The sequence below is a fragment of the Tepidibacter sp. Z1-5 genome, assembly GCF_037844525.1.
GTDB lineage: Bacteria > Bacillota > Clostridia > Peptostreptococcales > Peptostreptococcaceae > Tepidibacter_A.
The window spans coordinates 1-57,671 of the sequence record NZ_JBBMMD010000083.1 but is presented as its reverse complement, the minus strand read 5'-3'; the positions used below and the strand labels follow the sequence as shown (position 1 = coordinate 57,671).

The 57,671-nt window shown below is 27.8% G+C and carries 65 protein-coding genes and 1 riboswitch (1 of these 66 running past the window's edge); of the genes, 56 read left to right on the top strand and 9 right to left on the bottom strand.

From position 1 onward, the window contains the following. A protein-coding gene (locus tag WJW32_RS14760) for a Cof-type HAD-IIB family hydrolase (RefSeq protein WP_340259723.1) crosses the window boundary here: on the top strand, positions 1 to 668 show its 3' portion. It extends 130 nt beyond the left edge of the window; the window shows 668 of its 798 coding nt (coding positions 131-798); its start codon lies off the left edge, out of view; its stop codon occupies positions 666 to 668. 224 nt (positions 669 to 892) lie between these two features. Further along, positions 893 to 1,750: a M15 family metallopeptidase gene (locus tag WJW32_RS14755; RefSeq protein WP_340259721.1), complete on the top strand. Its 858-nt coding sequence runs from the start codon at positions 893 to 895 to the stop codon at positions 1,748 to 1,750. Positions 1,751 to 1,783: 33 nt separating this feature from the next. Here the strand turns inward: WJW32_RS14755 and WJW32_RS14750 are convergent, their stop codons facing one another. Then, positions 1,784 to 1,951 (bottom strand): hypothetical protein, encoded by a 168-nt coding sequence (locus WJW32_RS14750; RefSeq protein ID WP_340259719.1) that lies wholly within the window; start codon positions 1,949 to 1,951, stop codon positions 1,784 to 1,786. Between the two features lie 276 nt (positions 1,952 to 2,227). On the opposite strand from WJW32_RS14750, the gene WJW32_RS14745 reads away from it, so the two are divergent. The 4 genes from WJW32_RS14745 (at position 2,228) to WJW32_RS14730 (ending at position 7,260) form a co-directional block, all read left to right on the top strand. After that, a complete protein-coding gene (locus tag WJW32_RS14745; RefSeq protein WP_340259717.1) occupies positions 2,228 to 4,078 on the top strand; it encodes a sensor domain-containing diguanylate cyclase in 1,851 nt (616 codons plus the stop codon). Between the two features lie 275 nt (positions 4,079 to 4,353). Next, a complete protein-coding gene (locus WJW32_RS14740) occupies positions 4,354 to 6,648 on the top strand; it encodes a DNA topoisomerase (RefSeq protein ID WP_340259715.1) in 2,295 nt (764 codons plus the stop codon). A 122-nt stretch (positions 6,649 to 6,770) separates the two neighbouring features. After that, the gene (locus WJW32_RS14735; protein WP_340259713.1) at positions 6,771 to 6,908 is read left to right on the top strand and encodes a hypothetical protein; all 138 of its coding nucleotides are present in this window, start codon (positions 6,771 to 6,773) and stop codon (positions 6,906 to 6,908) included. Positions 6,909 to 7,047: 139 nt separating this feature from the next. Continuing rightward, the gene (locus tag WJW32_RS14730) at positions 7,048 to 7,260 is read left to right on the top strand and encodes a KTSC domain-containing protein (RefSeq protein ID WP_340259711.1); all 213 of its coding nucleotides are present in this window, start codon (positions 7,048 to 7,050) and stop codon (positions 7,258 to 7,260) included. A 105-nt stretch (positions 7,261 to 7,365) separates the two neighbouring features. Here WJW32_RS14730 and WJW32_RS14725 read toward each other — a convergent pair whose 3' ends face one another. Next, positions 7,366 to 7,917 carry a nitroreductase family protein gene (locus tag WJW32_RS14725; RefSeq protein ID WP_340259709.1) on the bottom strand — a complete coding sequence of 184 codons (552 nt, stop codon included), beginning with the start codon at positions 7,915 to 7,917 and terminating at the stop codon, positions 7,366 to 7,368. Positions 7,918 to 8,138: 221 nt separating this feature from the next. Between WJW32_RS14725 and putP the strand changes: the two genes are divergently transcribed. From putP to proC, 6 genes are all read left to right on the top strand, one after another. Then, on the top strand, positions 8,139 to 9,620 hold the full coding sequence (gene putP, locus WJW32_RS14720; RefSeq protein WP_340259707.1) for a sodium/proline symporter PutP: 1,482 nt from the start codon (positions 8,139 to 8,141) through the stop codon (positions 9,618 to 9,620). A 480-nt stretch (positions 9,621 to 10,100) separates the two neighbouring features. Next, the gene (ppnP, locus tag WJW32_RS14715) at positions 10,101 to 10,382 is read left to right on the top strand and encodes a pyrimidine/purine nucleoside phosphorylase (protein WP_340259705.1); all 282 of its coding nucleotides are present in this window, start codon (positions 10,101 to 10,103) and stop codon (positions 10,380 to 10,382) included. Between the two features lie 76 nt (positions 10,383 to 10,458). Then, positions 10,459 to 11,361 (top strand): trans-4-hydroxy-L-proline dehydratase activase, encoded by a 903-nt coding sequence (locus WJW32_RS14710; RefSeq protein ID WP_340259703.1) that lies wholly within the window; start codon positions 10,459 to 10,461, stop codon positions 11,359 to 11,361. A gap of 4 nt (positions 11,362 to 11,365) precedes the next feature. Next, a complete protein-coding gene (gene hypD / locus WJW32_RS14705; RefSeq protein WP_340259701.1) occupies positions 11,366 to 13,738 on the top strand; it encodes a trans-4-hydroxy-L-proline dehydratase in 2,373 nt (790 codons plus the stop codon). 190 nt (positions 13,739 to 13,928) lie between these two features. Continuing rightward, on the top strand, positions 13,929 to 14,810 hold the full coding sequence (locus tag WJW32_RS14700; protein WP_340259699.1) for a TSUP family transporter: 882 nt from the start codon (positions 13,929 to 13,931) through the stop codon (positions 14,808 to 14,810). A 23-nt stretch (positions 14,811 to 14,833) separates the two neighbouring features. Then, a complete protein-coding gene (gene proC, locus WJW32_RS14695) occupies positions 14,834 to 15,634 on the top strand; it encodes a pyrroline-5-carboxylate reductase (protein WP_340259697.1) in 801 nt (266 codons plus the stop codon). A gap of 35 nt (positions 15,635 to 15,669) precedes the next feature. Here proC and WJW32_RS14690 read toward each other — a convergent pair whose 3' ends face one another. From WJW32_RS14690 to WJW32_RS14680, 3 genes are all read right to left on the bottom strand, one after another. Next, positions 15,670 to 15,945 (bottom strand): hypothetical protein, encoded by a 276-nt coding sequence (locus WJW32_RS14690; protein WP_340259695.1) that lies wholly within the window; start codon positions 15,943 to 15,945, stop codon positions 15,670 to 15,672. 202 nt (positions 15,946 to 16,147) lie between these two features. Next, positions 16,148 to 16,297 (bottom strand): hypothetical protein, encoded by a 150-nt coding sequence (locus tag WJW32_RS14685; protein WP_340259693.1) that lies wholly within the window; start codon positions 16,295 to 16,297, stop codon positions 16,148 to 16,150. A 142-nt stretch (positions 16,298 to 16,439) separates the two neighbouring features. Beyond that, complete coding sequence (locus WJW32_RS14680; protein ID WP_340259692.1) at positions 16,440 to 17,531, bottom strand: AI-2E family transporter; 1,092 nt, start codon at positions 17,529 to 17,531, stop codon at positions 16,440 to 16,442. A gap of 175 nt (positions 17,532 to 17,706) precedes the next feature. Between WJW32_RS14680 and WJW32_RS14675 the strand changes: the two genes are divergently transcribed. The 21 genes from WJW32_RS14675 (at position 17,707) to WJW32_RS14575 (ending at position 33,914) form a co-directional block, all read left to right on the top strand. Beyond that, positions 17,707 to 18,414, top strand: a complete 708-nt coding sequence (locus tag WJW32_RS14675) for a pseudouridine synthase (RefSeq protein ID WP_340259690.1) — start codon at positions 17,707 to 17,709, stop codon at positions 18,412 to 18,414. A 15-nt stretch (positions 18,415 to 18,429) separates the two neighbouring features. Next, positions 18,430 to 18,867, top strand: coding sequence for a GNAT family N-acetyltransferase (locus WJW32_RS14670; protein ID WP_340259688.1), 438 nt, complete (start codon positions 18,430 to 18,432; stop codon positions 18,865 to 18,867). A 10-nt stretch (positions 18,868 to 18,877) separates the two neighbouring features. Then, positions 18,878 to 19,453 (top strand): class I SAM-dependent methyltransferase, encoded by a 576-nt coding sequence (locus WJW32_RS14665; protein ID WP_340259686.1) that lies wholly within the window; start codon positions 18,878 to 18,880, stop codon positions 19,451 to 19,453. 219 nt (positions 19,454 to 19,672) lie between these two features. Continuing rightward, positions 19,673 to 19,897 (top strand): indolepyruvate ferredoxin oxidoreductase subunit alpha, encoded by a 225-nt coding sequence (locus WJW32_RS14660; protein WP_340259684.1) that lies wholly within the window; start codon positions 19,673 to 19,675, stop codon positions 19,895 to 19,897. Continuing rightward, positions 19,890 to 21,041 carry a 2-oxoacid:acceptor oxidoreductase subunit alpha gene (locus WJW32_RS14655; protein WP_340259682.1) on the top strand — a complete coding sequence of 384 codons (1,152 nt, stop codon included), beginning with the start codon at positions 19,890 to 19,892 and terminating at the stop codon, positions 21,039 to 21,041. The genes WJW32_RS14660 and WJW32_RS14655 overlap by 8 nt, the downstream gene beginning before the upstream one ends. After that, positions 21,026 to 21,853 carry a 2-oxoacid:ferredoxin oxidoreductase subunit beta gene (locus tag WJW32_RS14650; protein WP_340259680.1) on the top strand — a complete coding sequence of 276 codons (828 nt, stop codon included), beginning with the start codon at positions 21,026 to 21,028 and terminating at the stop codon, positions 21,851 to 21,853. The genes WJW32_RS14655 and WJW32_RS14650 overlap by 16 nt, the downstream gene beginning before the upstream one ends. Continuing rightward, a complete protein-coding gene (locus tag WJW32_RS14645; RefSeq protein WP_340259678.1) occupies positions 21,850 to 22,395 on the top strand; it encodes a 2-oxoacid:acceptor oxidoreductase family protein in 546 nt (181 codons plus the stop codon). Before WJW32_RS14650 ends, WJW32_RS14645 begins: the two co-directional genes overlap by 4 nt. A 7-nt stretch (positions 22,396 to 22,402) precedes the next feature. Further along, entirely contained in the window at positions 22,403 to 23,263 is an 861-nt protein-coding gene (locus WJW32_RS14640; protein WP_340259676.1) for a MurR/RpiR family transcriptional regulator, read from the top strand. A gap of 190 nt (positions 23,264 to 23,453) precedes the next feature. After that, positions 23,454 to 24,074, top strand: coding sequence for a histidine phosphatase family protein (locus WJW32_RS14635; RefSeq protein WP_340259674.1), 621 nt, complete (start codon positions 23,454 to 23,456; stop codon positions 24,072 to 24,074). Next, positions 24,067 to 25,272 (top strand): BaiN/RdsA family NAD(P)/FAD-dependent oxidoreductase, encoded by a 1,206-nt coding sequence (locus tag WJW32_RS14630; protein WP_340259672.1) that lies wholly within the window; start codon positions 24,067 to 24,069, stop codon positions 25,270 to 25,272. The genes WJW32_RS14635 and WJW32_RS14630 overlap by 8 nt, the downstream gene beginning before the upstream one ends. Positions 25,273 to 25,307: 35 nt before the next feature. Next, positions 25,308 to 25,691 (top strand): chorismate mutase, encoded by a 384-nt coding sequence (aroH, locus tag WJW32_RS14625; RefSeq protein WP_340259670.1) that lies wholly within the window; start codon positions 25,308 to 25,310, stop codon positions 25,689 to 25,691. Beyond that, entirely contained in the window at positions 25,684 to 26,331 is a 648-nt protein-coding gene (cmk, locus tag WJW32_RS14620; protein ID WP_340259668.1) for a (d)CMP kinase, read from the top strand. The genes aroH and cmk overlap by 8 nt, the downstream gene beginning before the upstream one ends. 12 nt (positions 26,332 to 26,343) lie before the next feature. After that, the gene (locus tag WJW32_RS14615) at positions 26,344 to 26,937 is read left to right on the top strand and encodes a lysophospholipid acyltransferase family protein (RefSeq protein ID WP_340259666.1); all 594 of its coding nucleotides are present in this window, start codon (positions 26,344 to 26,346) and stop codon (positions 26,935 to 26,937) included. A gap of 12 nt (positions 26,938 to 26,949) precedes the next feature. After that, positions 26,950 to 27,789, top strand: coding sequence for a 4-hydroxy-3-methylbut-2-enyl diphosphate reductase (locus WJW32_RS14610; protein ID WP_340259664.1), 840 nt, complete (start codon positions 26,950 to 26,952; stop codon positions 27,787 to 27,789). Between the two features lie 30 nt (positions 27,790 to 27,819). Then, positions 27,820 to 28,863 carry a 30S ribosomal protein S1 gene (locus tag WJW32_RS14605; RefSeq protein ID WP_340259662.1) on the top strand — a complete coding sequence of 348 codons (1,044 nt, stop codon included), beginning with the start codon at positions 27,820 to 27,822 and terminating at the stop codon, positions 28,861 to 28,863. Next, positions 28,863 to 29,636, top strand: coding sequence for a CheR family methyltransferase (locus WJW32_RS14600; RefSeq protein ID WP_340259660.1), 774 nt, complete (start codon positions 28,863 to 28,865; stop codon positions 29,634 to 29,636). Before WJW32_RS14605 ends, WJW32_RS14600 begins: the two co-directional genes overlap by 1 nt. 252 nt (positions 29,637 to 29,888) lie before the next feature. Continuing rightward, positions 29,889 to 30,341, top strand: a complete 453-nt coding sequence (accB, locus tag WJW32_RS14595; protein ID WP_340259658.1) for an acetyl-CoA carboxylase biotin carboxyl carrier protein — start codon at positions 29,889 to 29,891, stop codon at positions 30,339 to 30,341. A gap of 15 nt (positions 30,342 to 30,356) precedes the next feature. Further along, positions 30,357 to 31,703, top strand: coding sequence for an acetyl-CoA carboxylase biotin carboxylase subunit (gene accC, locus WJW32_RS14590; RefSeq protein WP_340259656.1), 1,347 nt, complete (start codon positions 30,357 to 30,359; stop codon positions 31,701 to 31,703). Between the two features lie 36 nt (positions 31,704 to 31,739). Continuing rightward, on the top strand, positions 31,740 to 32,591 hold the full coding sequence (gene accD / locus WJW32_RS14585) for an acetyl-CoA carboxylase, carboxyltransferase subunit beta (protein ID WP_340259654.1): 852 nt from the start codon (positions 31,740 to 31,742) through the stop codon (positions 32,589 to 32,591). A gap of 12 nt (positions 32,592 to 32,603) precedes the next feature. Next, positions 32,604 to 33,551, top strand: a complete 948-nt coding sequence (locus WJW32_RS14580; RefSeq protein ID WP_340259652.1) for an acetyl-CoA carboxylase carboxyltransferase subunit alpha — start codon at positions 32,604 to 32,606, stop codon at positions 33,549 to 33,551. Between the two features lie 102 nt (positions 33,552 to 33,653). After that, positions 33,654 to 33,914: a stage V sporulation protein S gene (locus WJW32_RS14575; protein WP_340259650.1), complete on the top strand. Its 261-nt coding sequence runs from the start codon at positions 33,654 to 33,656 to the stop codon at positions 33,912 to 33,914. Positions 33,915 to 33,939: 25 nt separating this feature from the next. Here WJW32_RS14575 and WJW32_RS14570 read toward each other — a convergent pair whose 3' ends face one another. Then, a complete protein-coding gene (locus WJW32_RS14570; protein ID WP_340259648.1) occupies positions 33,940 to 34,155 on the bottom strand; it encodes a hypothetical protein in 216 nt (71 codons plus the stop codon). 349 nt (positions 34,156 to 34,504) lie between these two features. Between WJW32_RS14570 and WJW32_RS14565 the strand changes: the two genes are divergently transcribed. The 3 genes from WJW32_RS14565 to WJW32_RS14555 all read left to right on the top strand — a co-directional run bounded on the left by WJW32_RS14565 (position 34,505) and on the right by WJW32_RS14555 (position 37,670). Beyond that, on the top strand, positions 34,505 to 35,821 hold the full coding sequence (locus WJW32_RS14565) for a pyridoxal phosphate-dependent aminotransferase (protein WP_340259646.1): 1,317 nt from the start codon (positions 34,505 to 34,507) through the stop codon (positions 35,819 to 35,821). 195 nt (positions 35,822 to 36,016) lie between these two features. Beyond that, positions 36,017 to 36,841 carry a sulfurtransferase gene (locus tag WJW32_RS14560; RefSeq protein ID WP_340259644.1) on the top strand — a complete coding sequence of 275 codons (825 nt, stop codon included), beginning with the start codon at positions 36,017 to 36,019 and terminating at the stop codon, positions 36,839 to 36,841. 61 nt (positions 36,842 to 36,902) lie between these two features. Further along, positions 36,903 to 37,670, top strand: coding sequence for a polysaccharide deacetylase family protein (locus WJW32_RS14555; protein ID WP_340259642.1), 768 nt, complete (start codon positions 36,903 to 36,905; stop codon positions 37,668 to 37,670). Between the two features lie 35 nt (positions 37,671 to 37,705). Here WJW32_RS14555 and WJW32_RS14550 read toward each other — a convergent pair whose 3' ends face one another. Beyond that, positions 37,706 to 37,888, bottom strand: coding sequence for a hypothetical protein (locus WJW32_RS14550; protein WP_340259640.1), 183 nt, complete (start codon positions 37,886 to 37,888; stop codon positions 37,706 to 37,708). 219 nt (positions 37,889 to 38,107) lie between these two features. Here WJW32_RS14550 and WJW32_RS14545 point away from each other — a divergent pair, with 219 nt between their 5' ends. The 11 genes from WJW32_RS14545 to rpoD all read left to right on the top strand — a co-directional run bounded on the left by WJW32_RS14545 (position 38,108) and on the right by rpoD (position 47,562). Beyond that, complete coding sequence (locus WJW32_RS14545) at positions 38,108 to 38,686, top strand: anthranilate synthase component II (RefSeq protein ID WP_340259638.1); 579 nt, start codon at positions 38,108 to 38,110, stop codon at positions 38,684 to 38,686. Position 38,687: 1 nt separating this feature from the next. Next, positions 38,688 to 40,037: an aminodeoxychorismate synthase component I gene (pabB, locus tag WJW32_RS14540; protein ID WP_340259636.1), complete on the top strand. Its 1,350-nt coding sequence runs from the start codon at positions 38,688 to 38,690 to the stop codon at positions 40,035 to 40,037. Further along, a complete protein-coding gene (locus WJW32_RS14535; protein WP_340259634.1) occupies positions 40,027 to 40,782 on the top strand; it encodes an aminotransferase class IV in 756 nt (251 codons plus the stop codon). The genes pabB and WJW32_RS14535 overlap by 11 nt, the downstream gene beginning before the upstream one ends. Further along, on the top strand, positions 40,772 to 41,425 hold the full coding sequence (locus WJW32_RS14530; RefSeq protein WP_340259632.1) for a nucleotidyltransferase domain-containing protein: 654 nt from the start codon (positions 40,772 to 40,774) through the stop codon (positions 41,423 to 41,425). Before WJW32_RS14535 ends, WJW32_RS14530 begins: the two co-directional genes overlap by 11 nt. Before the next feature lie 17 nt (positions 41,426 to 41,442). After that, positions 41,443 to 42,006, top strand: coding sequence for a GTP cyclohydrolase I FolE (folE, locus tag WJW32_RS14525; protein ID WP_340259630.1), 564 nt, complete (start codon positions 41,443 to 41,445; stop codon positions 42,004 to 42,006). Positions 42,007 to 42,018: 12 nt separating this feature from the next. Next, entirely contained in the window at positions 42,019 to 42,816 is a 798-nt protein-coding gene (gene folP / locus WJW32_RS14520) for a dihydropteroate synthase (RefSeq protein ID WP_340259628.1), read from the top strand. Between the two features lie 3 nt (positions 42,817 to 42,819). After that, entirely contained in the window at positions 42,820 to 43,185 is a 366-nt protein-coding gene (folB, locus tag WJW32_RS14515) for a dihydroneopterin aldolase (RefSeq protein WP_340259626.1), read from the top strand. Further along, on the top strand, positions 43,178 to 43,663 hold the full coding sequence (gene folK, locus WJW32_RS14510; protein WP_340259624.1) for a 2-amino-4-hydroxy-6-hydroxymethyldihydropteridine diphosphokinase: 486 nt from the start codon (positions 43,178 to 43,180) through the stop codon (positions 43,661 to 43,663). The genes folB and folK overlap by 8 nt, the downstream gene beginning before the upstream one ends. Continuing rightward, positions 43,656 to 44,432 carry a 3-deoxy-7-phosphoheptulonate synthase gene (aroF, locus tag WJW32_RS14505; protein ID WP_445330250.1) on the top strand — a complete coding sequence of 259 codons (777 nt, stop codon included), beginning with the start codon at positions 43,656 to 43,658 and terminating at the stop codon, positions 44,430 to 44,432. The genes folK and aroF overlap by 8 nt, the downstream gene beginning before the upstream one ends. A 210-nt stretch (positions 44,433 to 44,642) precedes the next feature. Beyond that, positions 44,643 to 46,430 (top strand): DNA primase, encoded by a 1,788-nt coding sequence (gene dnaG / locus WJW32_RS14500; RefSeq protein ID WP_340259622.1) that lies wholly within the window; start codon positions 44,643 to 44,645, stop codon positions 46,428 to 46,430. A gap of 16 nt (positions 46,431 to 46,446) precedes the next feature. Continuing rightward, positions 46,447 to 47,562: an RNA polymerase sigma factor RpoD gene (gene rpoD / locus WJW32_RS14495; RefSeq protein WP_340259620.1), complete on the top strand. Its 1,116-nt coding sequence runs from the start codon at positions 46,447 to 46,449 to the stop codon at positions 47,560 to 47,562. Positions 47,563 to 47,590: 28 nt separating this feature from the next. Here rpoD and WJW32_RS14490 read toward each other — a convergent pair whose 3' ends face one another. Beyond that, a complete protein-coding gene (locus WJW32_RS14490) occupies positions 47,591 to 47,776 on the bottom strand; it encodes a hypothetical protein (protein ID WP_340259618.1) in 186 nt (61 codons plus the stop codon). Between the two features lie 66 nt (positions 47,777 to 47,842). Here WJW32_RS14490 and WJW32_RS14485 point away from each other — a divergent pair, with 66 nt between their 5' ends. From WJW32_RS14485 to WJW32_RS14455, 7 genes are all read left to right on the top strand, one after another. Further along, complete coding sequence (locus WJW32_RS14485) at positions 47,843 to 48,541, top strand: tRNA (adenine(22)-N(1))-methyltransferase (RefSeq protein WP_340259616.1); 699 nt, start codon at positions 47,843 to 47,845, stop codon at positions 48,539 to 48,541. Further along, positions 48,531 to 49,631: a Nif3-like dinuclear metal center hexameric protein gene (locus WJW32_RS14480; protein ID WP_340259614.1), complete on the top strand. Its 1,101-nt coding sequence runs from the start codon at positions 48,531 to 48,533 to the stop codon at positions 49,629 to 49,631. The genes WJW32_RS14485 and WJW32_RS14480 overlap by 11 nt, the downstream gene beginning before the upstream one ends. A gap of 65 nt (positions 49,632 to 49,696) precedes the next feature. Beyond that, positions 49,697 to 50,389 carry a zinc ribbon domain-containing protein gene (locus WJW32_RS14475; RefSeq protein WP_340259612.1) on the top strand — a complete coding sequence of 231 codons (693 nt, stop codon included), beginning with the start codon at positions 49,697 to 49,699 and terminating at the stop codon, positions 50,387 to 50,389. Positions 50,390 to 50,965: 576 nt separating this feature from the next. Further along, positions 50,966 to 51,583, top strand: a complete 618-nt coding sequence (locus WJW32_RS14470) for an acetate uptake transporter (RefSeq protein WP_340259610.1) — start codon at positions 50,966 to 50,968, stop codon at positions 51,581 to 51,583. A 66-nt stretch (positions 51,584 to 51,649) separates the two neighbouring features. Next, positions 51,650 to 51,752, top strand: a riboswitch (purine riboswitch). Positions 51,753 to 51,865: 113 nt separating this feature from the next. Then, positions 51,866 to 53,284 carry an NCS2 family permease gene (locus WJW32_RS14465; RefSeq protein ID WP_340259608.1) on the top strand — a complete coding sequence of 473 codons (1,419 nt, stop codon included), beginning with the start codon at positions 51,866 to 51,868 and terminating at the stop codon, positions 53,282 to 53,284. Between the two features lie 300 nt (positions 53,285 to 53,584). Next, complete coding sequence (locus WJW32_RS14460) at positions 53,585 to 53,758, top strand: DUF1427 family protein (RefSeq protein ID WP_340259606.1); 174 nt, start codon at positions 53,585 to 53,587, stop codon at positions 53,756 to 53,758. 17 nt (positions 53,759 to 53,775) lie between these two features. Then, on the top strand, positions 53,776 to 53,940 hold the full coding sequence (locus tag WJW32_RS14455) for a XapX domain-containing protein (RefSeq protein WP_340259604.1): 165 nt from the start codon (positions 53,776 to 53,778) through the stop codon (positions 53,938 to 53,940). 38 nt (positions 53,941 to 53,978) lie between these two features. On the opposite strand, the gene WJW32_RS14450 is transcribed toward WJW32_RS14455, so the two are convergent. Then, positions 53,979 to 54,797 carry a peptidoglycan-binding domain-containing protein gene (locus tag WJW32_RS14450; RefSeq protein ID WP_340259602.1) on the bottom strand — a complete coding sequence of 273 codons (819 nt, stop codon included), beginning with the start codon at positions 54,795 to 54,797 and terminating at the stop codon, positions 53,979 to 53,981. 189 nt (positions 54,798 to 54,986) lie between these two features. On the opposite strand from WJW32_RS14450, the gene WJW32_RS14445 reads away from it, so the two are divergent. Beyond that, on the top strand, positions 54,987 to 55,811 hold the full coding sequence (locus WJW32_RS14445) for an aminotransferase class IV (RefSeq protein WP_340259600.1): 825 nt from the start codon (positions 54,987 to 54,989) through the stop codon (positions 55,809 to 55,811). A gap of 193 nt (positions 55,812 to 56,004) precedes the next feature. Next, on the top strand, positions 56,005 to 57,363 hold the full coding sequence (locus WJW32_RS14440; protein ID WP_340259598.1) for an NCS2 family permease: 1,359 nt from the start codon (positions 56,005 to 56,007) through the stop codon (positions 57,361 to 57,363). Positions 57,364 to 57,671: the final 308 nt, after the last annotated feature.

The window sequence follows — 57,671 nt, the reverse complement described above, 5'->3', positions numbered from 1 at the left end:
GAAGACATCATAAGGATGCATCACATATAAAAGAACAGCTTAACTTAGATACGGTACTAATAACTTCTAATGGTTCAAGGGCACATAATTTCAAAAATGAAAAATTATTGTGTCATAATATAGACTCTGAAATATCTAAGTCTATATTAGAAATGAAGTTTGATGATGATATTCATGTGAATGTTTATCAAGAAGATCATTGGCTTGTAGAAAAAGAAAATGAATGGTTGAGTAATTTTAATGATGAGTCTAGTTTTATGTATAAAATGGTTGATTTTAACAATTTAGATTCATATGAGTGTATAAAATTCTTTTTTATATGTAATGATGGAAATAAGTTGAAATTAGTTAAAGAAGAAATTGAATCAAAGTTTTCTGATTATGTACATACTACATTTTCTCTACCTTTATGTCTTGAGGTAATGGCTAAAGGGGTATCAAAGGGAGCTGCTTTGGAGGAAATATTGAAAGATTACGGTATATCATCTAATGAAGTTATAGCATTTGGAGATGGATTTAATGATCTTGAGATGTTAAGTAGTGTTGGAAAAGGCTTAGTAATGGGAAATGCTGATGAAAATTTGAAAAAGGCTCTCCCTGATAATGATATTATAAATACTAACAACGAAGATGGCGTTGCAAAGTATATAGAAGAGTTGTTTTTGTAAAAGGTTTAAATATAAAAATTTACTATAAAAGAGTTAAAACTTTAGAGTTTTGGCTCTTTTATTTTTTTAGTAGATAAAACATTAGAAAAGGTGATAATATGAACGTTCAATTTGGTCAATATAAAGGATTTGCATTTAAACGTTCTAGTTTTATATTATCAACAAATTCATAATGAACTGCATATATTATTATACGTATATAGATTTAAATGAGGAGGGAGAAAATGAGCAGAAATTTAGACGATTTACATCCATATGTCAAATATTTAGCTGAAAAGTTTATTGAAGAATGCAAAAATCAAGGAATAGATATTTTGATATATAGTACTTTTAGAAGTAAAGAAGAACAAAATAAATTATATGAACAAGGAAGAAGTGCTCCTGGAAATAAGGTCACAAATGCAAGGGGAGGCTATTCTTATCATAATTATGGTTTAGCATTTGATTGTGTACCTATTATAAATAAAAAGGCACAGTGGGATAGAACAGATTTGTACGAAAAAATGGGTCAATTAGGTAAAAGTATAGGTCTTGAGTGGGGAGGAGATTTTAAAATCTTTAAAGATATGCCACATTTTCAATGGAGAGGAGGTCTTAAAATAAAAGATTTGTTACAAGGTAAAATACCTATATCTCAATTAAAGTTGGAACTTGAAAATTCAATAAATAAGTTGTTTCAAGAAAATATTATAAATACTCCAAATTATTGGATAGATAATAAAGAATATAAAACTGAATATGTAAAAAAACTTATATATAATTTTTCTCAGTATTTAGGAATTAATAAACCTGAAAATGAATTTACAAATATATTAAATGAACTAAGCAATAAAAAAGTAATAGATTCACCAGAGTATTGGATTAGTAGTCAAATATATAAAACTGAATATGTAATAGAACTTATTATTAAATTTACAAGATATATAGAAGAAAATAACATTGACAGTGAATTTATATCTTCAGTAAATAAGTTAGCTAAGAAAAATATAATAAATAGTTCGGATTATTGGATAAATAATAAAGAATATAAAGGGGAGTATGTTAAAGAACTTATAAAGAAAATTGCAAATAAATTAGGGTAGTTAAACTACCCTAATTTATAGTTGTTTTAATAGTTATTCATTATTATCATTTTTCTTTTCATAGGGTTTAGTAGAACCAATTGTATGTCGCTTTAAATTATTTGGTAAAGTCACTTCATTACCCATTTCTAAATCCATTTGATGAAAATTTTTTATTGCTTGAGTATCTGATATTTTTCGAGTTTTTTTATTTTTAATCACAAAGATATCCTCCTTTATTCTTACTTAGTATTAATTTAACCAATAATACAAAAGATATATTAGAAATTATGTGGGAATTTACACTGTTTTTAATTACATTTGAATAAAAATATAATAAAAAGAACTTTTAAATTATTGAAAAGTTCTTTTGTTATGTTTAAAAATAACAAAAAATTAAAAATTAAACTTTGACATATTAATACAAATATTTGAATAATAACTATTATTTGATATAATCATAATGAAATAATCATTATATATAGAGGAGGAAAATGAATGTTTTCATTTAATTGGATTAGGTCGTTTTTTAATCCTAAAAAATTAAATATTTTTAAAAATAAAAAAGAAACTATTTTAAGGGAAAAAGAAGCAATTTTAAAATGCGCTCAAGAAATAGCTGATTTGGGTACTTGGGAATGGAATTATAAATTAAATAAAATTTATTGTTCAGATAAATTATGCGAAATGCTTGATATAAATAAACTAAAATATGAAGGTGATTTAGATTTTTTTATTAAAACATTGATTTCTGATAATTATAAAAATTTTGTAATAGAATCCATTAAAAATTCAATAGAAGATGGAATAGAAAAAAATAGACAATATAAACTTATAAATTCAAATGGAGAAGAAATTTGGGTAAGGTTAAATGCTATTTGTATATATGATGAGAATAAAGACAAACTTAAAATGATTGGGATGGTTCAGGATATTACTCAGTGGAAAAAAACTAAAGCACTACTTCAAGAGAATCATGAATTTCTTGAAATGCTTATAGACACTATTCCAAGCCCAATATTTTATAAGGATGAAAATGGTATATATAAATATTCTAATATTGCTCATATAGAGTATTTAGGGGTCAGAAAAGAAGATATTATTGAACATACTATTTATGATATTATGAAAAAAGAAATTGCGGATATTCATAATGATGTAGATATTAATATAATTAAAAATAAAGAAAAAAATATATACGAATCTAAGTTTCAATGTAAAGATGGTGTATTGCATGATGTGATTTTTAATAAAGCACCATATATAAATCATCAGGACGAAGTTAAAGGAATAGTTGGAGTTATGGTAGATATCACAGAACGAAAGAATGCAGAAAAAAGAATAAACAAATTATCAAAAATAAAGGATTCTATATTAGAAATAAGCTACTCTATAACTGAAACAAGTGATACTACAGAATTATTTAATTTAATATTAGATAAAGTAATTGAATCTATACAGAATGCACATATTGGTTCTATTTTGATATTGGATGATGATGAAAATTTGAAAATTGCTACACAGAAAGGTTATAAACAAAAAAATGCTGAAAATTTTAGTCTTAGATTGAAAGATTCATTTATATGGCATAAAACATTGGGAAAGGTAGATAAAACAGTTATTATTAATGATTTTGATAAAATGGTTACTAATAAATGTCCAAATATTTTAGAAAATGAAGAATGTTTTAAAGTAAAATCGTCTATTAGTTCCCCTATAATAATAGATGGACAATTATATGGTTTAATAGGAATAGATAGTAAATATAATTATGCATTTGATGAAATTGATATTGAATTAATGGAATATATGAGAAATCAAATTGCTATAGCGATTGGCAAACATACACTTTATGAAGAAACTGTATATTTATCTAGGTATGATAAATTAACAAATGTTTATAACAGAAGATATTTTGAAAAAATACTGGATAGAGATATTAATAAGTCTATTATGTATAATGAAGAATTTTTACTAGTATTATTTGATTTAAATGGACTAAAACTTATAAATGATACGTATGGACATTTAGCAGGAGATGAAATTATTAGAACGTTTACCTCTACATTAAAGAAACGTATTAGATCTTCGGATATATTAGCAAGAATTGGAGGAGATGAATTTGTAGGAGTTTTTTTTGAAACGGATTTACAAAGCCTTATTAGAAAATTTGAAGATATAATTGATTATTTTAAAAGGAATTATATAAAATTTGAAGAAAATAATATTATATGTAGTTTTAGCTACGGTATATCTAATTTTCCTTATGACGGAGATAAATATAATAAATTAATAAAAACTGCTGATGAGAGAATGTATGAATATAAACAAAAAAGTAAAAAAATTTAGATGAATTTATTAAAATAATAATTTAGAATGGTTAACAGTGTATATTAGTATGCTTTTGCAAAAAAAAGAATTATAGATTATAATATTATAAAGAAAGTTGATATTAAAATTAAAAAAATAAAAATATCGAGCATATTATTTGCTCGATATTTTTAATTATGGAGTAAAAAACTCTATTTGAATTAAGTTTAACTTTATAAAAAAATAATGAGTTATTCGATAGAATGAAGAAAAATTTTTATTCGAAAATTTTATATTGTAGGTGATTGATTAGTATGAGTAAAGCATTGTTTATAGCAGAAAAACCTAGTGTTGCCATGGAATTTGCAAAAGCATTAAATATTAAGGGAACTAAGAAAAATGGATATTTGGAATCAGATAAGGCTATAGTGACTTGGTGTGTAGGACACTTGGTCAATATGAGTTATCCTGAAAAATATGATATAAAATATAAAAAATGGGTTCTTAAAGATTTACCTTTTCTACCAAAAAAATATAAGTATGAGGTTATATCTGGAGTGAAAAAACAGTTTGATATAGTTAAAAGTCAAATGCAAAGAAAAGATATAGCTACTATATATGTATGCACGGATTCTGGAAGAGAGGGAGAGTATATATATAGATTAGTTGATGATATGGTTGATGTAAAAGATAAGGTAAAAAAAAGAGTATGGATAGATTCTCAAACTGAGGATGAAATTAGAAAAGGTGTAAAAAATGCAAAACCACTTAGTGAATATGACAAATTATCAGATTCTGCATATTTAAGAGCAAAAGAAGACTATCTTATGGGAATAAATTTTTCAAGATTGTTGACTCTTATGTACGGTAGAACTATTAGTGATTATTTAGGAACCAATTATACAGTAATTGCAGTTGGTAGGGTTATGAGTTGTGTTCTTGGTATGATTGTGAACAGAGAAAGAGAAATAAGAGATTTTGTAAAGACACCTTATTATAAGATTAACTCTTCTTTTAAGTTTGAGAATTTTCTTGACTATGATGGAGAGTGGAAGGCTGTAGATGGGTCGAAATATTATATGTCCAATTTATTATTTAAAGACATCGGATTTAAACAAAAAGAAATGGCTGAAAAATTCATTGATTATCTTAAAAACGATAATGAGGAATTACTCGCAAAAATTGAAGAAGTACAAAGGAAAAAAGAAAAGAAAAATCCACCACTATTGTATAATTTAGCAGAACTTCAAAATGAATGTTCGAAAAAATTCAAATTAAGTCCGGATGAAACACTAAAAATTGTACAAGGATTATATGAAAAGAAAATGGTTACATATCCAAGAACAGATGCCAGAGTTTTATCAAAAGCTGTCGCAAAAGAAATAGATAAAAATATAAGAGGTCTTTTGAACATAAAGAATACTTGTACCTTGGATAATAAAGATGAGCCTATCAATGGTTTTATCAAAAATATATCAGATAATAAATTATTTTTAGGGCTTGAGAAAACCAAATATGTAAATGATAAAGCTATTACGGATCACTACGCTATTATACCTACTGGTCAAGGTTTAAGTAATTTTAATAAGTTATATGATATAGATAAAAGTGTATTTTTACTTATTCTACGAAGATTTTTAGCTATATTTTATCCTTGTGCAGTTTTTAATAAGTTATCAATAATTACTAGTATAAAAAGTGAAAGTTTTTATACATCTTCTAAGGTATGTATTGAAAGAGGATATTTAGAAATAACGGATTACGATAAAAAATCTCAAAGTTCCAATAAAGATAATATAGATAAATTTAAAAACTTAAAAAAAGGTGCTGTTGTAAAAATTAATAAACTTGAAATTAAAGAATCTGAAACCACTCCACCTAAAAGATATAATTCAGGTTCAATGATTTTAGCTATGGAAAATGCAGGAAAATTAATCGAAGATGATGAACTAAGAGAGCAAATCAAAGGGAGTGGTATTGGAACCAGTGCTACAAGATCTGAGATATTAAGTAAACTTCAAAAAATTAAGTATATTAAATTGAATAAAAAAACTCAGATACTAACCCCAGAGTCTATGGGAGAGATGATTTATAATATTATAATAAGATCAATACCATCTTTAATTAAACCAGAGCTTACAGCAAGTTGGGAGAAGGGATTAACTATGGTATCCAATGGGGAAATAGGTTCCGAGGAGTATATGGTAAAGCTTGAATCTTATGTTATGAAGAATACTAAAAAGGTATTGGGGCTTAGAAATCACTTGGAGTTAATGAATTCATTCACATCAATTCCAAATTGTAAAAAATCAACTAAAAGCAATAAACGAAAAAAACTTGAAAATTCTTTAGGTAAATGCAGTTGTTGCGATGGAGATATTTTAGAAAATAGCAAGGCATTTTATTGCACTAATTGGAGTAGTGGGTGCAGGTTCACTGTATGGAAGAATAGTCTTGAAAAACATGGAGTTATAGTAAATGATAAAATCATAAAAAAATTATTAAAAGATGGAAAGGTTATTGGAGTAGAATCAAATCAAAATCATAAAAAAATAAATATATGTATTAGGATTAACGATGATAAAAATCCAATAATAGAAATATTTTAAAATAAAATTATAAAATTGTATCATTTTTAATTATTATATTCATACAGTAATATAAAGTGAAACTTTTAAATAAATACACGGTATAGGTTTCACTTTATATTAAATATTAAAGAGGGGATTATATGAATAATCTTAAACAGCACAAAAAATTAAAAATGAGAAAAATTACTATAGAAGAAATGAGAAAAGAACAAAAAAAAATAAAAGATATAGCAGAATATATACTTAAACAGAAATTAAAAAAAAATAAATCAAAGTAGTTAAAAAGCGAGGGCCTACATATAGTTAACCTCGCTTTTTATATATAAAAAATAAAATACGACAACGAATTTTTGCATATTTTTTATATATAATTTAGTATAATTAACTTAATAAGGGGATTATTTAGGGGGAGATAAAATGATAAGAAACAACATAAATTCATCAAACATATTTTCTTTGGGTTATGACCATGAAAATAAACTGTTGGAAATTGAATTTGACTCTGGAGAAATATATAGACATTCAAACGTACCTGAAAGTGTATATGAAAAAATGCTAGATTCTGAATTTATAGGATATTATATAAATTATAATGTTAGAAATAATTATCCGTGTATAAAGTTAAAGTAACATATAAATAAAGTAAAAGGAAGAATTGAAATTGTATTTGAAGCAAATGTTAAGGATACTAACAACAAAAAACTGCTGGTAATGAATTTACCAGCAGTTTTTTGTTTAGTGAATACTTGTATATGGGTTGTCCCATTTATTCAGACATATGTGATCATTTATGGTATCTTCGTTATGTTCACTATCATCGAAATCAGAATATTCTCCCATTGGACTCATAGCAATAACCTTATATTTATCTGGAATACAAAGTGCTTTCTTTATTTTATCTTCATCAAGTGATGCTATCCAACATGTACCATATCCTTCATTTGTACATGCAAGAACTAAGTGTTCCATGGCTATACCGCTATCAACTAAATATAAATCTTTATTGTCGATAGATCCAGAACTAGAAGGATCAGCAACTACAACTGCAACAAGGGGAGCTTGTGTAATTGAATTAGAAGCACTATCAACATTATTCATAACCGCCATTGATAATTCTTGCTTTTGGGTTTTATTATCTACTAGTATGAACTTGAAGCACTTGTTATCTTTCCATGAAGGGGACATTATAGTTGCTGTTAAAATTCTATCTAATTTATCTTTTTCTATAGGGGTATTTTTAAAGTTTTTGATGCTTTTTCTTTCATTTATTACATCATAAAATTGCATGAAACCACACTCCTTTTTATTATTATTAGCATTAATAAGACTAAAAATGCTTAACTTATTATAAAATAATAAATTGGAACAAAATGAAAAAAATTACAAAAATAAAAAATTAACTATCAGAATTTGTCGAAATGTGTTATTATATTATTTATACAAAATTTGTATACAAAAAGAGAAGTGTAATTTATCTTATTAGAAAAATTATTGAGGAGGGTTTTGAAATGTCAGCAGATATAAGTATACTTATATCTTTTGGAGTTTATTTAGTTGGTATGCTAGCGATAGGACTTATATTCTACAAAAGAACTGAAAATTTATCGGATTATGTTTTAGGAGGACGAGGTTTAAATAGTTGGGTAACAGCGCTTAGTTCTCAAGCGTCTGATATGAGTGGATGGCTACTTATGGGATTACCAGGGTATGCGTACTTATCAGGGTTTGAGTCGATTTGGATTGCTATAGGCTTGGCTGTAGGAACATATATAAATTGGAGATTTATAGCTAAAAGATTGAGACAATATACTGAAGTAGCAGGTGATGCTATAACATTGTCAGTTTACTTTGAAAATAGATTTAGAGATAAAAGTAAAATTCTCAGAACTGTTTCAGCTATATTTATATTAATATTTTTTATATTATATACATCATCGGGACTTGTAGCTGGTGGAAAATTATTCAATACAGTGTTTGGTATGCCTTATATATCCGCCCTTACTATAGGGACTATTGTTGTTATATCTTATACATTCCTCGGGGGATTTATGGCTGTTAGTTGGACGGATTTTTTTCAAGGGATGTTAATGTTTTTTGCTATACTTGCGGTTCCAATTGCAGGTATTGTTAAATTGGGAGGAACACAGATTACTCTTGATGCTATAAAAAACTTAAATTCTGAGTTTTTGAATCCATTCACTACTATGGATGGAAACACAATTGGAGTTATATCTGTAATTTCACTGTTAGCGTGGGGACTTGGATATTTTGGACAACCCCATATATTAGCAAGATTTATGGCTATAACTTCTCCTGAAAAAATAAAAGAAGCAAGAAGAATAGCTATGGTATGGGTTGCAATAAGTTTATGTGCAGCTGTTGTTGTAGGTATGGTAGGCAGAGTGTATCTTACTCAATATCTTCAAGGTCCAAAGTCAGAAACTATATTTATATTAATGGTTAATTCTATTTTTCCAGCAGCATTTGCAGGAATATTTTTAGCTGCTATTCTAGCTGCTATTATGAGTACTGCGGATTCACAACTTTTAGTTGCAGCATCTGCATTTACTGAAGATATATATAAAGCATTAATAAAAAAAGATGCGACAGAGAAGGAATTAGTTTGTGTCAGCAGAATAACGGTTATCGGTATAGCTATAATATCATATATATTAGCACTTAACCCTAATAGTTCTGTTCTTGAGTTGGTAGCTTATGCTTGGGCAGGCTTTGGAGCTGCATTTGGACCTGTTGTTATAATGTCGTTATTCTGGAAAAGGATGACTGCTAAAGGTGCATCAGCAGGTATGTTGGCAGGAGGAATTACTGTTTTAATATGGAAACATATACAAGGCGGAATTTTTGACGTATATGAGATAGTACCTGGATTTATATTAGCTACAATAGCTATAATTATATTTAGTTTGATGGATAATGAGCCGTCTAAAGAAATAATAGATGAATTTAATAAGGTAGAAAATATGTCTTAATTAAATCAAAAATATAAATGAATTAGTATATAGAAAAACAGCTTTCCAAATGGAAAGCTGTTTTTTGTATACTAAGGAATTAATAGAGTGAAATTTTTAATCTATAGGGAATTACAAAATTTTCAATCTGTGAATAATGTTGATTAAATGACTAAATTTGAAATTGTTTTGAACAACAGAGACAGTTAGGGATCGTTGGCGATATGAGTAAGTGTGTAGCGACTAGACGAATTTTTTATTTAGAATCATATTAGAGTATATGGATAATCATTATAGGTGTTATAGTGAAATGAAGATATGATTATGAAAAAAACTTCATATAATGTTGCAATACTGCTATTAGAACGGGCATTAAATTCATTAACAATAAAAAATTTCATAAATATAAAAAAATTATAGAAAAAATAACAAACTTGTAGTATAATCGAATTATGAACAGGAAAATTATACATATTAATTTAAAAAATAGGAGATGATTAGATGTTTAAAACTAATGAATACTTTGATGGAAATGTAAAATCTATTGCATTTGAAACTAACGAAGGCCCAGCAACTATTGGGGTTATGGCAGTAGGAAAATATGAGTTTTCAACTTCTAAAAAAGAATTTATGACTGTAACAAGTGGAAAAATGCTAGTTAAACTTCCTAGTAGTGATGAAGTAAAAGAATTTAATAAAAATGAAACTTTTATAGTAGAAGCTAATAAAAAATTCAATGTAGAGGTAAATGAAGAAACTGCATATATATGTTTTTATAAGTAAAAGACTGCAAGCAAGTTCATATTAAATTATGTTTTATATGAACTTGATCTTCACTTGTGAAGGGGGGATGATTTGATTGAAGAAAGGTAAAATAATAAATATTCAAAAATACTGTGTTCATGACGGACCTGGTATTAGAACAACTGTATTTTTTAAAGGATGTCCACTTACTTGTATTTGGTGTCATAATCCTGAAAGTCAAAGATATAATAGTGAAATAATGTATAATGAAGAAAAATGCAGTAAATGTGGAGAGTGTGAAAAAAGATGCCCACATGATTGCATAAAAATGAATGAAGATAAAGTTATAAATGATTATAGTATTTGTAGTCATTGTGAAAATTGTATTGATTTTTGTGTTAACAATGCTAGAGAGTTAGTAGGGAAAGAATATAGTGTAAATGAACTTATGAAAGAAATAGAAAAAGACAAGGTATTTTATGAGGAATCTAGTGGAGGAGTTACTTTTTCTGGTGGAGAGGTAATGAGTCAAATAGATTTTGTTGAGGAAATAGTTAAGAAATGTAGTAGAAAAGGAATACATGTAGCTATTGATACTTGTGGATATGCTCCGCTTGAAAGTTACGAAAGAATTATGGAGTATGTAGATCTTTTTTTATACGATATTAAGTTAATGAATTCACAAAAACATGAAAAATATGTAGGAAAGCCGAATAAACTTATATTGGATAATTTAGTTATGTTGTCTGAACGAGGGGCTAATATAAATCTTAGAATACCGTTAATACAAGGTATTAACTGTGATGATGAAAATATTGAGAATATGCTTGAATTTATAAAAGATCTAAATATAAGTAGTATAAATTTATTACCTTATCATGAAATAGGTAAAGATAAATATAAAAGATTAAATATGAACTATAAAGATGAATTAATGTCTAAACCATCTGATGATAGATTAGAAAAAATCAAAAATATGTTTGAAAAATATAATTTTAAACTTAAAATAGGGGGTTAATTCAATGAAAAGAGGTATGAATGAAAGAGTAAAAAAACTTAGAGAACAAAGTATGAGTGTTGAGCCACATATTTCGATAGAAAGAGCAACATTAATGACTGAAGCTTATAAAAAGTATTCTGGTACTGAAGCTGTTCCCGTTGTTAGAGCTTTGGCTTTCAAGTATTTTATGGAAAATAGAACACTTTGTATAAATGAAGATGAATTAATAGTAGGTGAAAAAGGAGAAGGTCCTCAATCATCTCCGACTTTTCCAGAACTTTGTTGCCATACATTAGAAGATTTCACAGTTATGGATGCTAGAGAAAAAATATCTTTTAAGGTGAATGAAGAAGCTAGAAAAATTCAAGAAGAAAAAATTATTCCGTACTGGGAGAACCGTTCTATAAGAAAAATGATATATGATCATATGACTCGTGATTGGTTAGATTGTTATGAAAACGGAATATTTACTGAATTTATGGAACAAAGAGGACCAGGTCATACGGTTGCAGATGGAAAAATGTATAAAAAAGGATTCTTAGATTTTAAGAAAGATATAGAAGAATCTTTATCTAAGATAGATTATATGAATGATAAAGAAGCATATGAAAAAGAAAATCAGCTTAAAGCTATGAGTATTTGCTGTGATGCTATAATGATTTATGGAAAACGTTATTCTGAATATGCAAAAGAGTTGGCAAGTAAAGAGACTGATGAGAATAGAAAAAGAGATCTTCTTACAATTGCTGAGAATTGTGCAGTTGTTCCAGCTCATGCTCCTAAAACATTCCATCAAGCTATTCAAATGTACTGGTTTGTTCATATTGGAGTTACTACAGAATTAAATATATGGGATGCATTCAGTCCAGGAAGACTTGATCAACATTTAAATCCTTTTTATGAAAAGGAAGTTGAAGAAGGTAGTTTAACTGCTGATAATGCCAAGGAATTATTAGAGTGTTTATGGGTTAAATTTAATAATCAACCAGCTCCTCCAAAAGTAGGTATAACACTAAAAGAAAGTGGAACTTATACTGATTTTGCTAATATAAATACTGGTGGTGTTACATCTGAAGGACATGATGGTATAAATGAAGTGAGTTATTTAATATTAGATACTATGGATGAAATGAAGCTTTTACAACCTAGTTCTAATGTTCAAATAAGCAAAAAAACTCCTCACAGATTTTTAAAAAGAGCTTGTGAAATATCTAGAAAAGGATGGGGTCAACCCGCTTTTTATAATACAGATGCTATAATACAAGAGTTACTTAATGCTGGAAAAAGCATAGAAGATGCTAGAGAAGGTGGTACTAGTGGTTGTGTTGAAACTGGGGCGTATGGAAAAGAAGCTTATATTCTAACTGGTTATATGAATTTACCTAAGATACTAGAGCTAACTCTTAATGATGGATATGATAAAATATCTGGTAAACAATTAGGTATAAAAACGGGAAAAGCTGAAGATTTCAAAAGTTATGAAGAATTATTTGAAGCATTTAAAAAGCAATTACATCATTTTGTAGAAATAAAGATTAGAGGAAACAATGTAATAGAGAGTATTTATGCTAAAAATATGCCATCTCCATTCTTATCTATAGTAGTTAGTGATTGTATTAAGGAGGCTAAAGACTATAATGCTGGAGGTGCTAGATATAATACGAATTATATTCAAGGTGTAGGTATAGGAACTATAACTGATTGTTTATCTTCTATAAAATATAATGTATATGATAAAAAGAAATTTAGTATGAACGAGTTAATGGAAGCTCTAGACAATAATTTTGAAGGTCATGAACAAATCCATAATATTGTTTTAAATAAAACTCCTAAATATGGAAATGACGACGATTATGCAGATGAATTAATGTTAGATGCATTTAATACATTCCATAATGAAGTTACAGATAGAAAGAATATGAAGGGTGGATACTATAGAATAAATATGCTTCCTACTACATGCCATGTTTATTTTGGAGAAGTAATGGGTGCTAGTGCTAATGGAAGATTAGCTAATAAGCCTTTATCAGAAGGTATATCTCCTGCTAAAGGAGCAGATAGAAATGGACCAACATCTGTGGTTAAATCAGCAGCTAAGATGGATCATTTAAGAACAGGTGGAACTTTATTAAATCAAAAATTCACACCATCAGTTGTTGCTGGAGAGGAAGGTCTTGAGAATATGGCTGCATTAGTTAAGTCTTATTTTGTTATGGATGGACATCATATTCAGTTTAACGTAGTAGATAGACAATTATTAATAAATGCTCAAAATAATCCAGAAGAATATAAGGATTTAATAGTTAGGGTTGCAGGATATAGTGACCATTTCCACAACTTAAGCAAATCATTACAAGATGAAATAATAGAGAGAACAGAACAAGCTTTTAATTAAATAAAGTGAAACTTAATTAAGATTGAGTTTTTACTTTAATTGAATTTTTAGATGCGTAAGTGACCTGTGGGTAAACTAATCCAGAAGCTGTAGAGTTCTTATCTCCATCTTTAAGAAAATGGATACTTAGAACTCTTAGCTTTCGGATAAAAATAATATAAGACATAATATAAAAGGGAGAGATAGACAAATGATTAAAGCGCTTTTAGGTATTTTAGGAGTATTTGGAGCATGGTTTATTTTTATATTTTTTAAAGATTTCATGAAAAACAAGAATGATTTGGAGAATAATTCATGGACAAAACTTATTTCAATTGGTTTTATAACTGATTTTTTTGATACTCTAGGAATTGGAGCATTTGCTCCAACAACTGCATTGCTAAGAGGGTTTAAACAAACTAATGATAGAACTCTCCCAGGAACATTAAATGTTTCTCATACAACGTCTGTTATAACTGAGGCATTCATATTTATGACAGTTATAGAAGTGGATGCTGTTACATTAGTCAGTATGCTTGCAGCTGCAACAGTTGGAGCTTGGGTAGGAGCTGCTGTTATTTCTAGATTTTCTGAAAAGAAAATTCAGTTTACAATGTCGTTTGCTTTATTTATAACAGGATTTCTTATGCTTGCAGGTAAGATGGGATGGATGCCTGGTGGTGGAGAAGCTATTGGGTTAACAGGAATGAAATTAATTATAGGCATAATCGGAAACTTTATATTAGGGGCATTAATGACTGCTGGTATAGGTTTGTATGCTCCTTGTATGGCTTTAGTATATTTACTTGGAATGTCTGCAAAGGTAGCATTCCCTATAATGATGGGGTCTTGTGCGTTTTTAATGCCAGTTGCATCAACTAAGTTTGTTAAAGAAGGGGCTTATGATAGAAAAGCTTCTATGGGAATTACAATTGGTGGTGTAATAGGAGTTATAATTGCAGCATATATAGTAAAATCATTACCAATGGAGACTTTAAAATGGTTAGTAATGGGAGTTATTTTCTATACTTGTGTAAGTATGTTTATGACTGCGTCTAAAAATACAGAAACTAAGGATAGAAAATCAGCATAGATTAAAATTTTAGGAGGTTCAAGATGAATAAAGTAATAGGCTTTATAGGTTGTGGAAATATGGGAAGAGCAATGATTGGTGGAGTAGTTAAATCTGGGTTATTAAAATCTGAAAATGTAATTGTTGCTGATGGATATAAGGGTAGTTTAGATATTGCTTCAAGTGAATATGGAGTTAAGACTACAATGGATAATAAAGAAGTAGCAAAAATTTCAGATATTATAGTGTTATCGGTAAAGCCAAATGTATATAATTCTGTAATTGATGATATAAAGGATTTTGTTAAAGAAGATGTTGTTATAGTTAGTATAGCAGCTGGAAAAACTATTAAAGATGTAGAAGATGCATTTGGAAAAGATATAAAAATGGTTAGAACTATGCCTAATACACCAGCACTTGTAGGTGAGGGTATGACAGGTATATGTCCTAATAAAAATATATCAAAAGAAGAGGTTGAAGAAGTAGTTAATATATTCAAGAGCTTTGGAAAAATAGAGATTATAGATGAAAAGCTGATGGAGGTAGTTATATCAACTAGCGGATCTTCTCCTGCATATGTATTTATGTTTATTGAGGCTATGGCAGATGCTGCTGTAGCAGATGGTATGCCTAGAGACAAAGCTTACAAAATGTCAGCTCAAGCAGTTTTAGGATCTGCAAAAATGGTTCTTGAAACTGGAAAACATCCTGGAGAGCTTAAAGATATGGTATGTTCACCTGGAGGTACTACTATAGAAGCAGTTGCTACTTTAGAAGAGTATGGATTTAGAACTGCTGTTATAAAAGGTATGAGAGAATGTACTAAAAAAGCTAAAAATATGTAATCAAAAATACCAGTCTTTTGACTGGTATTTTTTAATTAACAATGGAAACTTTCTATATTTCTTATATCTGTTCCAAAATAACGCCATCTTCCTCTCATCCATCGGTATCCTGCTATAGATGTTGGACCTACGAATAAGATCCAAGTCCAAAAACTTCGTCCATTTTCAAGCCATATATAAGTGAATTTATATTTACAAAATCTTATAGCACCAGGGTCTACTGCTTTTAAACTAGGACCTTTACTTGATTGTTTAGGAGTATATGAAGGTGGAGGACCAGGTGGTTGCTGATGATTGTTATAAAAAAACATTTAATTCCCTCCTTTCTGATATTAACTTATGATGTACATAGGTGGATTGATACAAAGATTATTTATATAATTATTTTAGCAAATGAAGGGGATTATATGAAACAAGAAATGGATTTTAAGATGATACTAGAGTGTTTGTATGAGTTGTAGTCTATTTTGCAAAAATAAAAATGGACTAATTTAATAGCCCATTTTCATTTATTTACTTTTTCTTATATTTTTTAGGTAGTGGTCTACTTGTATTTTGGCTTACAGAACCTGTTTGTTTTGGATGTTGAGAATTAGGTATATTCAATTCATCAGCAAATTCTAATCTATCATTGCATGATTTGTTTTTAGTATTTTTATACATTATGTTACCTCCTAAGTTTCACTTTATATTAATTTACCCAATAAAATCGGATTATATATTTGAAATTTTTTGATTTTTTGTATAAAAAAGAGATATTCACTTTGAAAATTAATTTTTAAAGTGAATATCTCTTTTTTATTTTTCATATAATGCTTTTATCTTTTAATTTGATATTTATATATTTCTCAAGTTGTATCTTTATAATAGCCATAGCAGGAACTCCTAAAAACATACCAGAAATACCAAATAGCCCTCCACCTAGTATAACAGCAACTATAATCCATAATGGATTAAGACCTACTTTATCTCCCAATATTTTAGGTCCAAGATAAAGACCATCAAATTGCTGAAGTAATAATATAAATAAAGCTACCCAAATAGCTTGTATGGGATTATTTATTAAAGTAATAAGTATAGCAGGAACAGCCCCTATAAATGGACCGAAGTAAGGAATCATATTAGATACACATATTATTATGCTTATTAAAAGTGCATAAGGAACTTTAAGCATTAATAGACCTACAAAACATATAATACCTATTATCAAAGAATCTATAGATTTTCCTATTATATATTGAGAAAAGATTTTATTTACTATCTTAAAAAAATCTATAACCTTATCTGATTTGAATTTTCCTAGAATTGCATATAAAAGTCTTTTAATACTATGTATAAGATTTTCTTTGTCTTTTAATAGATAAATAGAAATTATTACTCCGATTATAGCATTAAATAAATTAGAAGTAATATTAATAGCTTGAGTTACTAAATTACTAGATGTAATATTTAAAAAACCTAATACTTCATTTATTATCTCCTTTAAATTTTCTTTTAAAAAAGGATTGCTGTATTCAAGTAATTTAGATTTTATAATGTTTTTATTTATCCATTGCTGAGCTGTTGTCATATATCCAGGAAGATCTTTGGATAAATCATTTATACTATCAATTATTTTAGGAGATAGTATAGTAATGGTAAAATTCAGAATACTTATTAATAAAAAGTAAATCAACATTATACTAAAAGATCTTCTCATATTAAATCTTCTTTCAAAATAAGTCATTATGGGGTTGAGAAGATATGCAATACAAACAGCCCAAATGAAAGGATTTATTAAAGCTAACACGGATTCGAATTTTTGGATAAAAAATTCTGGGTTATTTACAAATTTGAACAAAATAAATGATATTAGTAGTAAAAAAATTATATGTTTAGTTCTATATCTTGAAACCATGATAAACCTCCTACGAAATAACTTTGACATTTGAAATATATGATATAAGAGGTATTTTAACATTATATCAAGGCTTTCACAATATAAATTGATTAAAATCTATAGAAAAAAAACATATATAACTATATAATAAAAAAGTCATATTTTATTAACAAACAAGAAAAGGAGAATTGCTATGCGATTAAATAAATACATGGCACTATGCGGAGTGGCATCGAGAAGAAAATCTGATGAATTGATAAAAAATAAAAAAGTAAAAATTAACGGAAAAATAGTAGAAGAACTGGGTATGAATGTTGATGAAAATCAAGATACGGTAGAAGTTGATGGAAAAATAATAAATTTAGAGCAAAAAAATCTATACATACTGATAAATAAGCCAGAAGGATATGTTACAACTGTAAAAGATCAGTTTAATAGGAAAACAGTATTAGACTTGGTTAAAGATGTTCACGAAAGAATATATCCTATTGGAAGGCTTGATTATGAAACATCTGGACTTTTAATACTAACCAATGATGGAGATCTTACATATAGATTAACTCATCCTAAGCACGAAGTTGTTAAAACTTACTTAGCAAGACTTAAATTAGTACCTGATAAAATAAAAATAAAACAATTTGAATCTGGATTAAAAATAGACGATTATATAACTGCACCAGCAGAATTCAAAATTATAAAAAAAGAGGAAAAACAAAGTATGTGTGAAATTAAAATACATGAAGGTAAAAATAGACAAGTAAGAAAAATGTGTAAAGCCATAGGGCATCCTGTTTTATCTTTAAAAAGAATAGCTATAGGAAATATACAACTTGGAAATCTTAAAGTAGGAGAATATAGAAACTTAACTCAAAAGGAAATAAATTATTTAAAATCTTTATAATTAGAGGTGGAAATAATGATAAGCATTTGTAAAATGTATGAAAAAAGTGAAATTAGAATTAAAAGTATTCTAGATGAAGAGAATGTAGATTACAGCAAAATAAAACAGAATATATTGTGTGCATATGAAAATGAAAAACTTTTAGGATTTGCAGGGTATGAAATTAAAAATAATATAGCTTTTTTAAGTACAATCAATATATTTGATAAGACATTAGAGATGGTTTTAAAAGATGGGCTTATAAAATCTTTATTAAATATGGCGGATCTTAATGGAATAAATATATTTATGGTTAAAAAATATGATCAAATAAATTTTTATAGAAATATAGGTTTTAAGGAATTAGATAATAGAGATTTTTTATTAGGTATAGATATAAATAAAAATGAATATTTATATTTAAAACTTGCAGACTTTTTTAAAAACCCTTGCAAGAGTAATAAAAAAGGGTAGGAGGAAAAAATTGAGATCTAAATATTTAACTAATGTAACTGATTTTACAAAATTAATAAATAAAGACATAATCAAGGAAGGCTGCGTAGTAATAGATGCTACTGTTGGTAACGGATATGATACACAATATTTAGCTGAAAAGGTAGGAAATACTGGTAAAGTTTATGGTTTTGATATACAAAAAGAAGCTATAGAAAATACTAAAAAAAGATTGGAAAAAGAAAAATTATTCAATAATGTTACATTGATATTAGATGGGCATGAAAATATGGATAAATACATAAATGAAAAAGTAGATTCTATATTTTTCAATTTAGGATACTTACCTAAATTAGATCACAATATAAAAACTAAAGCAGATACAACTATTGAAGCATTAAAAAAATCGCTTAATCTTTTGAAAAAAAATGGAATACTGAGTATTTGTATATATTTAGGACACGATGGTGGTATAGAAGAAAAAGAAGCGATAGAAGATTTATTGTTTAACTTAGAACAAAAAAAATTTGATGTATTAAAATGCAGTTTTAAAAACCAAAAAAATAATCCTCCGCAACTTATATTGGTGGAGAAAAAATTTGATTAGAAAATAACTCTTGTATTAAGGGTTATTTTTTTTGTTAAAAAATATCAGATAAAACCATGTAAAATATTGGAATATGCACGTTTGGAATTTTTAGAATAAAGAAAGAATAATTTCAAAATGAAGGACAAAAGACTAAAAATGAAATTTAAATTGCAAAATATCGAAAAATTTGATAATATGAAATTAATAAAAATTCTAAAATGCATTGGGGGTAAAAAAATGCCAGGGGATGATAAACAAATAATTATAAAATACGATTGGTGCAAGGGATGCGGAATATGCGTAGAGTTTTGTCCTAAAAAAATTTTGCATATAATCGATGATAAGGTTAGTATAACTCAAGAAAATAAATGTATAAAATGTGGATTATGTGAGATGAGATGTCCTGATTATGCGATATATTTAGAAGAAGTCGAATTTAAGGGGGATAAACCATATGCATAATAATATAAAATTCCTTCAAGGTAATGAAGCCTGTGTACAGGGAGCTATATATGCTGGTATGAAATTTTTTGCAGGATATCCAATAACTCCTTCGACTGAAATAGCAGAATTATCAGCTACAATACTTCCAAAAATTGGAGGTAAATTTATACAAATGGAAGATGAAATAGCGAGTATGGCAGCTGTTATTGGTGGATCATTAGGTGGATTAAAATCAATGACAGCAACAAGTGGTCCTGGATTTTCATTAAAACAAGAAAACATAGGGTACGCGTGCATTACAGAAATACCATGTGTAATAGTAAATGTACAAAGAGGTGGGCCTAGTACTGGACTTCCAACTTGTCCATCACAAGGAGATGTAATGCAGGCAAGATGGGGAACTCATGGAGATCATCCCATAATAGCGTTATCACCAACTAGTGTTAGTGAAACGTTTGAACTAACTGTAAAAGCATTTAATTTTTCAGAAAAATACAGAACTCCTGTAATATTGTTAATGGATGAAGTTATAGCACATATGAGAGAAAAAGTAATAGTTCCAAATGAAGGAGAAATGCTTGTAATAGATAGAAAAAAACCTCAAGTAGAAGCTGATGAGTATAAAGCATATGAATATACTGAAGATTTAGTTCCTGCAATGGCTAATTTTGGAGACGGGTATAGGTATAATGTAACAGGACTTGTACATGATGAAACAGGATTTCCTGTTAATAGCACCCATGAAGCTGAAAGATTACTAAACAGACTAATGGGCAAAATAAACTCAAATCTAGATGATATATTAATATATGAAGAATATCTAATTGAAGATTCTGATATATTATTTGTGACATTTGGCTGCATGGCAAGATCTACTAAAGAAGCGGTTAATAATCTGAGAAATGAAGGTATAAAAGCAGGTATGTTTGTTTTGAAAACAATATGGCCATTCCCAGAAGAAAAGATAAAACAAATAAGCAAAGATAAAAATATGATATTTGTTCCAGAGATGAATTTAGGTCAAATAAGACAAGAGGTAGAGAGAATAGTTAAAACTGATTGTAATATTTATGGTATTAATAAAGCAAATGGAGAAATTATAACTCCTGAGCACATAAATGATTACGTAAAGGGGGTATTGGGAAAATGCCTAGCAAAATAATAAAAAATAATTTTAGAGTAGATAGACTTCCACATATTTGGTGTCCAGGATGTGGGCATGGAATATTAATGAGAGCTATAGCAGTTGCTATAGAAGAATTAAACTTAGATAAAGATAAAATATGTATAGTATCTGGAATAGGATGTTCATCAAGAGCAGCAGGATATATGGATTTTAATACTTTACATACAACACATGGAAGAGCAATCGCATTTGCAACTGGTCTTAAAGTTGCAAACCCTGATTTGAAAGTTATAGTTATATCTGGAGATGGGGATGCAAGTGCTATTGGTGGAAATCATTTGATACATGCATGCAGAAGAAACATAGATATAACCACTATTATATTCAATAATAATATATACGGAATGACAGGTGGACAATATTCTCCTACAACTCCAAATAAAGAAAAAGGTACTACAGCACCTTATGGAAATATAGATAAAGCATTTGATATTTGCCAACTAGCATCAGGTGCAGGAGCTACTTATGTAGCTAGATCTACTGTATATCATGTTAATAAAATGATTGAATATGTTAAAAAAGGCATAAATCATAAAGGATTTTCTTTAGTAGAGGGGGTAAGCGTTTGTCCTACTTATTACGGAAGAAAAAATAAAAAAGGTAGTGCAGTTGATTTAATAAAAGAAATGAAAGATAAATTTATTGATATATCAGTTAAAGATAAGTTAAATAAAGATGATATAGAAAATAAGGTGTTTATGGGAGAATTTAAAGATATTCAGGAACCTGAATATGTAGAAGAATATTTTAAAATTATAGATATGTTTAAAAAGGAGATGTCTGTGTGAAAAAGGAATTGAGACTAACCGGATCTGGAGGGCAAGGATTGATACTTGCTGGTATAATATTAGCTGAAAGTGTTATAAAAAATGGATTTAATGCAGTTCAAAGTCAATCATATGGACCAGAGGCTAGAGGAGGTGCTAGTAAATCAGAGGTTATAATAAGTGATAGAGATATAAATTATCCAAAAGTTAATATCCCAGATTTACTTTTATGCCTAACACAAAAATCTTTTGATAAATATGCAAAAAATATAAAGAAAAAATCAATATTGCTAGTTGATTCTTGCGTGAATATAGGCGATAATATAGATACTGACTTTTGTTATAAGATACCTATTATAGATACAGCAAAAGAAAAAATAGGAAAGCAAATGGTTTCAAATATAGTTGCATTAGGAGCTATTAAAGAACTTATTGAGGATATCAAAGACGAAAGTTTAAAACAAGCAATATTGGCAAGAGTACCTCAAGGAAGTGAAAGTTTAAATATAAAGGCTTTTAATGAAGGGAAAATGTTGATAAAAAATATATCAAATAGGAGTTAAATTTTATATGGAAGAAACTAAAGATTTAATTGTCATTATAAAAGAACAGTTTCCAAAATTAAGTAAAGGACAAAAACTTATTGCTCAGTTTATACTTGCAAATTATGACAAAGCAGCTTTTATGACTGCTGGTAAATTAGGTGAAAAAGTAGGTGTAAGTGAGTCGACTGTAGTTAGATTTGCTAATGCATTAGGATTTGATGGATATCCTAAACTTCAAAAATCACTACAAGAGCTTATAAAGACAAAGCTTACTACTGTTCAAAGAGTTGAAATGTCTAAAGAGTATTCCAATGATTGGACTATCCTTAAAAAAGTATTAAAAGCTGATATAGAAAATATAAAAACAACTATAGAAGAACTAGATGAGGAAAGTTTTCAAAAAGGGATAAATAAAATATTAAAAGCAAAGAAAATATATATAGTAGGTCTTAGAAGTTCTACCGCTGTAGCTGAATATTTAGGTTTTTATTTAAATATAATTCTAGATAACGTAAATATAGTAAGTTATGGAATAAGCGATGTATTTGAGCAAATTCTTAAAGTTACAGAGGATGATTTGGTAATAGCTATAAGTTTTCCAAGATATTCAAAAAGAACATTTGAACTAGCAAATTATGCAAAAAAACAAGGAGCTAGCATAATAGCGTTAACAGACAGTGTACTTGCACCTGTTGCATCTATATGTGAAGAAATTATTCCGGTTAAGAGTAATATGGCATCGTTTGTCGATTCTTTAGTTGCCCCTTTAAGTGTTGCAAATGCAATAATAGTTGCCATAGGTATGAGAAAAAAAGAAGAAATAAAAGAGTATTTTGATAAATTAGAAACTATATGGAAAGAATACCATGTCTATGATGAGAAATAGGAAATTTTCCTATTTCTTTTTATAATGAATAGGAAATTATATTCTTATTTAAATTATAGATAAGTATAAATTCCGTTACGAATTTCAAAAAAGTCTACCTTTAAAATCTTCAAAGGAAGACTTTTTTATTTTGAGCAATTTTATCATAAAATATTTAGTTGAAATTACAATGTACAATAGGAGGATATGTATGAATAGATTTTTTATAGTAAGGCATGGAGAAACGTTTTGGAATATAGATGGGAGAACTCAAGGTCATGGAGATTCGAAACTAACTGAAAATGGGATTAAACAGGCTCAAAGACTTGCTAAAAAGCTTTCTGAATACGATATAGATTATATATACAGTAGTGACCTTGGTAGAACGGTTCAAACCTCTGAGCTGATTTCTAATACTTTGAATAAGAAGGTAGAATATAAAGAAAATCTTAGAGAAATAAATTTTGGAGAGTGGGAAGGTCTTACTATAGAAGAAATAAAAAGAGATTACTCTGATGTTTATACTGTCTGGAGAAATGAACCTCATAATGCTTTAATACCTAAAGCTGAAAATTTATACAAGTTAAAGGAAAGGCTGCTAGCTTGTATAAATGAAATAAATGAAAAACATGAAAATTCTAATATAGTATTAGTATCACATGGAATGTCTATAAAAGTATTATTATTAAGCTTACTAGAAAGTGAATTATCAAATATATATAGGATTAAACAGCATAATACGGCTTTAAATATAGTAGAATTTAGAAACTATGGACCGGTAATAATAAAGACTAATGATACAAGTCACTTGGAAGGTGAAAAATATGAGTAAAGTTATTGTAATTGGTGGTGGACCAGCTGGAATGATGTCAGCCATAGCAGCTGCTAAAAATAATGAAGTAATATTGATAGAAAAAAATAAAGAACTAGGTAAAAAATTGAAAATAACAGGTGGTGGAAGGTGTAATATAACTAATATAAGAGATATAGAAGATTTTTTGGGAAAAATAATTAAAAATCCTAAATTTTTATATAGTAGCTTGTATACTTTTACTAATCTAGACCTTTTAGAATTTTTTAAAAATCGTGGTATTGAATTTAAAACAGAAGAAGATTACAAGGTTTATCCTGAAAAAGACAAGTCTGATATAATAATAAAGGCTTTACAGGATGAGTTGAATGAAGTTGGAGTAAAGATAATCTATGAAAAAACGCTTATGGATATTATTGTTGAAAATGAAGAAATTAAGGGTGTGATTTTGGACGATGATTATACTATAAAAGCTGACAAAGTAATAATTGCTACAGGTGGACATTCTTATCCTAAGACCGGATCTGATGGTAAAATTCATAGTATACTTAAAAAACATGGAGAAAATATAACTAAAATATATCCTGCTTTAGTACCACTTGTGTTTAACGAAGATTGGATAAAAAATTTGCAGGGAATTTCGTTGAAAAATGTAAAAGTATCTACAAAATACTTTAAAAATAAAAAGATAAGTATTGAGGGTGATATTTTATTTGCTCACTTTGGATTAACTGGACCTGTTATACTTAACTTATCTTCTTATATTAATAAATATTTACAAGATGGAAATATTGAATTGAACTTTGATTTTGTTCCAACTATTACAAAAGATGAAGTACGTAAAGTTATAAGAAAGAATAGTAATAAAAGTATATATAATAACTTAAAAGAAATTCTTCCGGTTAATTTTACAAAACATTTATTAGAATATTTAAATATTGATAAAAAGCCAAATAATTTAACAAAAGAAGAAGAAAATAAGATAGTAGATAGTATAAAAGAGTTGAAACTAAATTGTAGTGGAACAAAAAGTATAAATGAATCTATAGTTACTTCGGGAGGAATAAGTGTTAAATCTATTGATTCGTCTACTATGGAATCTAAGACTATAAAAAATCTTTATTATGCTGGAGAAGTTATCGATATAGAAGGTTTAACTGGAGGATATAATCTTCAAATTGCCTTTTCGACGGGTTATCTAGCTGGTATAAGTGTATAAAATTTGATATAATATTGATTTGCGATGGTGATAAAATGAAGACATTAGCTATAAGAGGCGCTACTACTGTAGATAAAAATGAAAAAATGTGTATATTGAATGAAACAAAAATATTAATACAAAAAATAATAGATATGAATAATTTACAACAAGACGATATAATTAGTATTATATTTACTATGACAAGGGATTTAGATGAAGTATACGCTTCGGTTGCTGTAAGAGAATTACTGAATCTTAATGATATACCTCTTTTGAATTTTGAAGAAAAGTATATAAAAAATAGTTTAGACAAATGTATAAGAGTATTGATGCATGTGAATACAGATATAGAAAAAGATAAAATAGTTCATATTTATTTAAATGAGGCAAAAAAATTAAGAGCAGATTTAAGTAGAAGGAGTGAATCAAATGAATAATATAGTTATAGCTATAGATGGACCAGCAGGGGCAGGAAAAAGCACCATTGCAAAAATAGTATCAAATAAACTTGATATAAACTATATAGACACAGGAGCAATGTATAGAGCTATTACGTACAAAGCTATAAGAGATGGAATAGATGTTGATGATGAGAATGCTTTAATAGAAATGGCTAAAAAAACACAAATAGACTTTAAAGATAATAATATATATCTAGATAATGAAATTGTAAATGAAGAAATAAGAACTTTAAGTGTAAGTGGGAATGTTTCAAAAGTTGCACAAATAAAAGAAATAAGAGAGATAATGGTGGAACTACAAAGAAAAATGGGTAAAAGATACTCTGTAATAATGGATGGTAGAGATATTGGAAGTTATGTATTTAAAGATGCAAATCTTAAGTTTTATTTAACAGCTGGTATAAATGAAAGAGCAAGAAGAAGGTATAAGGAATTAAAAGAAAAAGGACATAATATAAATTTAGATGATATAGTTAATGATATTAAAAATAGAGATGAAATAGACTCAAAAAGATCTTTTGCTCCACTTATTAAAGCAGATGATGCTGTAGAAATAGATACTACAAGTAAAAACATAGAAGAAGTAGTTTCTGATATAATGGAATATATGAAATAGGAGGAGATGTATTTGGGATTATACGAGGTATGTTCAGGTATATTTATTCCAATTATAAGTATGTTTTATAAAATAGAGGTAATCGGTAAAGAAAGAGTTCCTATGGATGAGCCTCTGATATTTGCGTCAAATCACAAAAATAATTTAGATCCTATGTTAATTGGCTCATTAATGCCAAGAAAAGTTTCTTATATGGCAAAAAAAGAACTGTTCAAAAACAAAATAGTGGGAAGTTTTTTGAAAAATGTAAATGTTTTTCCTGTTGATAGAAGTAAAACAGATATATCAACTATAAAGACCGCTCTTAAAATATTGAAATCAAATGGAGCTTTGGGTATATTTCCGCAAGGTACTAGAATGAAACAAGAAAATTTAGGCAAGGCAAAAGCAGGAACAAGTATGTTGTCAATTAGAGGGAAAGCTAGAGTTTGTCCTGTGTCTATAATAACTACGTATAAATTGTTTAGTAAAATCACTATATATATAGGTGATCCTATAAGTTTTGACTCATATTACGGACAAAAATTGAATTCAAAAGAGTATGAAGATTTAAGCCAACAGGTTTTAGATATTATAGGTGAAAATATCAAAAAACATGTAGATTAAGGGGGGAGGCACTTGAAGTTTAAGGTTGCTGATTATGCAGGGTTTTGTTTTGGAGTACAACGAGCTATGGATATGGCTTGGGAAGAACTAGAAACTATGAATAAGAATGAAGTTTATTCACTAGGTCCGCTTATACATAATAAACAAGCTGTAAAGGTATACGAAGATAAAGGGTTAAAGGTTGTAGATAACTTGGATAAAGTTAATCAAAAATCCAAGGTTATAATAAGATCTCATGGAGTATCAAAAGATATATATAGCAGTGCTGTAGATAAGAACCTTAAAGTTATAGATGCTACTTGCCCTTTTGTAAAAAAAATACAAGATATAGCTAATGAATACTATGATAAAGGCTATAAAATTATAATTGTAGGAGATAAATTTCATCCAGAAGTTGTAGGAATAAATGGATGGTGTGATAATGAGGCTATAATTATAAAAAATATAGAGGATTTAAGTGGAATTCCTAGAAATTATAAGAAGTATTGTGTAGTTGCTCAGACTACTATAAATCTGAATATGTACCAAGAAATAAGTAAAAAATTAAAAAATATTTTAGAAGATGTTATTGTACACAATACTATTTGTTTGGCAACTAGAGATAGACAAAAATCAGCAAGTGAACTTTCAAAAGAAGTGGATTGTATGATTGTAATTGGAGGTAAACATAGTTCAAATACTCAGAAATTGGTCAAAATATGTGAAGAAAATGTTGAAACATACCATATAGAGACTGTGGATGATTTGGATGCCAATAATATTAATACATATTCTTGTGTTGGTATAACGGCAGGAGCATCAACTCCTAGTTGGATAATCGAAGATGTAATAAAATTTATAAAAAATATTTGATTAAAATAAATGCAAGGGAGAGATGAATACATGAGCAATGAAATGGAACAGCTACTTAAAGAAGAAGATTCATTTAAAACTATAAAGGTAGGGCAAAATGTAGAAGGTAAGGTTATTTTAGAAAAATACGACGAATACTATATTGATTTAAATTATAAAACTGATGGAGTTCTTCCTAAATCAGAGGTTTGTGAGGATGAAGAAATAAAAATTGGAGATATTATCAACGTTAAAGTTATAAAAATGGATAGAAATTCAGGGGATGTCATAGTTTCTAATAAACGAGCTCAAGAAGTAAAAACATGGAGCGAATTAGAAATAGGACAAATTATAGATGTTAAGGTAACTGAAGAATCTAAGAGTGGACTTATAGTAAGTTATAAAGGTATAAGAGGATTTATTCCACTTAGCCATATAAATACTAAGTATATTAAAAATATAGATTTTAAAGAATATAAAGATAAAATTATGAGCTGTGAAATTATAGATGTAGATTCTAGTAAAAAAAGATTCGTTCTTTCAAGAAAAAATCTTTTAATTAAAGAAGAAGAAAAGAAAAAGTTAGATTTTATGGAAAGTGTAAAAAGTGGAGATTTGTTAGAAGGTACAGTTAAAGATATAAAGGATTATGGAGTATTTGTAGATTTAAATGGTTTTGTAGGACTTGTTCATAATTCTGAATTATCTTGGGCTAGAAAGCATGAATGTGAATATAAAATAGGAGATTTAGTTAAGGTTAAGGTTATATCTTTAGATAAAGAAACTCAAAGACTTGCTCTTAGCATAAAGGCATTACAAAAAAGACCTTGGGATGAGTTTGTAGAAAGTTATAATGTGGGAGATATTGTAAATGGTAAGGTAAAAGTAGTTAAAGATTATGGAGTTTTTGTAAAATTAAATGATATAATCGATGGATTTGTACACATATCTAACCTTTCTTATGAATTTGTTAAAAATCCAAAAGATGTAGTTAAAGTAGATCAAGATGTTAAAGTAAAGATAACAAATATTGATAATGAAAATGAGAAGATAGAGCTTACTATGAATGTAAATGAGGAGGATGTAGACATTTAATGAAAGGATATGATCTTTTTAAAGAGAAAATATATAAAAAAACAGGAATAAATCTTTCTTTATATAAAGAAAAGCAGATGAATAGAAGATTAGAGTCTCTAGCTATGCGAAATGGATATAACGATTTTGAGAAGTATTTTGATGCTATAAATAAAAATGTGGATTTGTTCAATGAATTTATAAATTATATGACTATAAATGTATCAGAATTTTATAGGAATTTAGAACAGTGGAGAGTAATGGAAAATACCATAATTCCTGAACTTCTAAGAAAAAATAAAAATTTAAGAATATGGAGTGCTGCTTGTTCTACAGGTGAGGAACCTTATTCTTTAGTTATGTTGCTTAGTAAATTTATGCCTTTAAATAAGATTAATATTATTGCAACTGATCTTGATAAAGAGGCCATGGCAAAGGCTAAATTAGGAGTGTATCAAGAAAAGAGTTTAAGGAATCTACCTAAAGAATTTATAAGTAAGTATTTTGATAAAAAATTAGATAGATTTTTAATAAAGGAAGAAATAAAAAATAGAGTTACATTTAAAAGACATAATTTATTAGAAGATAAGTATGTGGATAATTGTGATCTGATAGTTTGTAGGAATGTAATGATATATTTCACGGAAGAAGCTAAATCTGATATATACTCAAATTTTAGTAAATCATTAAACAGCAATGGTGTTTTATTTGTGGGAAGTACTGAACAAATAATAATGCCAAATAAATATAACTTAAAGCCTATAAAAACATTTTTTTATGGTAAGTCAAACTAAAAGATACTGTTGACTGATTAGTCAACAGTATCTTTTTTTATAAAACGAAATAAGATAAATATTTTCAACTTATGGATAACGTTGCTTGAAAGTACTACAGTATAAACTATTTTGAGCAACGGAGACCGTAGTACTCGTTGGCGACATGAGTCAATACGTAGCATTAGACGAATTTTTTATTGTATCTGCAAATAATAATATGGTATAATATGATATAGTATTAGTACCAGGTATAAAAAGGAGGTATAATTTATGAATATAAATGAAATTAAAGAATTAATTATGGCAATAGATAAAACTAGTATAAATAAATTTGATATAGAAATGAATGATTTAAAATTATCTATACAAAAAGGTGATATTACTACTATAGATAGTGTACCTAATATAAAAGATGAAGCTAAAAAAGAAATAATTACAATTAATAAAGAAGAAATTGTAGAATCTGAAACTGATAATAATACATACATAGTGAATGCACCTATAATGGGAACTTTTTATTCGGCTTCAAGTCCAGAAGATGGTGATTTTGTTAATGTTGGAGATAAAGTTAAAAAGGGAGATACTTTATGTATTCTTGAAGCTATGAAACTTATGAACGAAATAGAGTGCGATGTTGATGGAGAAATTATAGAGGTATTAGTAGAAAATGAAGAATTAGTTGAATACGATCAACCTTTATTTAAGATTAAAGTTAACGGATAATTAAAGGAGGATATTATGATAAAAAAGTTACTTATTGCAAATAGAGGGGAAATAGCTGTTAGAATAATAAGAACATGTAAAGAAATGGGAATAAAGACTGTTGCTATATATTCTCAAGCGGATAAAGAATCTCTGCACAGATATATGGCAGATGAATCTATATGCATAGGTCCTAATAAGATAAGCAAAAGCTACAATAATATAGATAATATAATATATTTGGCTATGAAAATGAAATGTGATGCAATTCATCCAGGGTTTGGATTTTTATCTGAAAACTCTACTTTTGCTAAAAAATGTATAGAAAATAATATTATATTTATAGGTCCAAATTATGAACAAATAGACAAAATGGGTGATAAAGCAACAGCTAGAGAAACTATGATAAAAGCTAAAGTGCCTGTTGTTCCAGGATCAAAAGGGATAATTTTGAATATAAAAGACGCAATTGCTGTATCTAAAGAAATTGGATATCCAGTTCTTGTAAAGGCTTCAAGTGGAGGTGGAGGTAAAGGAATGAGAGTTGCTAATGATGAAGAAGAATTAGTAGCTAATTTTAATATAGCCAAAGCTGAAGCTTTATCTTCATTTGGAAATGACGAGATGTATTTAGAAAAATATATAGAAAATCCTAGACATATAGAAGTACAAGTCTTTGGAGATTCGTTTGGTAATGTAGTTCATTTTGGAGATAGAGATTGTTCTATGCAAAGAAGAAATCAAAAGGTTATAGAAGAATGTCGTTCTCCATATTTAGACGAAAAGACTAGAAATGAATTATACGATGCCGCTGTAAAAGCAACAAAATCTGTAGATTATATAGGTGCTGGAACTGTTGAATTTATAGTTGACAAGGATAGAAATTTCTATTTTATAGAAATGAATACTAGAATACAAGTAGAACATCCTATTACTGAGATGATAACTGGAATTGATTTGATAAAATTACAAATATTAATAGCATCTGGAGAAAAGATTCCTTATTCTCAGAAAAATATAAAGTTTAATGGTCATGCAATAGAATGTAGAATAAATGCTGAAGATGCATTCAATAATTTTAGGCCTTGTCCTGGTAAAATAGAGTCTATTCATGTTCCTGGAGGACTTGGAGTGCGATTTGATAGTTTTGTATATGGTGGATATACTATACCGCCTTTATATGATTCTATGATAGGAAAACTTATATGCTGGGCAAATGATAGAGAAGAATGCATAAATAGAATGAAAAGAGCATTAGATGAATTAATTATTGAAGGATTAGAAACTAATGTAGAATTTCAGAAAAAATTAATGGCGAGTGAAGTTTTTATAAACGATGAACACCATACTAAATTTATAGAAAATGAGTTTATGAATAAATAAAAATATAACATAATCATAAATTTATAGAGGTGAAATATGATTAAAAAATTATTAAGTAAAGAAAAAGGGTATGCACAAGTATCTGTTAATAAAAAATTTAAGAATAAAAGTGTTGATGAAAAGTTTTGGATAAAGTGTGAAAATTGCAATAGTAATATTTTCATAAAAGAAGTAGAAGAAAATTTAAGCTTATGTCCTAAATGCGATCGTCATTTTAAACTTTCTGCTAGGAGCAGAGTAGATTTGTTAATAGATGAAAAAACGTTTGAAGAACTAGATGAAGATTTAGTTTCTATAAATATATTAGAATTTCCTGAATATGAAGAAAAGCTAGAAAGATATACTGCAAAAAGTAGAGAAAAAGATGCTGTTATAACTGGTTACGGTAAGTTAAATGGTATAGATGTTGTACTTTGTGTAATGAATTCAGCGTTTATGATGGGAAGTATGGGTTATATAGTTGGAGAGAAGATAACTAGGGCTATTGAGTATGCTATAGATAATAAATTACCTGTTATAATAGTATGTGCATCTGGAGGAGCTAGGATGCAAGAAGGGATAATATCTTTAATGCAAATGGCAAAAACTTCTCAAGCTTTAAATAAACTTAGTGAAAATGGACTACCGTATATATCTGTATTGACAGACCCTACTACTGGTGGAATAACGGCAAGTTTTGCTATGCTTGGAGATGTTATAATGGCAGAGCCAAATGCTTTGATAGGATTTGCTGGTCCTAGGGTTATAAAACAGACAATTAAGCAAGATCTTCCTGCAGGATTTCAAAAATCTGAATTCTTATTAGAACATGGATTTTTAGATTTGATTGTAAGTAGAAAAAATATGAAAAACAAAATCCAGCAAATATTGAGAATGCATGGATATTAAGGAGGGCTAAGTATGAATAATTTAGATATAGATAAGCCCATTATAGAGCTTGAAAATAGAATTGCAGAATTTGAAAAAATATCGAAAGAAAATAATATAGATTTATCTAATGAAATAGATATGCTTAGTAAAAAGCTTGTGAATCTAAAAAATGAAATATATGAAAATTTAACTGCGTGGCAAAAGGTAAATATAAGTAGAGCATCTAGTAGACCTACAACTGAAGATTATATAAAAAATATATGCAGTGAATTTATAGAATTTCATGGTGATAGATTGTATAAAGATGACAAAGCTATAGTTGGAGGAATAGGAATAATAGAAAATATGCCTGTTACTATAATAGGTCATCAAAAAGGAAAAGATGTAAAAGAAAATATAGAAAGAAATTTTGGTATGCCACATCCTGAAGGATATAGAAAGGCTTTGAGGCTTATGAAACAGGCAGAAAAGTTTAAGAGGCCTATAATAACTTTTATAGATACTCCAGGAGCGTTTTGTGGTCTTGAAGCTGAAGAAAGAGGTCAAGGAGAAGCAATAGCTAAAAATTTATTTGAAATGAGTTCTTTAAAAGTTCCTGTAATATCTATAGTTATCGGAGAAGGAGGAAGTGGAGGAGCATTAGGTCTTGGTGTATCTAATAAAGTAGCTATGCTTGAACACTCTATATACTCTGTAATATCTCCGGAAGGGCTTTCTAGTATATTGTGGAAGGATGCTTCTAAAGCAAATGAGGCATCAGAAATAATGAAGCTGACAAGCTCTGATCTATATAAACTAAATGTTATTGATAAAATAATAAAAGAACCTTTAGGAGGATCACAGAAGAATATTGAGTTTACATCAGATAAAATAAAAGACTATATAGTAGAACAACTAAATGAGTATTCTAAGAAAACTAAAGAAGAAATAGTTTTTGAAAGATACAGTAAATTTAGAAAAATCGGATATGATTTGTAAATAAAAAAAGGATTTAGATTTTAGATGTAGAATAATATAAACAAGAAATCCAATTTTAAATGCACAAGGAAACATAATAATATTAAGGGGGGCATATTTGAAATGGAAGTATTAAAAGTTTCATCAAAATCTAATCCAAATTCTGTAGCAGGGGCTCTAGCTGGAGTTTTAAGAGAAAAAGGTTCGGCAGAAATACAAGCTATAGGAGCAGGCGCTTTAAACCAAGGTGTTAAGGCTGTTGCTATAGCAAGAGGATTTGTTGCACCAAGTGGTATGGATCTTATATGTATACCAGCTTTTACTGATGTTGATATTGATGGTGAAGAAAGAACAGCTATAAAGCTTATAGTAGAACCTAGATAATAAAAGAACCTCTTAAGAGGTTCTTTTAATTTTGAGGATTAAACATTTGAAGCATCATCATAACTTGGTCCATTGTTATACCATACTGTTCTAATAACTTATCGATTACAGGTGAGAATTCTCTCATTAATTCATCTTTATTATTTTTAACCAATGCTTCAATTTGTGGAACTATAGATTTTATAAATTCTATTTGTTCTTTTTCTGATAGATTATTAAAATTTGAAGTAAGTTCATTCATAGTTAAAATCCTCCTTATTATTAAAGTGCATTTATCCAATTACTATTATACAAAAAAAATATACCTTTGGGAATAGATAAAAAAATCGTTTAGGCGTACAATTATTCATGAATTATTCTATCAAATAATAATATAAGATACACAATTTTTTCTAAAGAGAATTACAAATACTAATTAAACTAGAGAAGCGTTTTCTTATAATTACAGCTAGGGAAGAATTATTAAGACGAATAGTAGATATTATAATTTTACTTCATAAAACATAATATTAAAAAAAGAGTGAAAATTATACAATTTCATGTTAAAATTACAATGTAAGAAAAAATTCTAATGAAAAGGGGTATTTCATATGAACAAACCTATATTATCTGCTCACTTTGAGTCAAGAAAACCATCAGCAGTTCGTCTTGCACAAATGAAGTATGAAGAGCGAAAAGTAAAACCAGAAGCTGTTATTAATGTGGGTATTGGAAACGTTTCTCTTCCAGCAAACACTGCAATGCAAAAGAGAATGTTTGCATTAGATGCAAAGAACAGTCCATTTGCTAGTGGTGTTATTAGATATACAACAACTGCTGGAACTCAGGAATGTCAAGATGCTTTTAGGAACATTTTAAATTGTGAAGGTTTTGATACAAGTAAGCTTCACATTCAAGTTACAGATGGTGGATCAACAGCAATGGAATTGCTACTAATTGGTACATGTGGGCCAGCAGGAACAGATGAAAGTCCTTTATTAATGATTGACCCAGCATATACAAATTACATTTCGTTTGCAGAAAGAACTGGAAGAAAAACAGTTACTGTAAAGCGTCAATTAAATGAAAATGGAAACTTCGATCTTCCAGAAATTGATAAAATTGAAGAAGTAATTAAGGCGAATAATCCAGGAGCATTATTAGTAATACCATATGATAATCCTACTGGTCAGCTGTATGACTATGATTCTATGAAAGCATTAGCAGAGCTTTGTGTGAAGTACAATATGTGGATGGTAAGTGATGAAGCATATCGTGAACTTTATTATGATACAGATAAGCCACTTGTAAGTATTTGGGGTGTAACTGATGCAGATGTTCCTGGAATTGAAGGTAGAAGAATTAGTATTGAGACTGCTTCTAAAGTATGGAATGCATGTGGTTTAAGAATTGGTGCATTAATTACAGATAATGCCGAATTTAATAACCGTTCAATAGCTGAATATACAGCTAATCTTTGCGCAAATGCTATTGGTCAGTACATATTTGGTGCATTAGCTCATGAGAGTAAAGAAGGAATCTTAGGATGGTGTCAAGAAATCAGAGAATATTATAGAGAACAAATCTTAAAAGTTTATAAAGGATTAAAGGAGCAAGAGCCTAATCTTATTGTTTCGAATCCAGATGCATCTATTTACACAGTTGTAGATGTTAGAAATGTTGTTAAACCAGGTTTTAACGCAATTGATTTTGTATTATATTGTGCAGGTGAAGGTTCAGTTAATATTGATGGTGTTGAAACAACATTATTAGTAGCACCTATGAGTGGATTCTATGATATTAAAGACAGTGAAGCCAACCCAGGAAGCACACAGTTTAGACTTTCTTTTGTTGAAACACCAGAAAAAATGGATAAAATTCCCGAGTTATTTGTAAAACTACTTAAAGAGTATGAAGCACAAAGATAATAAATAATGTTATTAGAATTTAACATGACCCTAGTCAAGACTTAAAAAGTCTTGACTAGTTTTTTGTATAAAGAAAACCATCTGCTATGCAGGTGGTTTTAAAAAGCTTATATTTATTTTTATATATAGAACTATTTCCAAATAATTGATAGAATAAACATATAGATTATTATTTTAAAGTTAGGAAGTGATGTTTTGAAAAATTTAGTTAGTGCAAAATGGTTAAAAGAAAATAATAATGGTGATATGGTTGTAGTAGATTGTAGATTTGATTTACAGACGCCTTCATATGGTAAAGATAGTTATTTGAAAGAACATATACCAAACGCAGTATATATGGATATGGATAAAGATCTAGCAGGAGATGTAAAAGAACATGGAGGAAGACATCCGTTACCTAATTTAAATGAGTTTAAATCAAAATTAGAAAGTTGTGGGATAGGGAATAGTACAATAGTTGTAGTTTATGATGATGGAGAAGTTGCAGGTGCTTCTAGATTTTGGTGGATGTTAAAATATATAGGACATGACAAAGTATATATTTTAGATGGAGGAATAAAAGATTGGATAAAGTCAGGTTATGCTTTGACATCTGATATTCCTAAGAAAGAAAATAAATATTTAGATATTAATATAAATCAGTCTATGATAGCAACAGTAGATGAAGTTAGAAAAAATATAGATAAAAATAAATCTATTATAATTGATTCAAGGTCTTTTGAAAGATATAAGGGAGAAGTAGAACCTATTGATAAAAAAGCAGGTCACATTCCTAGTGCACAAAATTATTTTTGGATGGATGTTTTAGAAAATGATAAAGTAAAGAATAGTAAAAAATTAAAAGATCATTTTAAAAAAGTATCAAAATATGAAAATATAATTGTTCATTGTGGATCTGGAATAACTGGCTGTGTAAACTTTGTAGCTCTTGATGAAATTGGTATAAAATCAAAACTTTATCTAGGATCATGGAGTGATTGGATAAGCTATGATGATAATGAAATAAAAACGGGAGAATAAATGAACTCTTCATATAATATCTATATAATGTATACAATTTTTAGTAAGGGGATAGAGTTATATGAAGAATATAAAGATTATATTGATAATTATTATGGTAATGTTAATAGGATATGAATCTGGAATAATGATTGTAAATTCTATGAAAACTAATGGAAGTGTAATTAACAAAATCTTGGATAATACAGAACTTGTTTGGAATGGTCCTAGAGATAAAAAAGTTATAGCTATTACATTTGATGATGGTCCTCATCCGAGATATACACCAAAGATATTAGATTTACTAAAAAAATATGAAGTGAAAGCCACATTTTTTGTATTAGGAAAACATGTTGAGTTCTATCCTGAACCACTAAAGAGAATAAAAGCTGAAGGGCATGAAATTGGAAATCATACATACTCTCATGTTGATGTTAAAAAAATACCTAGTAGAAAAATAGAAGAAGAATTTAATAAAACCCAAAAAAATATATACGATGTAATAAAAGAAAAACCAAAAATATTTAGACCACCGTTTGGTTCCTATAATAAATGTCTTAAAGACTTAGCTAAAAAAAATAATATTAAAATAATATTATGGTCATCTAGCCAAGATTGTAAAGATTGGAGCAATCCTGGTGTTGAAAAGATAGCAAATACAGTCATTAACAATGTAGGAAATGGAGATATTGTATTACTTCATGATTATGTTAATACTACAAGTCAAACATATGAAGCTTTAAAAATAATATTGCCAGAACTTAAACATAGAGGTTATAAATTTGTAACAGTATCTCAGCTTATAGAAAATAGAGATTATGAAAATGAAATAAAAATTATAGGAAATTAAAATACACATTCTTAATTGAATGTGTATTTTAATTTTTATTCCCATTTAGGAGTATAAAAATTTCCGTCTTTGACTATTCTATTTCCCTCATCTTCTGAAACTATATAACTGGATATGCCTTGTTTATCATACTTTTTTACTGTATATATAGCTTCTTCTCTATTCATAGGTTTTGAAATAGACTTATTATCAGAACGTATTATTATATATTTTTCCATAAAATCCTCCCTAATATAATTATTTATTAAAAAGATGACATTGATTTAAGTTTTGATTTACATACTATTATAATTTCTCGTAAAAATATTTAGATACTAAGAAAAATGTAGAAAATTTACATACATATGTAGATAAGAAATTTATAAAAACAGATATGTTTAATGGTATAATATATATGATATTTACACTATTTTTGCCAAAAAAGGGGGGGAAATAAATTGATCTTAATGATAGATAATTACGATTCTTTTACTTACAACTTAGTTCAGTTTCTGGGAGAATTAGGCGAAGAAATAATAGTAAAAAGAAATAATGAAATAACATTGCTTGAAATGGAAAAATTAAATCCGGAAATTATAGTATTGTCTCCAGGACCGTGTTCTCCTAATGAAGCAGGTATTAGTATAGATGTTGTAAATTATTTCAAAGGAAAAAAACCTATACTGGGTATATGCTTAGGACATCAAACAATAGCACAAGTATTCGGAGCGACAATAAAAAGAGCTATAAGGCCTGTACATGGTAAGGTTCATGCTATAAAACACCTTGATAAAGGCGTGTTCAAAAATCTAAATAATCCATTAAATGTTACAAGATATCACTCTTTAGTTGTAGACAAAGAAACATTGAGTGATGATATAGAAATAACAGCTATTACTGATGAAGGTGAAATAATGGGAATTAAACATAAAAATTATCTTATAGAGGGAGTACAGTTTCATCCTGAAGCGATACTTACTGAACAAGGTCATGAAATATTGAAAAATTTCTTAAGACAAGCTAGAGAGGAGGATTAATATGATAAGAGAAATATCAACAAGTTTGAATTCATTTGAAATATATACTTTGTTTAAAGATGATAAATACAGTTTTATACTTGATAGTTCTATGGATGAAAAAGAATTAGGTAGATATTCATTTATAAGTTCAAATCCTTTTAAAATTTTAAGATATAAGGATAGTGAAGTGAATCCTCTAGAAAAACTAAGAATAGAGCTTGATAAATATAAAATAAAAAACGATACAGAACTGCCATTTATAGGTGGAGCAGTGGGATATTTATCATATGATTTAGGTAATTACATAGAAAAATTACCTAAAAGTGTAGTGGATGATATAAAATCTCCTGATTTATATTTTGGATTATATGACTGGGTGATTGTGATTGATCATTTGATGAATAAAACTCTTATAGCAACTCCTGAGATAAATGTTAGAGATGAAAAAAAGATAGTTGCCAATGTATGTAATTTAATAAATGGTGCTCAAAATAATGGCATAGATAAATTGTGTTATGAACAAAAAACATTTTCAAAAGTAAAGCTAGAGTCCAATTTTAAAAAGAAAGACTACATAGATGCAATTGAAAAAATAAGAGACTATATAAAAAATGGTGATATATATCAAGCTAATATGACGCAAAGATTTCATGGTAAAGTTAGTATGTCAAGTTTTGAATTATACAGAGATCTTAGAAGAATATCACCTGCGCCTTTTGGAGCTTTTTTGAATTTCCAAGATATTCATATATTGTCAAACTCTCCAGAACGGTTTATAAAAGTTAGTGACAATTGTATACAGACAAGACCTATAAAAGGAACTAGACCTAGAGGGAAGAATGAAGAAGAAGACTTGTTGTTAAAAAATGAACTTTCAAATAGCGAAAAGGATAAAGCTGAATTGTTAATGATTGTAGATTTAGAAAGAAATGATATAGGTAGAGTTGCTAAAATAGGTACAGTAAAAGTACCTGAATTATTCAAATTAGAAGAATATGCAAATGTTCATCATCTAGTATCAACTGTTGTTGGAGAAATTGAAAAGGATAAAGATATAGTAGATGTTATAAGTGCTACTTTTCCTGGAGGATCAATAACTGGAGCTCCTAAAATAAGGGCTATGGAAATTATTGATGAATTGGAACCTACAGCTAGAAATGTATATACAGGTTCGGTTGGGTATATAGGATTTGACTCTAATGCTGACTTTAATATAGCTATTAGAACTATAATTAAAAAAGATGATGATGTATTTTTTCAAGTTGGAGGCGGAATAACTTGGGATTCTAATCCAGAGGATGAGTATGAAGAAACTCTTCATAAAGCAAAATCGATTATGAATGCTATAAGAGGATATTATGAAGAATAAAGCATCTTTTAATAGCGAATTAACTAAATTCGGAATAGGAATATTTGAAACTATGAAGGTAATCAATGGAAAGGTAATATTTTTAGAGGAACATTTGAGTAGAATGTATAGTTCCATTGAAAAATTAAATTTAAACATGCCTATTGAAAAAAGGGAATTAAAAGAAAAAATAAATTGTTTTATAGAAAACGTAGATTATAAAGCTTTAAGAGTAAGTGTATATGATGAAGGCTTTAACATTCAATTAAGAAATATAAATTACACTTACGATGATTACAAAGAAGGATTTAAATTAAATATATCTCCTATCAAAAGAGGCAAAAGTATATTATATAATCATAAGACCACTAATTATTTTGAAAATATGTACTCTAAAAAATATGCTTTATCTAAAAATTTTAATGAAGCATTGATGGTGAGTTTAAATGATGAAGTTTTAGAAGGGTCTATGACTAATATATTTTTTATAAAAGAAAATAAAGTATATACACCTATTATAGATAAATCGGCTTTACCTGGTATAATAAGATTTAAAGTAATCGATATTTGTAAAAAAATGAATATAGAATTGATTGAAAAAATAATAAAATTAGATGAAATTAAAGATTTTGAATTTTGTTTTATAACAAATAGTCTTATAGATTTAATGAAGGTGATAACGATAAATAATATAAATTATCAAAAAGAAAATAACATATTTAGAAAAATAAATTCTAATTTAAAGGAAATATACTATGGATATTAAACAAGTGTATGAAGAATTAGTATTAAAACTTAAAAAAAATCAAAATAATATAGCTATAATAGTAGTTGGTTCTAGTGTTGACTTGAATTTTAATAAAAATATAAATGATATCGATTTGTTTATTATAACTCAACAGGGAGATAAACAAATAAGAAAAAGATATAATATACAAAATGTTGAATTTGATATAAATTATTTTTCTGAAAACTTAGCATATGAATTGATAAAGAAAAAAGAACTTTTCTTTATAGAAGGAATTATTAAAGGAAATAATATATATGACAAAAAAAATATACTAGATGATATAAAGAAATACGCTGAAAGTGAATATAATAAGGGTCCTTTAACGTACGGCTTATGTGAGATAAAGGAATTAAAATTTAATATTACAGATAACATAAAAAGAATTAAAAATAGTGAAGATTTAGCTTATATTCATTTTATGTCAAATTTATGTCTAAAAAAAATATTGAAATCTTATTTTATAGTGAACAATAAATGGGTTCCAAAAGATAAGAAATTATTTCAAAAAATAAAAGAAGAAGATTATAATCTATATAATCTTTTTCAAAACTTATATATGAGTTATGATTTTAATGTTCTAAATGCCATGGTTGAATATGTATTTAAAAATATAAAATAAAAAGGGAGATGGGAGATATGGATAAAGAAAAAATCAAAAAAGCTGTAAGAGATATATTAGAAGCAATAGGAGAAGATCCTGATAGAGAAGGTTTAATTGATACTCCTGATAGAATAGCTAGAATGTATGAGGAAATATACAGTGGTTTAAATGAAGAACCTAAAAAACATTTAGAATTGTTTTTTCAAGATGAAAAGCATGAAGAATTAGTTCTTGTAAAGGATATACCGTTTTATTCTACGTGTGAACATCATTTAGTGCCATTTCACGGCAAGGCGCATGTAGGTTATATTCCAAGAGGAGGAAAGCTTACAGGACTGTCTAAACTTGCAAGAGTGGTTGAAACTGCTGCTAAAAGACCTCAGCTACAAGAGAGAATAACGAAGACGGTAGCTGATGCGATTGTTGATGTTTTAAATCCATATGGAGTTATAGTTGTAGTTGAAGCTGAACATATGTGCATGACTATGAGGGGAGTAAAAAAACCTGGCTCAAAAACTATAACTTCAGCAGTAAGAGGTATATTTGAAAAAGATGTAGCTGCAAGAGCTGAAGTTATGAGTTTGATAAACTACAAATAGGAGGAATAGAAATTGTTTAATTTTGGGAAAAAGACATATATAATGGGGATTTTAAATGTAACTCCTGATAGTTTTTCAGATGGAGGAGAGCATAATAATGTAGAACTTGCTATAAAACATTCTAAAGAAATGATAAAGCAAGGAGCAGATATTATAGACATAGGAGGAGAATCTACAAGACCTGGATCAGTATTTGTGGATGAATGCGAAGAAATTAAAAGAGTAGTCCCTGTTGTTAAAAAATTAATAAATACAATTGATGTACCGATTTCGGTTGATACTTATAAAGCATCTGTAGCTAGTGAAGTTCTAAAACTTGGAGTACCAATGATAAATGATATATGGGGATTACAAAAGGATGAATTAATGGCTAATGTAATTGCTGAGCATGATGCATATATAGTTATTATGCACAATCAGGATAGTACCGAATACGAGGAAGATATTATATCATCTATAAAGAAGTTTTTAAATAAAAGTATAGAAATAGCCAAAAAAGCAGGCATAAAAGATGATAGGATAATACTTGATCCAGGAATCGGATTTGGTAAAACTCCAGAGCAAAATATGCATGTTATGAAGCGTATTGATGAATTAAAAGATTTAGGATACCCAATTTTATTAGGAACATCTAGGAAGTCTATGATTGGAAAAATTTTGGATCTTCCTGCTAAAGAAAGAGTAGAAGGAACAATAGCTACCACTGTAATGGGAATAATTCAGGGAGTTGATATAGTAAGGGTTCATGATATAAAAGAAAATGCAAGAGCTGCAAGGGTTACAGACGCTATATACAGAAAGGACGTATAAGTAATGGACAAGATTATATTAAATAATTTATCATTTTACGGATATCATGGGGCTTTAAAAGAAGAAAATATACTAGGCCAGAAGTTTTTTATTGATATAGAACTTTATTTAGATTTTAAAAAAGCTGGTGAAAGTGACGATGTTAATGATTCAGTTCATTATGGTGAAGCATATGAGATTGTAAAGAAAGTAGTTGAGAAAGAAAAGTATAACTTATTAGAGGCTTTGGCAGAAAATATATCAAAACAACTATTTGATAATTTTGATATGGTTCAAGAAATTATGGTTAGAGTAAAAAAACCAGAAGCACCGGTAAATGCTATATTCGATTATTTCGGTGTAGAAATAAGGAGAAAAAAATATGAGTAGAGCTTATCTTGGTCTTGGTACTAATATAGGAGATAGATTGAATTATTTAAATGATGGGATAAGGTACATAAAGCAATTTGAAAATACAGAAATAGTCAAAATATCCAAGGTATACGAAACAAGACCGTGGGGATATACTAATCAAAATGATTTTTTAAATCTTTGCGTAGAAATAGATACAAATTTAACACCTGAAGAATTACTAAAAAAATGTTTAGAAGTAGAACTTAATCTTAAAAGAGAACGAATCATTAGGTGGGGACCTAGAACTATAGATATTGACATTTTAATATATGATGATATAATTTGTAATGGTGAAAAATTAACTCTTCCTCATCCACGAATACAAGAAAGAGCTTTTGTGTTGATACCTTTGATTGATTTAAAACAAGATTTAACAATAAAAGGTAAGTTGTTAAAAGACTGGTTAAGTGAATTAGATGCGGAAGAAGTAAAGGAGTACATAGGGAATGAGTAAAATCATACTAAAAAATATGGATATTACTATAAATTTAAAAAATGGTACAACTATTCCAAATGATAGACTTATAATTGCTGGACCTTGTGCAGTAGAAAGTTATGAACAACTTCTAAGCATTGCTAAATTTATAAAAAGTAAAGGTGCGAATGTATTAAGAGGTGGAGCATATAAGCCTAGAACTTCTCCTTATTCTTTTCAAGGTATGAAAGAAGAAGGTCTGAAGATATTTGAATCAGTCAAAAAAGAAGTGGGTATCCCTATTGTCACAGAATTAATGGATGTAAGAGATCTTGACAAAATATATGATGTAGCAGATATTATACAAATTGGTTCTAGAAATATGCACAATTTCTCTCTATTAACAGAGGTAGGAAAACAAGACAAGCCTGTACTTTTAAAAAGAGGTATGTCCGCTACAATTAAAGAATGGATAAATGCTGCTGAGTATATAGCTATTGGTGGAAATACAAATATAATAATGTGTGAAAGAGGAATTAGGACGTATGATGATTATACTAGGAATACATTGGATTTAGCAGCAGTTCCTATATTAAAAAAAGAAACAGGACTTCCTGTTATAGTTGATCCAAGTCATGGAACGGGGATAAAAGAACTAGTTAAACCAATGAGTTTAGCATCTTTTGCCGCAGGAGCAGATGGTATAATGGTAGAAGTACATCCTGAACCTGAAAAAGCACTTTCGGACGGACCCCAATCGTTAACATTTGATGAATTCGAAGATGTTGTAAAATCTTTAAATAAATAGGGCTTATATTAGCCCTGTTTATTTTTTTAAAAATATTTTTCAAGAATAAAGAAGGAATTTATTAAAAAAAGTCGAATTATAGTAAATTGTATTTATAAAAAAATAATACTCAACTATTAATTCTTGATAAAATTTAAGAATTTTCAGATGAAGGAAATATAAATTTTATCAAGAATTAATAAATATTACACCTAAATAGAAGGTGATTGTATGAATGATATGCATGAGATAATAGAAGAAATAAAGTTAAGAAATGACATTGTTGATATAATATCTAGTTATATACATGTAAAATCTGCTGGAGTAAATTATAAAGCATTATGTCCTTTTCATTCAGAAAAGACACCATCATTTTCAATAAGCACTCAAAAGCAAATGTATAAATGTTTTGGTTGTGGAGAAGGTGGGGATGTTATAAATTTCGTAATGAAAATGGAAAATGTAGATTTCATGGAGGCCTTAGAATTTCTAGCTCAAAGAGCGGGTGTTGAAATTAAAAAAGGAAAAATAAGTGAGGAATCTAAGCAAAATATAAATAAAAAGCAGAAATTGTATCAAATCAATTTAGATGCAGCTAGATACTTTTTTAAGTCTATATCGGGTTCGAATAATAATGGGTACAAATATTTAAAAGATAGAGGGCTTGACGATAAAACAATTAAATATTTTGGATTAGGTTTTGCTAAAAATGACTGGAATGATTTAAACCGTTATTTGTTACAAAAAGGATATGAGCAACAAAATTTAATAGACAGTGGGTTAGCTATTCAAACTAAGAATAAAAAAAATTATATAAATAGGTTTAAAAACAGAGTCATGTTTCCTATATTCGATCAAAGTGGTAAGGTTATAGCGTTTGGAGGTAGAGTATTAGATGATTCGCTTCCTAAATATTTAAATTCATCAGAAACTATTCTGTTTAATAAAAGAAAGAATTTATATGGTTTGAATTTTGCTAAAAAAAATATAAAAAATGATACATTAATTATAGTAGAAGGTTATATGGATGTTATAAGTCTTTTTCAATACGGTATAAAAAATGTAGTTGCGTCATTAGGTACTGCATTAACTATTGAACAAGCAAAGTTAATAAAAAAATATGTCAATAAAGTTATAGTCGCTTATGACAATGATGAGGCTGGTATTAATGCTACTTTAAAAGCTGTTGAAATATTTAATGAAGTTAGATTAAATATAAAAGTATTAAATTTAGGGAAATACAAAGATCCTGATGAATATATAAGAAGAGAAGGATTAGATAAATTTAATATGTTATTAAAAAATTCTATACCTTTAATTCAATTTAAAATTGATATATTGAAAAAAAAATATAATTTAAATAATGATCAAGATAGATTACTGTTTACAAAAAATGTAGCGAATGTTATTAAAAATATTAAAAGTCCTATTGAAGTTGAATATTATATTAATAAAATTTCTAAAGAAACAAATATATCTATAGATGCCATAAATAGTGAAATTTACGGTGAATATTACAAAAAAGATAAATCTAAAAAAGAGTTCAAGAAAAAAATAGAAAAAATAAAAATTAAAAAAAGTGGTATTGAGATTGCAGAAAAACAAATTATTCATATATTTTTAAATGATAAAAAACACAGAAATGATATTTTAATGAATTTGGAAATAGATGATTTTTTATTTGAAGAAAGTAAAGAAATATTAAATTATATAATTAAAAGTAATGAATTGGATATAATAACTATTGACAAATTGAAAAGTTTAGGCATATCAGAAGAATATATACAGGATATATATGATATTAACATAGATTCAAATATTAATTTAAATGATATTATAAATGTTTTGCAAAAAAACAGTTTAAAGAAAAAGAGAGATTATTTACTTAAAAGGCAAGATGAATTACAGCTAAATAAAGAGAAAGATAAAAATATAGAAGCAAGTGAGGTTGATAGAGAATTGTTAGATATTGCAATGGAAATAATACGATTAGAAAAAGAGATGAAGAATATTTTATAGAAAGGAGGAACTTATTATGGCAAAAAAAATAAGTAAAGAACAAAGACAATCTGTAAAAGAATTAATGGATAAAGGAAAAAAACAAGGATCTTTAACATATAGTGAAATAATGGAAGTTTTAGGAGAAGTGCAATTAGATAAGGACCAAGTTGAAAATTTATATGAGACATTAGGACAAATGGGAATTGAAGTATTAGAAGAAAAAAATAAAAAAGAAAACCTAAAAGTAGAAAAAGATGAAGATGATAGTGATGATGAAGAATTAGATTTTGAAAGTATAGATTTATCTTTACCTAAAGGAATAAATATAGATGATCCGGTTAGAATGTATTTAAAAGAAATTGGAAAAATACCTCTTCTTTCGGCACAAGAAGAAATAGAACTTGCTAAAAGAATGGAACAAGGCGATGAGATAGCTAAAAAGAGACTAGTTGAAGCTAATCTTAGGTTAGTTGTAAGTATAGCTAAAAGATATGTAGGAAGAGGAATGTTATTTCTTGATTTGATTCAAGAAGGAAACTTAGGTTTAATTAAGGCAGTTGAAAAATTTGATTATACTAAGGGATATAAGTTTAGTACTTATGCTACATGGTGGATAAGACAAGCAATAACTCGTGCGATAGCAGATCAGGCTAGAACTATAAGAATACCTGTTCATATGGTTGAAACTATAAATAAACTTATAAGAGTATCGAGACAATTACTTCAAGAGTTAGGTAGAGAACCAAAACCTGAAGAGATTGCAAAAGAAATGGATATACCAGAAGATAAAATAAGAGAAATATTAAAGATAGCACAGGAACCAGTATCTTTAGAAACTCCTATTGGAGAAGAAGAAGATAGTCATCTGGGTGATTTTATACCAGATGAAGATGCACCTGCACCTGCAGAGGCTGCGGCTTATTCTCTTTTAAAAGAGCAAATTGAAGAAGTGTTAGGATCATTGAATGAGAGAGAACAAAAGGTCTTAAAATTGAGATTTGGATTATCCGATGGAAGAGCTAGAACGCTTGAAGAGGTAGGAAGAGAATTTGATGTAACTAGAGAAAGAATTAGACAAATAGAAGCAAAGGCATTGAGAAAATTAAGACATCCAAGTAGATCTAAAAAATTAAAGGATTATTTAGATTAGAAAATTCGCCTATAAGGCGAATTTTTTTCTAATTCCAATATTGCTTCATATTTCCGTATTCTATTTCTTTCTTTAATTTATCTTTGGATATATTTTTTTCTTGTGAATCTTGTATTTGGGCATTTATTTCTTTGGCTTCTTCAGCCCATTCATAGGTAGTTCCACCCCATTTATATTTTAATAGTTTTTTTGGTGGAATTATTTCTTTCTTCATATGAAATCACCTCATTATTATTATTATTAAAATACTTATTTTAATTCAGGAAAGGAAGTGTAAAAAATGAAATTAACTCCAAGATTAGAAGCAGTAGCTAACCTAGTTAGTCATAATGCAAAGATAGCAGATATAGGAACTGATCATGGTTATATACCTGTATACTTAATGAAAAATGATAAAATAAAAGGTGCAATAGCAGCTGATGTAAATAAAGGACCATTAAAAAATGCAAAAAAAGAAATTATATCAAGTAATCTAGAATCTAAAATAGAGCTTAGATTAGGAAGCGGACTAAGTGTATTAAAAATAGGAGAAGTAGATGAAGTTGTAATAGCGGGCATGGGAGGAGTTTTAATAAGCGAATTGATAGAAAATGAACTTGAAATAGCAAAAAAATTAGACAAACTTATATTACAACCAATGCAAGCATCATCTGAACTTAGAAAATATTTACACAAAAATGGATTTATTATTGATAAAGAAATTTTAGTGAAAGAAGATTTCAGAATTTATGAAATAATGGTAGTTAAGTATGTTGGAGGCGAAATATCTCAAGAAGATGAAATTTATTACGAGATTGGAAAGGAACTTTTAAAAAACAAAGATTGTTTAATTTTAGAATTTATAGATAAAAAAATAAGAGAATATTCTAAGATAATTGAAAAATTAGAAGGAAAAGAAGGTGAAAAAATAGAATCTAAAATATATGAGTGTAAAGCTAAAATCCAAAAGCTTGGGGAGTTGAAAAATTATGTACATTAGAGATATAATAAAAACATTCGAGAATAAATATCCTAAATCATTAGCTTATAATTGGGATAATATAGGGCTAATTGTAGGTGATGAAATGTCTAGAGTAGCAAAAATTCTTGTTACATTAGAAGCTACTCAAGCTGTTATAGATGAAGCTGTAGAAAATAAAGTAGATTTAATAATAACTCATCATCCTTTTATATTTAAAGGATTGAAAAAAATAAACAAATCTACAACAAAAGGAAATGATATATATAAGCTAATAAAAAATAATATCAGTTTATATTCGGCACATACTAATTTTGATATAGCTTATGATGGACTAAATGATGAAATAGCTAAAAGATTAGATCTAAAGGATGTTCTTGTTTTAGATACTACATATGAGCAAAAACTATACAAAATAGCTGTGTATGTTCCAGCGTCTCATCAGGAGTGCATACGAAAAGCTATGACAGATATGGGATGTGGTAATATTGGAAATTATAGTGATTGTTCGTTTACTTTCGATGGTGTAGGGAGATTTAAACCTTTAAATGATTCTAATCCTTATATAGGAACAAAAAACGAAATAGAGACTGTAAAAGAAGTTAAAATAGAAAGTATATGTGAAGAAAGTAACTTAAGCCAGGCTATAAATAATATAATAAACGCACATCCATATGAAGAAGTTGCATATGATATATATGAATTGAAAAATACAGGCAAAAAATATGGACTTGGACGAATTGGGGAATTACAGAACTCTATGAAGTTTAAAGAATTATCAGTAATTGTAAAACAATCATTAAATATAGAAAATTTAAGAGTTACAGGTAATTTAGAAGATTATGTAAATAAGATAGCAATAGTAAGTGGATCTGGAGCTGAATTTATGACTAAAGCTCATAGTATGGGAGCAGATGTTTTAATTACTGGAGATGTAAAATATCATGATGCTCAAAATGCCTTAGAATTAGGCATAAAAATCATTGATGCTGGTCATTTTGGAAGTGAGAATATATTTGTAGATATAGTCGAGCAATATTTACAAAATAAGTTTGAAAATATAGAAATATTAAAATCAAAATCTAATATAAATCCATTCGTTACAATATAAGGAATAGTTTTGTCTATTCCTTATTTTAATATAAAAAATAATTATAGTTAAACGGAGGTATCATTATGAATCAAATTATAAAATTAGATCAAAAATACAATTTAATAGATAAAATTAAAACTAAGATAATATATATTCAAAAATATCCAAAATTATCAGAAATGAAAACTAAATTATCTAAAATAAATAGTCTTGAGGAAATGTATATAAAAGAACTAGAAACTTTAAAAAAAACAACTATATTATTAGAAGATGATTTGAAAAATAAGGAAAATGAATTAAAAAAGATAAATAAAGATTTATATAGTGGATTAATAAAAGATATAAAATTGCTTGATAATATAAAAAACAAAGAAATTAATTTAGAAGAATCAAAAGAAATAGTTGAACGAGATTTAATTAACAACATGGATGAAATGGAAAATTTAAACACTAAAATACAAAAATGTAAAATCAAATCTGTAGAATTAAAACAAATTATTGAAAATTTAAATCAAAAAATTATAAAAAAAACAGATGAATATACAAAAAAAATACATGTTAATTTAAATCAGATAGAAGAATTAAAAAGTGAAATAAATAACGATGATTTAATTAAATATGATAATATTAAGAACAAACATAAAAATGCTTTGGTTAAAGTTGAGAACAATATCTGTGGGGGATGCAATGTTGAACTTTTTATGAATAAAATTAGTAAACTAGATAATAACGAAATTATTGAATGTGAAAACTGTGGTAGATTAATGTATAAATAATAATTTTATTTTTTATTAAAAAAAAGAAAACTATAATATATTATTTTTAAGCAACTGAGTCTGTGAAGACTCATTGCCTATATGAAAGTACGTGAATTTTTAGAACGTAGCTCCTCCATCTACTACGTTAGGACTTGTTTGGATCAGGAGAACCTGTGATAGTATGATATGTATTTTTTATATAAATTTTAGGTATATATAAATTAATATTATTAATTGAAATTATTACATTATATACATAGTCTATATGTTCATTTAAATCATTAAATGGAAAATATATAGTTTTAATAATTTGTTTTTTATCAAAAATATTCAATTTGTTTTCGACATTATTAATTTCAATAGTTATATGTGTATTGTATTTTAAAAGTTTAGATAGTTTATTCAATAAAATCACCAAAATAATAATTAATATATAATATATTATATATTAATTATTATTTTTTTGTGTGAAATTGTAAAAAAACAGCTAAAATGTTTCGAAAAAAGTAGAAATTTGTTTTAAAAAGTGTGATTTTGTGATAATATATAATACGAAAATTATATTATATTTTAATTATTTTTAGGAGGTCTTGTATGAATACTAATGAAACAAAAATTGTAAAAATTAGTAACGCAGATCCATCGGCAATGGGATTGTTTGGATTAGCTATGGTAACTCTTGTAGCATCATCTCAAAAATTGGGTCTTACTCAGGGGGTTTCATTTATAATACCTTGGGCAATATTTTTAGGAGCATTTGCACAATTATTTGCTTGTATTAATGATTCTAAAAAAGGAAATGTTTTTGGAACAACTGCGTTTGGAGGATATGCATTTTTTTGGTTTGGAGTTGGAACTTCGTGGCTTATTCAAAATGGAGTATTTGGAGAGAAACTGGCTGCGGGAGCAGATATTAAGCAACTTGGATTTGCTTTTTTAGGATATTTAATATTCACTGCATTCATGACTATAGGAGCAATGGAGACTCACAAGGTTTTATTTACAATATTTGTATTGATAGATTTCTTATTTATAGGATTGACTTTAAGTACATTTGGCATAATGCCTGAATTTACTCATGAAGTTGCTGCAATTTCAGAACTACTTATTGCAATAGTGTCTTTCTATGGTTCTGCAGCTGCTGTATTGAATGAACATTTTGGAAAAATATTTCTTCCGGTTGGAAAACCTTTCGGAATATTCAAAAAATAAACAATTTTATTATTTCGAAATTGTAATTGACTTTATAAAAATATAGTGTTATTATTTTGAAATATAAAAATTAAAAAATATGCCGTCCGTATAATTCTGATAATATGGTTCAGAAGTTTCTACGAGATACCGTAAAAATTTTCTCTCTATGGGTGATCCTAATAAAAAGCTATATTAAAATTGCAAATTATCAGCTTTAATGTTATCAAAAACCACAATTGGATTATCTTATAATCCAATTGTGGTTTTTTGTGATGGTATATTAAAAGGAGATGATGATTTATGAAATCAACAGTTCAAGAAAATACTAATATAGTAGATATGTTTTTTGAACTAAGAGAAAATAAGACAAATATAAAAACGGAAATCTTAGCTGGATTTACTACTTTTATGACTATGGCTTATGCTCTTTTAGTAATTCCTAATCTTTTAAAGTTTTCAGGTATGAATGCATTAGGAGTAAGAGGAGATGAAGCGGCTACGCTGTCTGTATTAAATGATCCTGTAATAGCATCTGCTTTCACAGGAACGTGCATAGTATCGGCTATTGGAACTTTGATAATGGCTTTATATGCTAATCTACCATTTGCAGTAGCCCCAGGTATAGGGTTGACAGCATTTTTTTCTTTTAGTGTATGCTTAAACTTAGGATATACATGGCAACAAGGACTAGCAGCAGTTATGATATCTGGAATACTATTTATAATAATAACAGCAACATCTATTAGGGAAAAAATCGTAGAATGTCTTCCTAGTAATATAAAAACTGCTATAACCTCAGGAATAGGTCTTTTTATAACATTAATAGGATTAAAAGGTGGAGGTATTGTAGTATCAGACCCGGGAACTTTGATCAAATTTGCTAATTTTACAGATAAAGGAGTAATACTTACTTTAATAGGAATAATATTAATGGCAATATTGATGGCTAAGAATGTAAAAGGAGCTATGTTGATTTCTATAATACTTACAACTATAATAGGTATACCTATGGGAATTACAAATATAGACGGGTTAAAAATAATAACAGCTCCTCCATCGGTGTCATATACATTTATGGCTATGGATTTTAAAGGATTATTAAGCAATGGGGGAGCAGGCGTTATAGGAACTATTACTAGTATAATAATGGTTGTGTTAACTTTTAGCTTGGTGGATTTATTTGATACAATAGGAACTCTAGTAGGAACAGCTCAAAAAGCTGATATGATTCAAGAGGATGGAAGTATTAAAAATATGAAAAAAGCACTTTTAGCAGATGCAATAGCAACAACTATTAGTGCTATGTTCGGTGGTACTACCACAGCGACATATATAGAATCGACTGCTGGAATAGCAGAAGGAGGAAGAACTGGATTAACATCTATGGTTGTAGGTATTTTATTTTTATGTTCACTGTTTTTAGGTGGGATTGTAGGCATAGTACCATCTCAGGCAACATCTCCAGCACTAATAATAATAGGTGTATTAATGATAGAATCTATAAAAGAAGTTGATTTTTCAGATTTAACTGAAGCAATACCAGCGTTTTTTACAATAGTTATGATGCCGTTTACTTATAGTATAGCAAATGGTATAGCAGCTGGAATAATATTTTACCCTATAATGAAATTAGGTACAGGAAAACATAAGGATGTTCATCCTATAATGTACATATTATCTATATTATTTATACTAAGATTCATATTGTTACCAGAATAAAAAATTTAATAGATATTTAATAAAAGACTTAATCTATGCTGGATATAAAGATATAGATTAAGTCTTTTATTTTTATACAGAAATTATATCATTTGAATTTATGAATAGATATATATTAAATATTGCATATAATATAAATAAAAAAAATTTTAACATTGAAAAATCTTATAAAAAAATATATAATAAACATGGAATCGGTAACATATAATATAAACTCAAGTTTCATTTTAAACGTATAATTCATATGAATATTGAAATATATTAACAAAATTAGAGTGATTTTATGAAAGGATGATATAAATGAATGATATTAAAATAGTAATATTATCTTTATTGACGGGAATTATAACGGGAATTATATTTACAATTTTAAAATTTCCACTACCAGCACCACCTAATATACAAGCTTTTATGGGGATATTTGGTGTTTGGTTAGGCTCATTTATAATAAGAAAATTTGAAGATTGTAAGTAAAAAGGGAGGTTGAAGTAATGGAAGATTTGATATTAACATTGAAAGCAACTTCGGCAGGAGTAGTATTAGGAGCTATCTGTCAAAAATTAAAATTACCCTTGCCAGCACCTCCTGTATTTGCAGGAGTAATGGGAATTTTAGGAGTTATAATTGGTGGTAAAATAGCACAATTTTTATTTTAATAAATAAAATCCGGTATTGAAATAATACCGGATTTTATTTATTTACCTATGTAGTCTCGAGAAATCCTTATGTTGTTTTGATGTACATTATCTATTCTATTACTACTATGTGTTTTACTACCTAAAAAATGTATATCAAATACTCCATTCATGCCATTGTTTTTGACTGCATCTAAGTTCGTTCCTGAACCATAATTACCACTTCTCCAAGTAGTATAAGCTGTTGCAGGTGCACTATCATTTCCAGCATGGGGCATGCCAGCCATAGATGCTGGAAGGGATATTCCGTTATAGGTAACTATAACTGGACGTTTATTCCAAGACCAATTTCCTCCAAATATATTTTTAAATACAGATGTGTCATATTCATTAATAGTTTCTGCATCGATATGATTAGTACCATATGTTCTCTTCGCTTTAAAAGATTTTCCGGAATATATGTCTAGTACTTCAAATGTAGACTCTCTAGGTAATGCATACTGAATTTTTGAAAACCATGTCCAATCAGATTGTGATGTTGAACTTCCTCTTGTTACAGAAGGGATCGTTTTACTATTTAATGAGTGTAGCTTTTGAATTGTATTTTTTCCTGCTATACCATCTGCTAGTAAGTTGTTATTTTTTTGGAAATTTAAAACTGACTTTTTTGTTATACTTCCATAATAACCTGTAGGAATAGCATTAAAATATCCTAATTCTTTTAAATTGTTTTGTAAAATTATAATATTTTGATTTTTCATTCCAGTTTTAAGCAGTAATGAACTATTGATTTGAGTATAGGCATTACCTATATTAGTGTGTAAGGGGTTAAATGCAATTGTTAAACTTAATATACTAGATATTATTATTTTTTTCATATTTTTCCTCCTTGGGATTTATATAATTTAGGCATAATATAAATATAATATAAATGTCGAAAAAAGTCGAAGGAAATTAATGTAATCGCTATTCTTAAAAATGAAAATTTAAATTATAATAATTAGTGTATAATAAAAATATTTATTTGGAATTTGAATTCCAATAAATTTTTATAAGAGGTGTTTAAAATGATACAAATTGAAGGGAATTATTATATTTTAAATGGGATAATACATAATGCAGACGAAAAAGTGAAATTTTCAGAAGGGATTAATAGTAGCATATATGAAGTGGTAAGGGTAATAAATGGGAAAATTTTATTTTTAGAACAACATCTTGAAAGGCTATTTAAATCTGCTAAAATACTTGGATTTAAAATAAATACATCTAAGGAAAGAATAGTCAAACATATAAACTTGCTAATAGACAAAAATAATTGTAAAAATATTAATATAAAATTAATATTTACTGAATTAGATAAAGAAGAACAGAAGTTAATAATTTTTTGCATAAAAAGTTATTATCCAGATAAACAAATGTATGAAAAGGGTATAAGTACAATACTCTATCATTCAGAAAGAGAAAAGCCAAATGCTAAAGTAGGAAATAACAAATTGAGAGAAAAAATAAACAATGAACTCAAATTCAAAAATGCCTTTGAAGCTTTGCTTGTCAATAAAGAAGGTCTAATAACAGAGGGAAGTAGATCAAATATGTTTTTTGTTAAAGGCGAAGTCATATACACCGCTCCATCTCAAAATGTATTATTAGGCGTTACTAGAAATATAGTAGTTGATATATGCAAAAAGTTAAATATAAAAATAAAAGAGAACTGCATATATGAAAATGATATATATTGTTTAGATGGAGCATTTATGACAGGCACTTCTGTTAATGTTTTGCCAATTAAAAATATAGAAAAATGCAACTTGAATTCTAATTGTAATTCTATAATAAGTAAAATAATCAAAGAATATGATAAATGTATAAACGAATACTTATATAAAAAATGAGTCTCTCAATTGAGAGACTCATTTTTTATATAAGTATTCGTTTAATTCGTCAATATACAAACTTAATTAGAAAAAAGTATTGACGAAAGTCAAAAAATCCATTATTATCTATATGCGAATGAAAATGAAATAAAGGAATATATAGTTCGTTAAAAAACTAAAAGGATTTTTGGACTAATGAGGAGGAAAAACGATGCAAAAGACAACCGATGTTGTACCTAAATCAAATATTGAGAGGATATTTAAATTAAGTGAAAACAATACTAATATAAAAACTGAAATAATAGCAGGTATTACGACATTTATGACAATGGCATATATATTGATAGTAAATCCGAGTATATTGTCTGCTACTGGAATGGATTTTGGAGCTTTATTTACAGCAACAGCTTTATCATCTATTATTGCAACTCTTGTAATGGCATTTCATGCGAATCTACCATTTGCGTTAGCTCCTGCTATGGGACCGAATGCTTTTTTTGCTTTTACAGTTGTTTTAACTATGGGTTATTCATGGGAATTTGCACTTACTGCTGTATTTTTAGAAGGTATCATATTTTTGATACTTACATTTTTTAATATTAGAGAAGCTATTTTAAATTCTATACCTATACAATTAAAAAAAGCTGTTTCTGTTGGAATAGGATTGTTTATAGCATTTTTAGGACTCGTGAACTCAGGTATAGTTATTAGTGGTAAATTTATAAATAATCAAGGACAGTTAGATGGACTTCCGGTATCTATAGGAAATATTTCTTCTGGTCCAGCTTTACTTGCTTTAATAGGAGTGATTATAACTGGATTTTTATTATCTAAAAATATTAAAGGGGCTTTATTAATTGGTATAGTAGTTATTACAATAATAGGTATTCCTATGGGAGTAACTGTTATACCAGAAGGGTTCAGAATTTTTAGTGTACCACCTTCTTTGTCTCCTATATTATTTAAATTTGAGTGGAATAATATATTTTCTGTAGATATGATTATTGTATTGTTTACATTTTTGTTTGTAGATCTATTTGATACTGTCGGTACATTAGTAGGGGTTGCTACAAAGGCAAATATGTTAGATGAAAAAGGAAATGTACCTAACGCAAAACAAGCATTATTAGCTGATGCTATAGGTACAACTGTAGGAGCTATATTTGGAACAAGTACGGTATCAACTTTTGTAGAAAGTGCAGCTGGAGTTGCTGATGGAGGAAGGACTGGTCTTACAGCTTTATCTACTGCTATTATGTTTATAGTATCACTATTTTTATCTCCTTTATTTATAATGATACCTTCAGCTGCAACAGCGCCTGCATTAATACTAGTAGGGCTATTTATGATGTCTCCTATAAAAGAAATAGATTTTGATGATTTAACTGAAGCTATTCCAGCTTTTTTAACTATAATAATGATGCCACTTACTTATAGTATATCTGAGGGTATCGTATTTGGAATATTAAGTTATGTTATATTAAAACTATTAAATGGGAAACAAAAGCAAATAACTCCTTTATTATACGTAATTTCATTTTTGTTTATAATAAAAATAATATTAGGATAAATATTACAAAAAAAAGTGTAGATGTGTTTAAAACATCTACACTTTTTTGATTAGTATAGGTAAGTGGAAAGAACTGAATATCTAAGGTGTTAGATTAAGACAAAGCTTCAATCCAAATAAAACATGAGAGACTGATAAACTACTGTATATATGAAAGATAGACATGTTGTAAAAAAACATATATTCCTAGTAGAATTAAATATTAATTTAACCTATTGTGCTAGTTAAATTTTAAAATAATAAAACTCCAACAAATGTGAAAACCTAAAGTTAATCCAAAACTTTTATAAAGGAGGTTTTCATATGTT

Bases quoted from the DNA above. Each gene is read 5' to 3' on its own strand.
- WJW32_RS14655 (WP_340259682.1), top strand. From the start codon at position 19,890: ATGCATAATAATATAAAATTCCTTCAAGGTAATGAAGCCTGTGTACAG.
- WJW32_RS14535 (WP_340259634.1), top strand. From the start codon at position 40,027: ATGAAGAATAAAGCATCTTTTAATAGCGAATTAACTAAATTCGGAATA.
- accC (WP_340259656.1), top strand. From the start codon at position 30,357: ATGATAAAAAAGTTACTTATTGCAAATAGAGGGGAAATAGCTGTTAGA.
- WJW32_RS14660 (WP_340259684.1), top strand. From the start codon at position 19,673: ATGCCAGGGGATGATAAACAAATAATTATAAAATACGATTGGTGCAAG.
- folB (WP_340259626.1), top strand. From the start codon at position 42,820: ATGGACAAGATTATATTAAATAATTTATCATTTTACGGATATCATGGG.
- aroH (WP_340259670.1), top strand. From the start codon at position 25,308: ATGAAGACATTAGCTATAAGAGGCGCTACTACTGTAGATAAAAATGAA.
- WJW32_RS14690 (WP_340259695.1), bottom strand. From the start codon at position 15,945: ATGTTTTTTTATAACAATCATCAGCAACCACCTGGTCCTCCACCTTCA.
- pabB (WP_340259636.1), top strand. From the start codon at position 38,688: ATGATAAGAGAAATATCAACAAGTTTGAATTCATTTGAAATATATACT.
- rpoD (WP_340259620.1), top strand. From the start codon at position 46,447: ATGGCAAAAAAAATAAGTAAAGAACAAAGACAATCTGTAAAAGAATTA.
- WJW32_RS14650 (WP_340259680.1), top strand. From the start codon at position 21,026: ATGCCTAGCAAAATAATAAAAAATAATTTTAGAGTAGATAGACTTCCA.
- WJW32_RS14630 (WP_340259672.1), top strand. From the start codon at position 24,067: ATGAGTAAAGTTATTGTAATTGGTGGTGGACCAGCTGGAATGATGTCA.
- folE (WP_340259630.1), top strand. From the start codon at position 41,443: ATGGATAAAGAAAAAATCAAAAAAGCTGTAAGAGATATATTAGAAGCA.
- accB (WP_340259658.1), top strand. From the start codon at position 29,889: ATGAATATAAATGAAATTAAAGAATTAATTATGGCAATAGATAAAACT.
- proC (WP_340259697.1), top strand. From the start codon at position 14,834: ATGAATAAAGTAATAGGCTTTATAGGTTGTGGAAATATGGGAAGAGCA.
- WJW32_RS14485 (WP_340259616.1), top strand. From the start codon at position 47,843: ATGAAATTAACTCCAAGATTAGAAGCAGTAGCTAACCTAGTTAGTCAT.
- WJW32_RS14460 (WP_340259606.1), top strand. From the start codon at position 53,585: ATGAATGATATTAAAATAGTAATATTATCTTTATTGACGGGAATTATA.
- WJW32_RS14555 (WP_340259642.1), top strand. From the start codon at position 36,903: ATGAAGAATATAAAGATTATATTGATAATTATTATGGTAATGTTAATA.
- WJW32_RS14440 (WP_340259598.1), top strand. From the start codon at position 56,005: ATGCAAAAGACAACCGATGTTGTACCTAAATCAAATATTGAGAGGATA.
- dnaG (WP_340259622.1), top strand. From the start codon at position 44,643: ATGAATGATATGCATGAGATAATAGAAGAAATAAAGTTAAGAAATGAC.
- WJW32_RS14550 (WP_340259640.1), bottom strand. From the start codon at position 37,888: ATGGAAAAATATATAATAATACGTTCTGATAATAAGTCTATTTCAAAA.
- WJW32_RS14755 (WP_340259721.1), top strand. From the start codon at position 893: ATGAGCAGAAATTTAGACGATTTACATCCATATGTCAAATATTTAGCT.
- WJW32_RS14580 (WP_340259652.1), top strand. From the start codon at position 32,604: ATGAATAATTTAGATATAGATAAGCCCATTATAGAGCTTGAAAATAGA.
- WJW32_RS14740 (WP_340259715.1), top strand. From the start codon at position 4,354: ATGAGTAAAGCATTGTTTATAGCAGAAAAACCTAGTGTTGCCATGGAA.
- WJW32_RS14470 (WP_340259610.1), top strand. From the start codon at position 50,966: ATGAATACTAATGAAACAAAAATTGTAAAAATTAGTAACGCAGATCCA.
- WJW32_RS14635 (WP_340259674.1), top strand. From the start codon at position 23,454: ATGAATAGATTTTTTATAGTAAGGCATGGAGAAACGTTTTGGAATATA.
- WJW32_RS14445 (WP_340259600.1), top strand. From the start codon at position 54,987: ATGATACAAATTGAAGGGAATTATTATATTTTAAATGGGATAATACAT.
- WJW32_RS14725 (WP_340259709.1), bottom strand. From the start codon at position 7,917: ATGCAATTTTATGATGTAATAAATGAAAGAAAAAGCATCAAAAACTTT.
- WJW32_RS14675 (WP_340259690.1), top strand. From the start codon at position 17,707: ATGCGATTAAATAAATACATGGCACTATGCGGAGTGGCATCGAGAAGA.
- WJW32_RS14605 (WP_340259662.1), top strand. From the start codon at position 27,820: ATGAGCAATGAAATGGAACAGCTACTTAAAGAAGAAGATTCATTTAAA.
- WJW32_RS14465 (WP_340259608.1), top strand. From the start codon at position 51,866: ATGAAATCAACAGTTCAAGAAAATACTAATATAGTAGATATGTTTTTT.
- WJW32_RS14530 (WP_340259632.1), top strand. From the start codon at position 40,772: ATGGATATTAAACAAGTGTATGAAGAATTAGTATTAAAACTTAAAAAA.
- WJW32_RS14490 (WP_340259618.1), bottom strand. From the start codon at position 47,776: ATGAAGAAAGAAATAATTCCACCAAAAAAACTATTAAAATATAAATGG.
- WJW32_RS14570 (WP_340259648.1), bottom strand. From the start codon at position 34,155: ATGAATGAACTTACTTCAAATTTTAATAATCTATCAGAAAAAGAACAA.
- WJW32_RS14575 (WP_340259650.1), top strand. From the start codon at position 33,654: ATGGAAGTATTAAAAGTTTCATCAAAATCTAATCCAAATTCTGTAGCA.
- hypD (WP_340259701.1), top strand. From the start codon at position 11,366: ATGAAAAGAGGTATGAATGAAAGAGTAAAAAAACTTAGAGAACAAAGT.
- WJW32_RS14680 (WP_340259692.1), bottom strand. From the start codon at position 17,531: ATGGTTTCAAGATATAGAACTAAACATATAATTTTTTTACTACTAATA.
- WJW32_RS14730 (WP_340259711.1), top strand. From the start codon at position 7,048: ATGATAAGAAACAACATAAATTCATCAAACATATTTTCTTTGGGTTAT.
- accD (WP_340259654.1), top strand. From the start codon at position 31,740: ATGATTAAAAAATTATTAAGTAAAGAAAAAGGGTATGCACAAGTATCT.
- ppnP (WP_340259705.1), top strand. From the start codon at position 10,101: ATGTTTAAAACTAATGAATACTTTGATGGAAATGTAAAATCTATTGCA.
- WJW32_RS14735 (WP_340259713.1), top strand. From the start codon at position 6,771: ATGAATAATCTTAAACAGCACAAAAAATTAAAAATGAGAAAAATTACT.
- putP (WP_340259707.1), top strand. From the start codon at position 8,139: ATGTCAGCAGATATAAGTATACTTATATCTTTTGGAGTTTATTTAGTT.
- WJW32_RS14670 (WP_340259688.1), top strand. From the start codon at position 18,430: ATGATAAGCATTTGTAAAATGTATGAAAAAAGTGAAATTAGAATTAAA.
- WJW32_RS14475 (WP_340259612.1), top strand. From the start codon at position 49,697: ATGAATCAAATTATAAAATTAGATCAAAAATACAATTTAATAGATAAA.
- folK (WP_340259624.1), top strand. From the start codon at position 43,178: ATGAGTAGAGCTTATCTTGGTCTTGGTACTAATATAGGAGATAGATTG.
- WJW32_RS14640 (WP_340259676.1), top strand. From the start codon at position 22,403: ATGGAAGAAACTAAAGATTTAATTGTCATTATAAAAGAACAGTTTCCA.
- aroF (WP_445330250.1), top strand. From the start codon at position 43,656: ATGAGTAAAATCATACTAAAAAATATGGATATTACTATAAATTTAAAA.
- WJW32_RS14745 (WP_340259717.1), top strand. From the start codon at position 2,228: ATGTTTTCATTTAATTGGATTAGGTCGTTTTTTAATCCTAAAAAATTA.
- WJW32_RS14600 (WP_340259660.1), top strand. From the start codon at position 28,863: ATGAAAGGATATGATCTTTTTAAAGAGAAAATATATAAAAAAACAGGA.
- WJW32_RS14450 (WP_340259602.1), bottom strand. From the start codon at position 54,797: ATGAAAAAAATAATAATATCTAGTATATTAAGTTTAACAATTGCATTT.
- WJW32_RS14700 (WP_340259699.1), top strand. From the start codon at position 13,929: ATGATTAAAGCGCTTTTAGGTATTTTAGGAGTATTTGGAGCATGGTTT.
- WJW32_RS14455 (WP_340259604.1), top strand. From the start codon at position 53,776: ATGGAAGATTTGATATTAACATTGAAAGCAACTTCGGCAGGAGTAGTA.
- WJW32_RS14685 (WP_340259693.1), bottom strand. From the start codon at position 16,297: ATGTATAAAAATACTAAAAACAAATCATGCAATGATAGATTAGAATTT.
- WJW32_RS14565 (WP_340259646.1), top strand. From the start codon at position 34,505: ATGAACAAACCTATATTATCTGCTCACTTTGAGTCAAGAAAACCATCA.
- cmk (WP_340259668.1), top strand. From the start codon at position 25,684: ATGAATAATATAGTTATAGCTATAGATGGACCAGCAGGGGCAGGAAAA.
- WJW32_RS14480 (WP_340259614.1), top strand. From the start codon at position 48,531: ATGTACATTAGAGATATAATAAAAACATTCGAGAATAAATATCCTAAA.